This window comes from Kitasatospora sp. NPDC057904, assembly GCF_042887925.1.
Taxonomy (GTDB): domain Bacteria; phylum Actinomycetota; class Actinomycetes; order Streptomycetales; family Streptomycetaceae; genus Kitasatospora.
In genome coordinates this window covers 1-56,433 of sequence record NZ_JBHVOL010000029.1, presented here as the reverse complement: position 1 = coordinate 56,433, position 56,433 = coordinate 1, and the positions used below count along the sequence as shown (strand labels likewise).

The window sequence follows — 56,433 nt, the reverse complement described above, 5'->3', positions numbered from 1 at the left end:
CCGTGGAACCGCGGTCAGCCGCCGAGGAACGGTGCGGCGAGCAGCCCCGCGAGCATGGAGGTGGCGTTGGCGGTGCCGGAGGCGATCCAGGGGAGCGGGTCGCGCGGGCGCAGGCCCGTGAGCGGGCGGAGGAGGAGGGCCTCGACGGCGCAGACCGCCGCCTCGCTGAGGCCGAAGGCCGTCCAGTACGCTGCGGCGGGCCCGCCGGTCCAGTGCCGGAGGGTCCACCAGAGCACGGGGTGCGTCGCCAGGTTGACCAGCACGGCGGCGGCCGCGGCCCGGCCCGGGCGGACGGGCCCGGCGAGGCTCAGGGCGGCGGTGTAGACGGGTGTCTCGGTCAGCAGCGTGAGGGCCAGGGCCACGGGGTAGCGCACGGCAGGGGATCGTGCCATGGGGAGGGGGAGCGTGGCGATCACGGGTGCGGGGGCGGCCCGCGGCGGGGCCTGGCCGGCGGCCGGGCCGGGGCTGCGGCTGGGCGCTGCGCCGCAGGCGGGTTTCGTGGTGGCGGGCGCGCTGGCGCTGGTGCTGGCGCTGCGGGCGCCGACCGGGCTGGCGGTGCTGGGGCTGGCGGCCTTCGGGCTGCTCCACAACGTGCTGGAACTGCGGTACGTGGCGGGCCGCTTCGCGGTGGTGCTGGCGGGTCCGCTGCTGCGGCTGCTGCTCGTCCTCGTCACCGGCATCGTCGTGTGCCGGCTGCTGCCGCCGTCCGTCTACTCCCGGTCGGCGGAGATCCTGCTGGCGTACGGGCTGCTGGTGGCGGCGAGTTGGTACGGGCTGCGCTCGCGTCCGGTGCTGCTGGCGGGGGCCGTGGCGGTGCTGGCGGCGGGCGCCGCCGGGTCGCTGTCGTTCCCGGCGTACCACTTCGTGGTGCTGGCGCACCTGCACAACGTGGTGCCGCTGCTGTTCCTGTGGGAGTGGTCGCGGCGGCTGACGCGGGGGCGTGCGCTGTTCCTGGCGCTGCAGTTCACGTGGGTGCTGCTGGTGCCGGCCCTGCTGCTGAGCGGGCTGCTGGACGGCCTGCTGGCGGGCGCTACGGGCGCTACGGGCGCCACGGGCACGGCGGGCGGCTGGACGGCCCGCCTGGAGAGTTCCTACACGCCGCCCGCGTGGCTCGCCTCGCACCTCGGCCTGCGCTTCCTGGCGGTGTTCGCGTTCCTGCAGACGATGCACTACGTGGTGTGGGTGTGGTTCCTGCCGCGCTACGCGCCGGAGGCGGCCGAGGGTTTCGAGGCCCGGGTGCCGGCGCTGCGCGGTGCGCGCGCGTGGGCGCTGGGGGCGGCGGCGGGCGGGGTGCTGGCGGTGCTGTTCGCGGCCGACTACGCGCAGGGCCGCGCGCTGTACGCGGCGGTGGCGAGCTACCACGCCTACCTGGAGTTCCCGGTGCTGCTGATGCTGGTCCTGGGGGCCGCCCACGAGGGTGCCTCCGTGCGAATCGAGGAGAAGACATGACGAGGATGCTGGCCGATGTCGCCCCGGCGCCGGTGGCCGGAGGCGGGCTGCTGCTGGTCCTGCTGCTGCTCGGCGGGGTGGTGGCGGGGGCGGTGTGGCTGATCCGGCTGGAGCGCAAGCGGCGCGGCCCGGACGGTCGCTGAACTGGGCGGACGCCGACCCGGGCATGCCTGCGGTGGTGAACGCGGCGGCATGCACTATGGTTTATCTCGACATCGAGATAACTGCCCCTTACCATATATCTCGACATCAAGATACTTGCCGAGAGGCGCTCACCGGCGATGGCGGCAAGGTCAGCCTAAGTAAGGCTGACCTTACCACCGTGGTGGCCGGATATCGCGTGAAGCACCCAGAAGGAGTCAGTCGTGTCCGCGAACAGCTTCGACGCCCGCAGCTCGCTGCAGGTGGGCGACGAGTCGTACGAGATCTTCAAGCTCTCCGCCGTCGAGGGTTCCGAGCGGCTGCCCTACAGCCTCAAGGTGCTGCTGGAGAACCTGCTGCGCACCGAGGACGGCGCGAACATCACCGCCGCCCACATCGGCGCGCTCGGCAACTGGGACGCCACCGCCCAGCCGAGCCAGGAGATCCAGTTCACCCCGGCCCGCGTGATCATGCAGGACTTCACCGGCGTGCCGTGCGTGGTCGACCTCGCCACCATGCGCGAGGCCGTCAAGGAGCTGGGCGGCGACCCGGCCAAGATCAACCCGCTGGCCCCGGCCGAGCTGGTCATCGACCACTCGGTCATCGCCGACAAGTTCGGCACCCCGGACGCCTTCGTCCAGAACGTCGAGATCGAGTACGGCCGCAACAAGGAGCGCTACCAGTTCCTGCGCTGGGGCCAGACCGCGTTCGACGAGTTCAAGGTCGTCCCGCCGGGCACCGGCATCGTCCACCAGGTGAACATCGAGCACCTGGCCCGCACGGTCATGGTCCGTAACGGCCAGGCCTACCCGGACACCTGCGTCGGTACCGACTCGCACACCACCATGGTCAACGGCCTGGGCGTGCTGGGCTGGGGCGTCGGCGGCATCGAGGCCGAGGCCGCCATGCTGGGCCAGCCGGTCTCCATGCTGATCCCGCGCGTCGTCGGCTTCAAGCTGACCGGCCAGCTGCCGGCCGGCACCACCGCCACCGACCTGGTCCTCACCATCACCGAGATGCTGCGCAAGCACGGTGTGGTCGGCAAGTTCGTCGAGTTCTACGGCGACGGCATCGGCGCCATCCCGCTGGCCAACCGCGCCACCATCGGCAACATGTCGCCGGAGTTCGGCTCCACCTGCGCGATCTTCCCGATCGACGCGGAGACCATCAACTACCTGAAGCTCACCGGCCGCGACGAGCAGCAGCTCGCCCTGGTCGAGGCGTACGCCAAGGAGCAGGGCCTCTGGCACGACCCGTCGGTCGAGCCGGTCTACTCCGAGTACCTGGAGCTGGACGTCTCCACCGTCGTCCCGTCGATCTCCGGCCCGAAGCGCCCGCAGGACCGCGTGATCCTGGCCGAGGCCGCCGAGCGGTTCGCCGAGGCGCTGCCGGCCTACTCGGCCGAGGCCTCCAAGCCGACCACCGTCACCGCCCCCGACGGCTCGACGTACGAGATCGACAACGGCGCGGTCGTGATCGCCTCGATCACCTCCTGCACCAACACCTCCAACCCCTCCGTCATGCTGGGCGCCGCCCTGCTGGCGAAGAAGGCCGTGGAGAAGGGCCTGACGGTCAAGCCCTGGGTCAAGACCACCCTGGCGCCCGGCTCCAAGGTCGTCATGGACTACTACGAGAAGGCCGGCCTGCTCCCGTACATGGAGAAGCTGGGCTTCAACCTGGTGGGCTACGGCTGCGTCACCTGCATCGGCAACTCGGGCCCGCTGCCCGAGGAGGTCTCGGCCGCCGTCAACGAGTCCGACCTCGCCGTCGTCTCGGTGCTCTCCGGCAACCGCAACTTCGAGGGCCGGATCAACCCGGACGTCAAGATGAACTACCTGGCCTCCCCGCCGCTGGTGGTCGCCTACGCCCTCGCCGGCAACATGAACGTCGACATCACCAAGGACGCCCTGGGCCAGGACGCCGACGGCAACGACGTCTTCCTCGCCGACATCTGGCCGTCCGAGCAGGAGGTCGCCGCCACCGTCGCCGGCTCCATCGACCAGGACATGTTCGACAAGGGCTACCAGGACGTCTTCGCCGGCGACCACCGCTGGCAGTCGCTCCCGGTCCCGACCGGCAACACCTTCGAGTGGGACGCCGAGTCCACCTACGTCCGCAAGCCCCCGTACTTCGAGGGCATGGCCAAGACCCCGAGCCCGGTGACCGACATCGCCGGCGCCCGCGTCCTGGCCAAGCTGGGCGACTCGGTCACCACCGACCACATCTCCCCGGCCGGCAACATCAAGCCGGGCACCCCGGCGGCGCAGTACCTGACCGCCAACGGCGTCGAGAAGCGCGACTTCAACAGCTACGGCTCGCGCCGCGGCAACCACGAGGTCATGATCCGCGGCACCTTCGCCAACATCCGCCTGCGCAACCAGATCGCGCCGGGCACCGAGGGCGGCTACACCCGCGACTTCACCCAGGCCGACGGCCCGGTGTCGTTCATCTACGACGCCTCGCAGAACTACCAGGCCGCCGGCACCCCGCTGGTCGTCCTGGCCGGCAAGGAGTACGGCTCCGGCTCGTCCCGCGACTGGGCCGCCAAGGGCACCGCGCTCCTGGGCGTCAAGGCCGTCATCGCCGAGTCGTACGAGCGCATCCACCGCTCGAACCTGATCGGCATGGGCGTCCTGCCGCTGCAGTTCCCGGAGGGCCAGAACGCCGACTCCCTCGGCCTGACCGGCGAGGAGACCTTCTCCATCACCGGCGTGACCGAGCTCAACGACGGCACCACCCCGGCGACCGTCAAGGTCGTCGCCGGCGCCGTCGAGTTCGACGCGGTCGTCCGCATCGACACCCCCGGTGAGGCGGACTACTACCGCAACGGCGGCATCCTGCAGTACGTGCTGCGCTCGCTGATCGGCTGAGCACACCCGTAGCGCCAGGCCGGCCGGGTCGCATCCCCTCGGGGGTGCGGCCCGGCCGTCGTGGTAGTACCACGGAAGCATGGCGACGACACCGGACACCTGGGGGACGATCCACGCCGAGCGGCGCGCCCTGCTCGCCGACGTGCGGGACCTCACCCCGGAGCAGTGGGCGACCCCCTCGCTCTGCACCGGGCGGAGCGTGCAGGACACCCTCGCGCACATGGCGGCGACGGCCCGGATGACGCCGCCCGGCTTCTTCCTGAAGCTCGCCAGGGCGGGCTTCCGCTTCGAGGACATGGCCGCCCGCGAGATCGCCGAACTCACGAGCGGGACGCCCGCGGACACCCTCGCCGCCTTCCGGGCGCAGCTGGACTCGGTCGGCCACCCGCCGGGCCCGGTCGACAGCTGGCTGGGCGAGACGGTGGTGCACGCCGAGGACATCCGCCGCCCGCTCGGCCTCGCCCGGGCGTACCCGGTGGCGGCGCTGACCCGGCTGGCGGACTTCTACCGGGGCTCCAACCTGCTCATCGGCGGCAAGCGGAGGGTCGAGGGGCTGACCCTGCGGGCCACGGACGCGGACTGGACGGCGGGCAGCGGCCCCGAGGTGCGGGGCCCGGTGCTCGCGCTCCTGCTGGCGGTCACCGGGCGCAAGGTGGCGCACGCCGAGCTGGAGGGCGAGGGCCTGCCGCTGCTGGCCTCGCGCAACTGACGCTCCAGGCAGGGACGTTCACGCAAACACGTTCACGCAACGACGTTCACGTAACGACGTTCACGCAACGACGTTCACGCAACGACGTTCACGCAACGACGGAGGGGCCCGCCGTCCGCACGGCGGGCCCCTCCGTCGTTGCGTGAACGGTCAGGCCCGGTCGCAGGCCTGGGCGCGCAGGGCGCGGGCGAGGTCGTCCCGGCGCTCGATCACCAGGCGGCGCAGCGCGGGCGCCGCGTCGGGGTGGCCCTCCAGCCAGGCGTCGGCCTCGGCGAGGGTCGGCTCGCCGATCTGGGCGCTCGGGAAGAAGCCGCCGACGAAGCGCATCGCGATCTCGATGGTGCGCTCGGCCCAGATCTTCTCCAGGAGCTTGAAGTAGGGCGCCGCGTAGAGGGCGGTGAGGTCGCGGTGGGCGGGCAGCGCGAAGCCGGCGATGTTGGCCTCGACCAGGGCGTTGGGCAGTTCGTCGGAGTCGACGACGGCCGACCAGGCGGCGGCCTTGGCCTCGGGGGTGGGGCGGGCGGCCAGGCACTGGGTGTACTGGCGCTTGCCGCCGGCGGTGTTGTCGGCGGCGAGCTCCCCGGCGAGCTCGTCGTCGGAGGCCTGCCCGGCGGCGGCCAGGGCGAGCCACAGCGCCCAGCGCAGCTCCTGGTCGACGTCGAGGCCGTCGATCCGGGCGCTGCCGGCGAGCAGGCCGCGGACCAGGCCGAGGTGTTCGGCGCCGCCCGCGGTCTGGGCGAGGAAGCGGGCCCAGGCGAGCTGGTGGTCGCTGCCGGGGACGGCCCCGCGCAGTTCGCGCAGGGCGCCGTCGGCGAGCAGCCGGCCGCCCTCGGCGCGCCAGGCGGGGTCGGCGTAGAGGTCGACGGCGGTCTTGGCCTGGGTGTGCAGGGACTGCAGGACGCCGATGTTGCCCTCCTGGCCGGCGAAGCGCAGCACCAGGGCGACGTAGTCGCGGGCGGGCATGAGGCCGTCGCGGGTGAGGTTCCAGACCGCGGACCAGGCGAGGGCGCGGGCGAGGTCGTCGCCGATCTCGCCGAGGCCGGTGCGCAGGGTCTCCAACGAGGCGTCGTCGAAGCGGATCTTGCAGTAGGTGAGGTCGTCGTCGTTGAGCAGGACGAGCGCCGGGCGGGGGCGGCCGGCGGCCTCGGCGACGACGGTGCGGGCGCCGGTGACGTCGAGCTCGATCCGGGCGGTGCGCACCAGCGTGCCGTCGGAGTCGTGGTCGTAGAGGCCGACGGCGATCCGGTGCGGGCGCAGCACGGCCCCGTCCTGGAGGACGGCGAGTTCGGTGATCCGGCCCTCGGCGTCGGCGGTGACCTGCGGGGTGAGCGAGTCGACGCCGGCGGTCTGCAGCCAGGCGGCGGCCCAGGACTTGAGGTCGCGGCCGCTGGTCTCCTCCAGGATGCCCAGCAGGTCGGCGAGTTCGGTGTTGCCGAAGGCGTGGCGCTTGAAGTAGCGGCGGGCGCCCTCGAAGAAGGCGTCCGAACCGGCGTACGCGACCAGCTGCTTGAGGACGGAGGCGCCCTTGGCGTAGGTGATGCCGTCGAAGTTGAGCTTGGCGGCTTCGAGGTCGGGGATGTCGGCGGTGATGGGGTGGGTGGTGGGCAACTGGTCCTGCCGGTAGGCCCAGGCCTTGCGCTGGTTGGCGAAGGTGACCCAGGCCGAGCTGTAGCGGGTGCGGGCGCCGATCAGCCCGTAGGAGCCCATGAAGTCGGCGAAGGACTCCTTGAGCCACAGGTCGTCCCACCAGCGCATGGTGACGAGGTCGCCGAACCACATGTGCGCCATCTCGTGCAGGATGACGTTGGCGCGGCCCTCGTAGGCGGCGTCGGTGACCTTCGAGCGGAAGACGAAGTCCTCCTTGAAGGTGACGCAGCCGGGGTTCTCCATGGCGCCGATGTTGTACTCGGGCACGAAGGCCTGGTCGTACTTGCCGAACGGGTACGGGTAGTCGAACTGCTCGTGGAAGAAGTCGAGTCCGAGCTTGGTGACGCCGAGGATCTCGTCCGCGTCGAAGTGGCGCGCGAGGGACTTGCGGCACATCGCGGAGAGCGGGATCTCCAGGGTGGTGCCGTCGGGCAGCTCGCGGCTGTAGTGGTCGCGGGCGATGTGGTAGGGGCCGGCGACGACGGCGGTGAGGTAGGTGGAGATCGGCTTGGTCGGCGCGAACTCCCAGGTGCGGGCGCCCTCTTCGGTGTCGACGCGCTCGTGGACGGCGTTGGACCACACGTCCCACGCGGCCGGGGCGGTCACGGTGAAGGTGAACGGGGCCTTCAGGTTGGGCTGTTCGAAGGTGGCGAAGACGCGTCGGGCGTCGGCCGGCTCGTAGTGGGTGTAGAGGTAGGTCTCGCCGTCGGCCGGGTCGACGAAGCGGTGCAGGCCCTCGCCGGTGCGGCTGTAGGCGCAGTCGGCGTCGATGGTGAGGACGTTGTCGGCGGCGAGGCCGTCGACGTGGACGCGGGCGCCGTCGAAGGCGGTGGCCGGGTCGATCGCGCGGCCGTTCAGGGTGATCGAGCGGACGGCGGGGGCGAGCAGGTCGAGGAAGGTGGCGGTGCCGGGGCGGGCGCAGCGGAAGGCGACCGTGGTGGTGGAGCGGAAGGTCGCGGCCGCGGGGTCGGGCGCGGAGGTCACGTCCAGCCGGACCCGGTAGCCGTCCACGGTCAGGATGCTGGCCCGCTGCTGGGCTTCGTCGCGGCTCAGGTTCTTGCCCGGCACGGCGGTACTCCTTTGTCCGGCTCGCACGGTGGTGCGTTCTGGTCTGTGCTCTCCTGCGCGGCTTCGGCGCATCAGGGGCATCCTTTCACGCCGTCGCGCGCCAGTACCATTGCACAGGCCGGTGGGCCGCGGCGGAATCAGCGGGGCCGGGCGGGTGTTGGCGCCTGGACGGGGGGAACGCCTTTCCGCCCGTGATTTCCCCGGACACCTCACGAAGGACGACCGCAGTGACGACTGCCGCCGAGCGCAAGACCGCCGACTTCTGGTTCGACCCGCTGTGCCCGTGGGCGTGGATGACGTCCCGCTGGCTGATCGAGGTGCAGCAGCTGCGTCCGGTGGACGTGAACTGGCACGTGATGAGCCTGTCGGTGCTCAACGAGGGCCGCGACCTGCCGCAGCAGTACCGCGACCTGATGGACAAGGGCTGGGGCCCGGTCCGGGTGTGCGTCGCGGCCGCGCAGCAGCACGGCGAGGAGGTGCTCGGCCGGCTCTACACCGAGCTCGGCCTGCGCCTGCACAACCGGGCGATGCCGCTGGAGCGGGCGACGGTCGAGGAGGCGCTGGTCGCGGCGGGCCTGCCGGTCGAGCTGGCCGACGCGGCCGACACCGACGCGTACGACGAGGCCCTGCGCGCCTCGCACAAGGAGGGCATCTCGCTGGTCGGCGAGGACGTCGGCACCCCGGTGATCGCCGTCGAGGGCGCGGACGGCGACCGGGTCGCGTTCTTCGGCCCGGTGGTCACCCCGACCCCGCGCGGCGAGGCGGCGGCCCGGCTGTGGGACGGCACCCTGCTGGTGGCCTCCACCCCGGGCTTCTACGAGATCAAGCGCACCCGGACGGCGGGCCCGTCCTTCGAGTGACGCCCGTGGCGGAACGCGGGAGGCCCGGCACCACCTGGTGCCGGGCCTCTTCGCGTGCCTCTTCCGTGCGTGCGCCGCTACCGCGGGGCCGCGTCCCTGCGCTGCTTGAGCAGCCCGGCGGCGGCCAGCAGGGCGACCAGCACCCCGGCCGCGTACAGCTGCCGGCGGTTGCCCTCGGTGGTGGTCATCAGCGCGAGGATGGCGGCCACGGCGGCCATGGCCACCCAGGTCAGGTACGGGTAGCCCCACATCTTCACGGTGAGCAGCTCGGGCGCCTCGCGCTCCAGCCGGCGGCGCATCCTCAGCTGGACGAGGCAGATGAACAGCCAGACCACGAGGATCGCGACGCCGGTGGTGTTCATCAGCCAGGTGAACACGGTCGCGGGCCAGAACTTGGCGGCCAGCACGGCGCCGAAGCCGAACAGGCAGGAGGCCAGCACCGCCCGGCGCGGCACGCCGCCGCTCACCCGGGCCAGCGCCTTGGGGCCCTGTCCGCGGCCGACCAGCGAGTAGGCCATCCGGGAGGCGCCGTAGATGTTGGCGTTCATCGCGGACAGCAGCGCGATCAGCACCACCGCCTCCATGATCGTCCCGGCGCCGGGCACCCCGAGGTGGCGCAGCACGGTGACGTACGGGCCGTCCTGGACGACGGCCGGGTCCTTCCAGGAGACGAGGGTGACGACCAGGGCCATCGAGCCGATGTAGAAGATCGCGATCCGCCAGACCGCCGTCCGCACCGCGTTGGCGACGTTCTTCTTCGGGTCGTCGGACTCGGCGGCGGCGATGGTGACGGTCTCCAGGCCGCCGTAGGCGAACACCGAGGCGAGCAGACCGACGATCAGTCCGCTGACGCCGGTGGGCAGGAAGCCGCCCTGGCCGGTCAGGTTGGTGGCGCCGGGGGCGCCGGGGCCGAGGACGCCGGCCACGCCGAGGCCGCCGAGGACCAGGAACGCGACGATCGCGGCGACCTTGATCGTGGCGAACCAGAACTCGAACTCGCCGAAGTTCTTCACGGCGGTGAGGTTGCTGGCGCAGAAGAAGACCATGAACAGGCCGACCCAGACCCACGCCGAGACGCCGGGTATCCAGCCGTTGACGATCTTCCCGGCCGCGGTGGCCTCGGCGGCGACTCCGCAGCACAGCATGACCCAGTACATCCAGCCGGCGGTGATCCCGGCCCAGGGGCCGATCTCCTTCTCGGCGTGGACGGAGAACGAGCCGGAGGCCGGGCGGGCGGCGGACATCTCGCCGAGCATCCGCATGATCAGCATGACCAGCAGGCCGGAGAGCGTGAACGCGAGGATGATGGCGGGCCCGGCCGCCGCGATGCCCGCGCCGGAGCCGACGAAGAGGCCGGCGCCGATCACGCCGCCGAGCGCGATCATCGACAGGTGGCGCTGCTTCAGCCCGTGCGAGAGCTGCTGGCCGGCGGCCGGGGGAGCGGTGTCGCTGCTCCCGGGCGCCGGGGGCGCGGAGGTGGGGGCCATGGAGGGGGATCCAGACTGTGCGGAATGCGGCATGAGTTGTCCAATATCCGGGGACACCCCTGTCCATGCCAAGGGCGGGCGAGCCGGGCCCACCATGCGGACCCCGTCGTGACGCCGGGTCGGCGGGTGCTCACGTTCCGTCGATCGGGCGGTTCCGACAAGGTCCTGCGGTGGGGGTTTGTCCGAAACCGTGAAGGTGGCGGAGTCGATCACCGCGTAGGTTCACAGGTGTTCACTCACCTGGACCCCACGAGGAGTTCCCCCATGGCCATTGCCGGCACGTCGATACCGACCCGCGCCGTCCTCGCCGACCTGCTGCCCGCCGCCACCACCCGTCTCGGCGCGCAGGCCCGCGACCTCGCCCTGGTCGCCGGCGGCGCCGCGCTGACCGGCGTCGCCGCCCAGCTCTCGGTCAACGTCCCGGGCTCGCCGGTGCCCGTCACCGGCCAGACCTTCGCCGCCCTGCTGGTCGGCACCGCGCTCGGCGCCCGCCGCGGCGTCGCCTCGCTCGCCCTCTACCTGCTGGCCGGCCTGGCGGGCCTGCCCTGGTTCGCCGAGGGCACCTCGGGCTGGGCGATGCCCTCGCTCGGCTACGTGCTCGGCTTCGTCCTCGCGGCCGGCCTGACCGGCGCCCTGGCCCGCCGCGGCGCCGACCGCAGCCCGGTCAACACCGCCGTGACGATGGTCCTCGGCACCCTCGCGATCTACGCGGTGGGCGTCCCGTACCTGGCCTTCTCGCTGCACGTGCCGCTCGCCCGGGCCGCCGAGCTCGGCCTTTACCCGTACCTGGTCGGCGACGCCCTCAAGGCCGCGTTCGCCGCCGGCGCCCTCCCGCTCGTCTGGCGCCTGGCCGGCAAGCGGTAGCCGGCGGCGGCGGGCCGACGCGGGCGCCCGGCGCCCCCTGCGGAGCCCGGGTGCCCGCGCATGCCACACTCATGGGCATGCGCGTGTACCTGGGCTCCGACCATGCCGGATACGAACTGAAGAACCACCTCGTGGAGTGGCTCAAGGAGGCCGGCCACGAGCCGGTCGACTGCGGGCCGCACATCTACGACGCCGAGGACGACTACCCGCCGTTCTGCCTGCGCGCCGCCGAGCGCACCGCCGCCGACGCCGACGCCCTCGGCATCGTGATCGGCGGCTCGGGCAACGGCGAGGCGATCGCCGCCAACAAGGTCAAGGGCGTGCGGGCCGCACTGGCCTGGAGCGTGCAGACCGCCGAGCTCGGCCGTCAGCACAACAACGCCAACGTGATCTCGGTCGGCGGCCGCATGCACACCGTCGAGGAGGCCACCAAGTTCGTCGAGGTCTTCCTCGGCACCCCTTACAGCGGCGAGGCCCGGCACACCCGCCGGATCGAGATGCTGAGCGAGTACGAGACCACCGGCGAGCTCCCGCCCGTCCCGGCCCACCACCCCCAGGGCTGAGACGCTCCGCCCGCCGAATTCCCCACCGACCCTCCAGCGGCCGGCCGCGCTCCCCAGCGCGGCCGGCCGCCGTCGTCCGCGCCCCCGCGCCGCCTGTGGCATCGGCCACAGCCCGGCAGCGCGCGAAGACCCCCGCACGCGGGGCGCGTACGTCGTCCGCCTGGTTCGTACGCCCAACCGGCGCACGCCTCCTGACGCCGCGGCCACCACCGCACCGATCGGCCGAAACCCGCTGACGCGCCCGCACCTCGGCGCGACCGCCCCCGGCCGAGCCGTCGACGCCGGGCGGTGCCCGTGGATAAGGTCGGGCCCCATGGCTGGCAGACCGCCGGGCGCACCGCCCCAGACGACTGCGACGAGGCCCGGCGCCGTCCCGGCGTCCGACCCCGTGACGGCCCGGTTGCGCAGGAGGCTCCGCCGGGCCCGCCGAAGGCTGCGCACGGCCGGGGTCGACTACTTCCGCGGCGGCGCCGCCGACTGGCCGGTGCTCTGCGCGCTCGCGCTGCTCGTCCCGCTGCTGATCCTGCTCAACATCTGGATGCCCGCCTGGGCCCCGCCCACCGCCCTCGTCCTGCCGATCCTGGCCGGCGCCCTGCTGCTGCGCCCCGGCAGCCTCGTGGTGCTGTACGCGCTCGCCGCCCTCGGCCTGTCCGCCGAGTCCGTGATCCACACCGGCGAGCGGGTCGCCAGCCTGAACCCGGAGGCGTACGTCTACGGCGTCACCCCCGGCGCGGCCCTCGTGGTCGGCGCCGCCGGGGTCGGCGGCCTGCTGCTGGCCCAGTTCCGGGCCCGGGTCGGGGTGCCCTGGTGGGGCGGCTCGACGATGCTGTTCGACCTGCGCGAGCGGCTGCGGGTGCAGAGCCGCGTCCCGCGGCTGCCGGACGGCTGGCACGCCGACATGGCGCTGCGCCCGGCCGGCGGGCAGTCCTTCTCCGGGGACTTCGTGGTCGCCGCCCGCACCGGCCCGGGCCAGCGCGTGCTGGAGGTGGTCCTCGCGGACGTCTCCGGCAAGGGCATGGACGCCGGCTCGCGGGCGCTGCTGCTGTCCGGCGCCTTCGGCGGACTGGTGGGCTCGCTGCCCGCGCACGACTTCCTGCCCGCCGCCAACGGCTACCTGCTGCGCCAGTCCTGGGACGAGGGCTTCGCGACCGCCGTCCACCTGGTGCTCGACCTGGACACCGGCGAGTACGAACTGCTCTCCGCCGGGCACCTGCCGGGCATGCAGCGCCTGGCGGGCGCCGGGCGCTGGGAGGTCAAGGAGGCCACCGAGGGCCCGCTGCTCGGCATCTACGACGGCGCCAAGTTCGAGGGCGTGCGCGGACGCCTGAACCGCGGCGACGTCCTGCTGCTGTGCACCGACGGCATGGTCGAGGCGCCCGGCCGGGACCTCACCGAGGGCATGGACCGGCTGATGGGCGAGGCCGACCGGCTGGTGCCCGGCAGCGGCCCGGGCGCCGGGGCCGGCGCCGCCGCCGCGCTGATCGAGACGGTCGCCCGGGACATCAACGACGACCGCGCGGTGCTGCTGCTCTGGCGCGACTGACGCCCCGGCCGGCCGACGGGCCGTCCGCGGCGCCCGCCGCCGGATCGGGCGGGGCCCCGCGCCGGCACATGCCGCAGGCAGGAGCTGTCAAGCCTGGGTGCCGATCTTCGGCCAAATCGGGCGCCCCGTCAGCGGAGTGGACCTGAGCCTTCCGTTCCCCGCCGCCGCGCGTTTCCCGGCCGCTCAGCGCGGCCCCGCCGACGATTCGTCAGAACGACTCGGCTATCGTCTCGGACGGCGGAAACTCGTCTCGCATCCCAGGATATCGGCGTTGGGCCGACTGTCAGACCTTTACGCAATCGGCACGGTCGACCACACTGAGTCCGGGCGGGACTGGTCAGGATTCGGGGGATGGGGGGCGTCACGTGCGGCACGGAAGAGCTTGTGCGATCGCTGAGTGCTCCCCGCCCGGCCGGGGTGTGCCGGACGGTCCGCGATTCCGCCTCGGGACCGTCGGACAGGCCGGGGTCCGGCTTCGCAGGTGCCGCCGGCCGGTGGCGCCACGCTATGAAACGAGGAAGTGAGTCCGGGTGGCACTCTCCGTCTCCGCGCTGGTCCTGTTCGCGATCCTGTGCATCATCTTCATCCGCAACAAGCAGCTGAAGATCCCGCACGCGATCATCGCCGCCCTGTTCGGCTTCATGCTCCACGAGACCACCGTCGCCGGTTCGATCAACTCCCTGCTGGCGAACCTGGCCCACAGCATCTCCGGCATCACCGGCGGCTGACGGGAGGGCCGGCGGCACCCGCGCGAGGGTCACCGGCCGGCCCGTCTGGCCTCCCGCCAGCGAGCGAACAGTCCCCGGGGGCGCACTGCCGCCGGGGCGGGCGTGCGCACCGGTGCGGGCGCCCCGGCACTTGCCGGCACCACCGCCGGCCCGACCGGGCGCACCGCCGTCAGCAGGACGAACAGCCGTGCCCAGCACAGGCGTTCGCCGCGCGGCCAGTCCAGCGCGCGCAGCGCCGCCGAAGCCGCCTCCGACACCTCGCCGTCGACCCGGACCTCGGCGACGTCGTCGCCCGCCTTCCCGCCCAGGAAGAGCTTCACCCCGACCGGCCCCGCCCCGGTCAGCCCCGGCCGCAGCGCCGGCGCCAGCGCGGGCAGCACCCGGTGCTCCGTGAGCCAGGCCGCCAGCCGCTCGTTGCCGAAGCCGAACACCGCCGCCGGCCCCTGCAGCGCGTGCCAGCCGGGCAGTTCGGCGTGGTCCGCGCGGTCGGCGTACACGCCCCGGCCGTCCGCCAGCTCGACCAGCACCGAGGCGGTGGTGGTCGCCCACATCTTCACCGCGTTGGCGAGCTTCTCCTCCTCGGTCTTGCCGAGGCCCGCCGAACAGTCCCAGACCACGGGCGCGTCCGCCCGCCCCAGGTGCAGCACGAAGCCGAGGTCGACGTGACCGGCCCCGTCGCCGCCCGGGTGCTCGCGCACGGCCACCGCCGTCGTGCCCGGGCCGCGCACCACCTCGCCGTCGACGGTGAACACCTGCCCGAGCCCCGCCATCTCCCGCACGACGCAGCGCTGTATGACGGCAAGCCGCTCCTCGGGACGCACCGGAACTCCTCCACCTCGGGACCGCAGTCGTCTGCGTAGTGATCTGCGTGACGCGCGGTTCCGCGTGACGCTCCGGACACGCGATCGAACCGTGCTCGAACGCGCCGAGGCTATCGGCCCGACAGCCTGCCGGGAAACCGCCCGGACCGCCCGGACCTCCGGTCGCGGAAATGTCCGCCATGCCCCACTTTGGGAGCGGAACCTGAAGGCCGCCAGCCCGGAGAACCGCATGCCCCGCACCGTCCCGACGCCCCCGCCGCCGCTGCTGCCCCTCCCGCCGTCGATCCTGAGGGGCGCCGACGGCTCCGGCCTGGTCGCCGAGGTCGAGGCCTACCTCGCCTCCCTGCCCGCCTCCGCCCGCACACCCGTCCCGTACGTCTGCCCGTACGGCACCGCCCCGCTCGCGTGGCACGCCGGCCACCCCGAGCCCCGGGCGACCCTGGTCGGCCGGGTGCTGCGCCGCCCCGTCCGTCCGGTGCCGGTCAGCGCCGCCGACCACCTGCGGCTCGCCTCGCGCTACATCGGCGCGTTCGGCTGGCTCCAGGGCGCGCTGTGGGACGCGGGCGGCCGGGTCTGCCTCCTCGGCGCGCAGGCCGCCGTCCTCGCGCACGGCTACGGCACCCCGCGCACCGTCCGTACGGCGCGCGTCCAGCTGATGGAGGTCCTGCACGCGACCGGCCGCCCGGCGCACTCCCCGGACGAGTACAACGACCGCCCGACCACCCGGGAGGCCGACGTCCACCTGCTGCTCGACCGCGCCGCGGCCCGCGCCGCCCGCCTGGGGCTCTGACCTGCGGACGGACCCGGGAACGCCGACGGCCCCGGTGCGAGGACGCACCGGGGCCGGGCCGTGGAGCGGGCGACGAGAATCGAACTCGCGTGACTAGTTTGGAAGACTAGGGCTCTACCATTGAGCTACGCCCGCGTGATCCCCCGGCACGGAGCCGGAAGTTCGGGGAACAGCGTACCTGGTCCGGTCGCTCCCGTGCACACCGCATTTCTCCGCGCCCCCCGGACGCGCTCCCGAAACCCCTTCCGGCGGCCCGGAATAAGTCGGCGAACCGCCGGGGCCCGGCGTGTACGCTTCCTCTCGGCACCACGGGGTGTGGCGCAGTTTGGTAGCGCGTCCGCTTTGGGAGCGGAAGGCCGTCGGTTCGAATCCGGTCACCCCGACGTGCGGCAGGGTCTCGCCCACCGGGCGGGGCCCTGTTCTGTTCCCCGGGTACGGTGACGTCTGGCGTCCGCCTTTCGTGGTACCGGTAGGATGGGGCGCTGGCGGTAGTCCCTGCGGCGAACACCCAGGTCAACCGCACGAGGGCGAGGAGTCACGCTCACCGTCCACCCCCCACGGGAGATGCAGCTCCAACCGCCCATCGCCCGTCTCGCCAGACCCACCCGTACCGGCCCCGGCCGGCGCGATCCGGGGCTGGGGAGGCAACCTGACCGCAAGCCCATAGGAGACCAAACCGTGAAGAGCGCCGTCGAGACTCTGAACCCGACCCGGGTTCGACTCACCGTCGAGGTGCCCTTCGAGGAGCTCAAGCCCAGCCTCGACGCGGCGTACAAGAAGATCAACCAGCAGGTCACGGTTCCGGGCTTCCGTAAGGGCAAGATCCCGGCTCGCGTCATCGACCAGCGTTTCGGCCGTGGCGCCGTGCTGGAGGAGGCCGTGAACGACGCCCTGCCGCGCTTCTACACGCAGGCCGTCGACGAGGGCAAGATCGAGGTCCTCGGCCAGCCCGACATCACCAACATCGAGGGTGTCGAGACGATCGCCGATGGCGGTGACCTGAAGTTCACCGCCGAGGTGGACGTCCGCCCGGAGATCACCCTGCCGGAGTTCTCCTCCATCGAGGTGACCGTCGACCCGATCGTCGTCGCCGACGAGGACATCGAGAAGTCCCTGGAGCAGCTGCGCGAGCGCTTCTCCTCGGTCAAGGACGTCGAGCGCGCCGCCGCCGCCGGTGACATCGTGGTCGTCGACCTCGTCGCCACGGTCGACGGCGAGGTGCCGGAGGACGGCACCGCCAACGGCGTGAGCTACGAGATCGGCTCCGGCCGCCTGATCGACGGCATCGACGACGCCGTCACCGGCCTGGAGGCCGGTGGCACCGCGACCTTCGAGACCGAGCTCAAGGGCGGCACCCAGGCGGGCAAGACCTCCGAGGTCACCGTCACCGTCACCGCCGTCCAGGAGAAGGAGCTGCCCGAGCTGGACGACGAGTTCGCCCAGCTGGCCAGCGAGTTCGACTCCCTGGAGGACCTGCGCGCCGACTCCCGCAAGCGCCTGGAGCGCATGAAGGAGTACGACCAGGCCACCCAGGCCCAGGAGAAGGTCCTCGACGCCCTGCTCGCGCTGGTCGACATCGAGTACCCGGAGAAGCTCCTCAAGGACGAGATCGAGACCCGCAAGCACAACCTGGAGCACCACCAGCTGGAGCCGATGGGCCTGACCATCGACGCCTACCTGGAGACCCAGGGCAAGACCCGCGAGGAGTGGGAGGCGGAGATCGAGGAGCAGGCGAAGAAGGGCATCAAGACCCAGTTCGTCCTGGACCAGATCGTCGCCAACGAGGAGCTCGGGGTCAACCAGGAGGAGCTCACCGAGCACCTCATCCGCCGCGCCGCCGGCTCCGGCCTGACCCCGGACCAGTTCGCCCAGCAGGTCGTCCAGGGCGGCCAGGTTCCGCTGCTGGTCGGCGAGGTCGCCCGCGGCAAGGCGCTGGCCACCGTGGTCGAGGCCGCCAAGGTCGTCGACACCGAGGGCAACGAGGTCAACTTCGACGACGAGGACGAGTCGGGCGAGACCGTCGAGGCCACCGAGGCCGCCGCCGAGGAGACCACCGAGGCCTGATGGCCGCGGTAGCCCCCTGAGGCACGCAGCGGGCCCGGACGCCGTCATGGCGTCCGGGCCCGTCGCCGTTCCCGGCGCGGGCACCCCAACCGGAGCAGTCCCGTCCGGCGCGCGTGACCCTGCGCTCACAGCGAACAGTTCTGCGTGGGGGATTCTGCGGCCCGGCCTGCGCGTTAGGGTCCTTGGACAGCAACAATCACGACGTGATACCCGGAAGCTGTGCGACACCGTGACGGCCGCCCGGCGACCGTCCAAATCGACTGAGCAGGTGGCTAAGTGACGTTCCCGCAGATGCAGATGGGCCCGATGGCGCCGCACGCCGCCTCTGGTGACGTGCTCGGCGGCCTGGGCGACCAGGTCTACAACCGGCTGCTCAACGAGCGGATCATCTTCCTCGGCCAGCAGGTCGACGACGACATCGCCAACAAGATCACCGCGCAGCTGCTCCTGCTGGCCGCGGACCCGGAAAAGGACATCTTCCTCTACATCAACTCCCCGGGCGGCTCGATCTCGGCCGGCATGGCGATCTACGACACCATGCAGTACATCAAGAACGACGTCGTCACCATCGCGATGGGCATGGCGGCCTCGATGGGCCAGTTCCTGCTGACGGCCGGCGCCAAGGGCAAGCGCTTCTCGCTGCCGAACGCCAACATCCTGATGCACCAGCCGTCGGCCGGCCTCGGCGGCTCCGCCACCGACATCCGCATCCAGGCCGAGCAGCTGCTGCGCACCAAGAAGCGGATGTCCGAGCTGATCGCCTTCCACAGCGGCCAGTCCTTCGAGCAGATCACCCGGGACTCCGACCGCGACCGCTGGTTCACGCCGGAGGAGGCCCTGGAGTACGGCCTGATCGACGCGATCATGCACAGCGCCGCGGACGTTCCCGGCGGCGGCGGCACGGGCGCCTGAGCCTCGGCCCGGCCCACGAGACCACAGCCCCAACGCCCCGGAGGACAAGAACCCCCATGAACATCCCCAGCCTGTCGGCCGCCCAGGCCCGCGTCGAGGACATGCGCGCCGAGGGCCGCTACATCGTCCCGCGCTTCGTCGAGCGCACCACGCAGGGCATCCGCGAGTACGACCCGTACGCCAAGCTGTTCGAGGAGCGCATCATCTTCCTCGGCTCGCAGGTCGACGACGTCTCGGCGAACGACATCATGGCGCAGCTGCTGTGCCTGGAGTCGATGGACCCGGACCGCGAGATCCAGATGTACATCAACTCGCCCGGCGGCTCGTTCACGGCTCTGACGGCCATCTACGACACCATGCAGTACGTCAAGCCGGACATCACCACGGTCTGCATGGGCCAGGCGGCCTCCGCCGCGGCCGTGCTGCTCGCGGCCGGCACCCCCGGCAAGCGCATGGCGCTGCCGAACGCCCGGATCCTGATCCACCAGCCGTACACCGAGACCGGCCGCGGCCAGGTGTCCGACCTGGAGATCCAGGCCAAGGAGATCTTCCGGATGCGCGAGCAGCTGGAGCAGATGCTCTCCAAGCACTCCAACAAGTCGGTGGAGCAGGTGCGCGAGGACATCGAGCGCGACAAGATCCTCACCGCCGAGGAGGCCGCCGAGTACGGCCTGATCGACCAGATCATCTCCACCCGCAAGACCTCGCTGACCTCCTGAGGTCGGCAGGGCGCCGGGGCGGGCGCGCGCGGGTCGCGCGCGCCCGCCCCGGACCCTTCGGCGGCCGCCGCGACGGCATCTGTTCGGTATCAATTCGCCCAGGGCGTAGGGCAGACCCGGCGAAGAGGACGGAATCAGGGGCCCGGCAGAGTACCGTCGGATAGCGAGACCGATCGCCGTCGGCGTTGACGGTCCACAGCACCAGGCCCCGGAACCCCCGCGGGGCCCCTGGCGAAGGGGAAGCACCTCGTGGCACGCATCGGAGACGGTGGCGACCTGCTCAAGTGCTCGTTCTGCGGCAAGTCGCAGAAGCAGGTGAAGAAGCTGATCGCCGGCCCAGGCGTGTACATCTGCGACGAGTGCATCGACCTGTGCAACGAGATCATCGAGGAGGAACTCGCCGAGACCTCCGAGGTGCGCTTCGAGGAACTCCCGAAGCCGCGCGAGATCTACGAGTTCCTGGACCAGTACGTGGTCGGCCAGGACCTCGCCAAGAAGGCGCTGTCGGTGGCCGTCTACAACCACTACAAGCGCGTCCAGGCGGGCGAGGCGGGCCGCAGCGGCGGCAACGGCCGCGACGACGCGATCGAGCTGGCCAAGTCCAACATCCTGCTGCTGGGCCCCACCGGCTCCGGCAAGACCCTGCTGGCGCAGACCCTGGCCCGGATGCTCAACGTGCCGTTCGCGATCGCGGACGCCACGGCGCTGACCGAGGCCGGGTACGTCGGCGAGGACGTCGAGAACATCCTGCTCAAGCTGATCCAGGCGGCCGACTACGACGTCAAGAAGGCCGAGACCGGGATCATCTACATCGACGAGATCGACAAGGTCGCGCGCAAGAGCGAGAACCCGTCGATCACCCGGGACGTCTCCGGCGAGGGCGTGCAGCAGGCGCTGCTGAAGATCCTGGAGGGCACCACCGCGTCGGTGCCGCCGCAGGGCGGGCGCAAGCACCCGCACCAGGAGTTCATCCAGATCGACACCACCAACGTGCTGTTCATCGTCGGCGGCGCGTTCGCCGGCCTGGAGCGGATCATCGAGGGCCGCGCGGGTGCCAAGGGCATCGGCTTCGGCGCGAACATCCGCTCCAAGCGGGAGTCGGACGCGAGCGACCACTTCCGTCAGGTGATGCCCGAGGACCTGGTGAAGTTCGGCATGATCCCGGAGTTCATCGGCCGTCTGCCGGTGATCACCAGCGTGCACAACCTGGACCGCGAGGCGCTCCTGCAGATCCTCACCGAGCCGAAGAACGCGCTGGTCAAGCAGTACCGCAAGCTCTTCGAACTGGACGGCGTGGAGCTGGAGTTCACGCGTGACGCGCTGGAGGCGATCGCCGACCAGGCGATCCTGCGCGGCACCGGCGCGCGCGGGCTGCGGGCCATCATGGAGGAGGTGCTGATGTCCGTGATGTACGAGGTCCCCTCGCGCCAGGACGTCGCCCGCGTGGTGGTCACCGGGGACGTGGTCTCCAAGCACGCGATCCCGACGCTCGTCCCGCGCGACATGATCAAGCGCGAGCGGCGCGAGAAGAGCGCCTGAGTCCTGAAGCCTTGAACGAGAGGGCCCCGCACCGTCGTGGTGCGGGGCCCTCTCGCGTGTTCCGTTCGCCCGGTGGGTGGCTCGTGGTTACTTCGGCACCTCGGCGACCGCGCGCAGGTCGCGGGTGTCGGCGGCGAGCTTGTCCACGTCCGGCTGGGTGCCGTCGTCGGCGCCCTTGAGCACCATCACGAGGCTGCTGCTGTCGGCCCAGGCGCACACGGCCATCTTGGTGTCGCCGTCCACGGACGTCCCGCACTCCATGGTGCCGCCCTTGGGGCCGGGGTCGACCGCGTGCCGGTCGCCGACCTGCCCGCCCGAGCCGGAGAAGCCCTGGAACATCTGGTCCAGCTCCTGCTTGGGCAGCAGGACCTTGCCGTACACGCCGACCGCGACCAGCTGCGGGTCGGAGTTCGCGTCCTGGTAGACCGCGGCGACGCCGGTGGGCTTCCAGTTGCCGTCACCGTTGCCGATCTTGGACGTGATCTCGTCCTGGATCTTCCGGGTCGTGGTCGGGTCGTCGTTGGCCTTGAGGTCCTTGAAGGCCGTCGGCATCACGATCTTCTGGGTGCCCGCGTTGCTCGTCACGTCGAAGACGAAGTACGCGAGCGCGCCGCCGCCGAGGAGCAGCACGCCGAAGACGCAGCCGAGGACGATCCACAGCGTCTTGTGCGACGTGCGGGGCGGGGGCGGCGGGTACATCCCGTACCCGGGGTAGCCGGCCTGGTCGGGCGCGGGGTAGCCGGGTGGCGGCGCCTGCGGCGGCACGGCGCCGTAGGGCTGGTCGGTGGGCGGCGGGGGAGCCCCGAAGGGCTGGCCGGCGGGCGGCGGCGGTGCCCCGTAGGGCTGGTTGGGGGGCGGCGGCGGTGCGCCGTACGGGCTCTGGTCGGTCACTTGGCCACCTTCATCGCGTCACGGATGGCGCGGGTCTTCTCCGCGGCCTGGGCCGGGGAGAGCGGGGTCGGGGCGGTGCCGGTGATGCTGACGTGGTTGAAGCTGACGTGGCCGTAGGTGGACTTGTCGGCCCACACGCAGACCACGGGTCCGGGCTTGCCGATGATGCTGGTGGCGCCGCAGGCGAGCTTCGCGGCGGAGCTCGTGCTGTCGTTCGCGGGGTAGTCCGTCATCGGCGTCGTCCAGGTGAGGCCGCCGCTGTCCTGCTTCGACTCCTGGATGATCTGGTCGGGGCTGTTCAGCTGCCCGTAGATGCCGATCACCGAGATCGTGTCGAGCGGGTCGGCGCCCTTGGTGTAGCTGGAGATCACGCCGATGAGGTTCGAGCCGTACTTCGTGGACTCGGGCTTGTTGGGGTCGGCCGGCTTCTCGTCGGACGACTTCTTGACGTAGCCGTCCGGCAGCGACTGCGGGGCGGAGAGCTTGTAGTTGCCGCCCGAGGAGTCCTTGCCGCCGAGGACCTTCCACGCGGCGAAGCCGCCGCCGCCGAGCACGAGCGCGCCGATCACGAGGCCGACCACCAGGCCGCCCTTGCCCTTCTTCGGCGGCGGCGGGTACCCCGGCTGGCCGTACGGGGCCTGCGGAGGCGCGCCGTAGGGCTGCTGGGGCGCGCCGTACTGCGGCTGGCCCTGCGGCGGATAGCCGTACTGGGGCTGCGGCGCGCCGTACGGCTGCTGCGGCTGCTGCGGCGCCCCGTACGGCGGCTGCGGCTGCTGCGGCGCGCCGTACGGGGGCTGTCCCCCGTAGGGCTGCGGCTGTCCCTGCGGATACTGCTGACCCTGGCCGTACATCTGTCTGTGCTCCCCCGCCGCACCCGCGGCCTGTCTGGTGTGGAATTGTCCCGTGTACGTCCGGAAATCCAGACGATTGTCCGGGCACGGTACCGCACGCCGCCGACGGGGGAGCCGGTCGGGAGCGCGGTGTCCGCGGACCGAAAGCGGTTCGTAACCCGAGCCCGCCGTTACGTAAACTGTGCGTCGTGACCGACACGACGAACCAGCGCCCCGTGAGCACCACCGGGGACGATGCGGCAACCCTCCCGACGACCTACACCCCCGCGGACGTAGAGGGCGAGCTGTACGAGCGCTGGGTAGAGCGTGGCTACTTCACCGCGGACGCCAAGAGCGACAAGCCCCCGTTCACCATCGTCATCCCGCCGCCGAACGTGACCGGCAGCCTGCACCTGGGCCACGCCTTCGAGCACACGCTGATCGACGCGCTGGTGCGCCGCAAGCGGATGCAGGGCTACGAGGCGCTCTGGCAGCCCGGTATGGACCACGCCGGCATCGCCACCCAGAACGTGGTCGAGCGCGAGCTCGCCAAGGAGGGCAAGTCCCGCCACGACCTGGGCCGCGAGGCCTTCGTCGAGCGCGTCTGGCAGTGGAAGGCGGAATCCGGCGGCCAGATCTCCGGCCAGATGCGCCGCCTCGGCGACGGCGTGGACTGGTCGCGCGAGCGCTTCACCATGGATGAGGGCCTCTCCCAGGCCGTGCAGACCATCTTCAAGAAGCTCTTCGACGACGAGCTGATCTACCGCGCCGAGCGCATCATCAACTGGTGCCCGCGCTGCCTGACCGCCATCTCGGACATCGAGGTGGAGTACCAGGACGACGACGGCGAGCTGGTCTCGATCCGCTACGGCGAGGGCGAGAACTCCATCGTCGTCGCCACCACGCGCGCCGAGACGATGCTGGGCGACACCGCGGTCGCCGTCCACCCCGAGGACGAGCGCTACAAGCACCTGGTCGGCACCGAGATCGAGCTGCCGCTCACCGGCCGCCGCATCCCGATCGTCGCCGACGCCCACGTCGACCCGGAGTTCGGCACCGGCGCCGTCAAGGTGACGCCCGCGCACGACCCGAACGACTTCGAGATCGGCCAGCGCCACGGCCTGCCGAACATCGCCGTGATGGACGAGCACGCCGTCATCACCGTGCACGGCCCCTTCCTCGGCCTGGACCGCCTGGAGGCCCGCTCGGCGATCGTCGCCGCGCTGCGCGCCGAGGGCCGGATCGTCGCCGAGAAGCGCCCGTACGTCCACTCGGTCGGCCACTGCTCGCGCTGCAAGACCACCATCGAGCCGCGGCTGTCGATGCAGTGGTGGGTCAAGGTCGGCCCGCTGGCGAAGGCCGCCGGCGACGCGGTCCGCGACGGCAAGGTCAAGATCCACCCGCAGGAGATGGAGAAGCGCTACTTCGACTGGGTCGACAACCTGCACGACTGGTGCATCTCGCGCCAGCTGTGGTGGGGCCACCGCATCCCGGTCTGGTACGGCCCGAACGGCGAGGTCGTCTGCGTCGGACCGGACGAGCAGCCGCCCGCCGGCGAGGGCTGGCACCAGGACACCGACGTCCTGGACACCTGGTTCTCCTCCGGCCTGTGGCCGTTCTCCACGCTCGGCTGGCCCGAGCAGACCGAGAGCCTCGCGAAGTTCTACCCGAACTCCGTCCTGGTGACCGGCTACGACATCCTCTTCTTCTGGGTCGCCCGGATGATGATGTTCGGCCTCTACGCGATGGACGGCACCCCGCCGTTCCACACCATCGCGCTGCACGGCATGGTCCGTGACCAGAACGGCAAGAAGATGTCGAAGTCCTTCGGCAACGTGGTCAACCCGCTGGACTGGATGGACAAGTACGGCTCCGACGCGCTGCGCTTCACGCTCGCGCGCGGTGCCAATCCCGGCGTCGACGTGCCGATCGGCGAGGACTGGGTCCAGGCGTCCCGCAACTTCGCCAACAAGATCTGGAACGCCACCCGCTTCGCGCTGATGAACGGCGCCACCGTCGAGGGCCCGCTGCCCGCGCCGGAGGAGCTGACCGCGAGCGACCGCTGGATCCTGTCGCGCCTCAACAGCACCGTCGCCGAGGTGGACGGCCTGTACGACGACTACCAGTTCTCCAAGCTCTCCGAGGGCCTGTACCACTTCGCCTGGGACGAGGTCTTCGACTGGTACGTCGAGCTCTCCAAGACCACCCTGGCCAAGGCCGGCCCGCAGGCCGACGCCGCGCGCCGGGTGCTCGGCGAGGTCCTGGACGTCACGCTGCGCCTGCTGCACCCGATCGTGCCCTTCGTCACCGAGACGCTGTGGACCACGCTCACCGGCGCCGAGTCGGTCGTCATTGCCGACTGGCCGAAGGACAGCGGCTTCCGTGACGCCGCGGCCGAGGCGGAGATCGCCACGCTGCAGCAGGTCGTCACCGAGGTCCGCCGGTTCCGCACCGACCAGGGCCTCAAGCCGGGCCAGCGCGTCCCGGCCACCCTGGAGCTGGACGGCACCGCGCTGGCCGCCCACGAGGACGCGATCCGCTCGCTGCTGCGGCTGACCGCCCCCGAGGAGGGCTTCGCGGCCACCGCCTCGCTGCCGGTCGCCGGCGCCACCGTGGCGCTGGACCTCTCCGGCACCATCGACGTCGCGGCGGAGCGCAAGCGCCTCGCCAAGGACCTCGCGGCGGCCGAGAAGGAGAAGGCCCAGACCACCGGCAAGCTCGGCAACGAGGCGTTCCTCGCCAAGGCGCCGGACGACGTGGTCGCCAAGATCCGGACCCGCCTGGAGGCCGCCGAGGCCGACATCGCCCGGATCACCGCCCAGCTCGCGGCGCTGCCGCAGGGCTGAGCCGCCCCACCGGTCCACGAGGGGCCGTATTCCGCGCCGAGCGGAGTACGGCCCCTCGGCCGTTTACGCCGAATAGCCCAGCGCCATTGCTCCCTTCCGGCGAATATTCATCCTGGACCGGGTAAGGTCCTATTCCGCTCGAATTCATTCCGGTCTTGCCAGCGCGGGTTCTCGGAAGTTTGCAGGTCGGATGTGTACGGTGTGCTCTGAGTTTGCGCGGTGCGCACCAGCGGGTTTCTGCCGGGCGTTTCGCTGAGCCAACGGACGGGAGGGCATGGCGTGGTGGTGACCGAAGAGTTGGTCGACGAACTTCCTGCCGAGGCGGTCGAGGAGGCCAAGGCCAGGGCGGCGACGCTGCTGCTCGCGTTCCGGCACGGCAACCAGCTCGCCTTCGACCACGAGCTCGACGTGCTGCTCGCCGAGCACGCCGAGCGCGAGGTGACGACCCTGCTCGCCTGGATCGCCGCGGAGGCGGTCCGCAAGGCCTACGCCCCCGCGGTCGGCGACAAGGTGCTGCGCGCGATGGCCAGGCGCGCCCCGGTCGACGCCGGCGCGGTCTGCGTGGACGAGGAGACCGCGGACGCCGCCCGGCTGATCGAGGCCGTGGCCGTCGGGGACGTGGCGGAGGTCCGCGGCCTGGTCGCCGCGAACGCCGACACCACCTTCCTGCTCGGCGGCCTGCTGCAGGGTGTCGCGATGATGCTGCCGTTCCTGCCCGACGGCGAACTCGGCGAGATCACCGCCGAGTTGCGCCGTCGCCACGGCGGCGGTGCGGCGCACGTGCCGGAGGCCCGGGCCGGGGTCTGAGCCGGGGGCCGCGCCGGAGTCCGAACCCGGCCCGGGTCTCCGGGCCGGGCTCACGGCATGGCGTGCAGGTGCGCGCCGATGGTGCCGGCGACCGGACTGCCCGCCGAGGCGTCCCAGTTGGTCGACCAGGTCATCGCCCCGCCGATCCCCGGCCAGGTGGTGCCGGGCCGGTAGCTGCCGCAGTCGGTGCCGGCGGCGAGGCAGTCCAGCGCGGCGTTCACGACGCCCGCGCTCACGTACCCGCCGCCCGCGGCGCTGGTCGAGGCCGGCACCCCGAACCCGACCTGGTCGGGCCGCAGCCCGCCCTGGAGCTGGATGCAGGCGAGCGCGGTCAGGAAGTTCTCGGTCCCCTGCGCGTACACGTTGCCGTCGCAGCCGTTCATCGTGCCGGAGTTGTAGTACTGCATGTTGACGATGGTGAGGACGTCCTTCACGTTCAGCGCCAGCTTGAAGTACTCCATGCCGGTCGACTGCATGTCGATGGTCTGCGGCGCCATGGTCAGGACGAACCCGCTGCCGGCCTTGGCCGCGACCGCGTGCAGCGCCTGGCCCAGGTACGTCGCGTTGACGCCGTTCTCCAGGTCGATGTCGATCCCGTCGAAGCCGTAGGTCCGCATCAGCGACCAGGCGGAGTCTGCGAAGTTCGCCGCCGACGCCGGGTCGGCCACCGACACGGTGCCGTTCTGTCCGCCGACCGAGAGCACGACCCGCTTGCCGGCCGCGCGCTTGGCCGCGATGTCGGCCTTGAACTGTGCGTCGGTGTAGCCGCCGAGGCGCGAGGACAGGGCCGGGTCGAGGGTGAAGCTCAGCGCGCCCGGCGTGGCGGTGGCATCGGCGAAGGCGACCGCGATGATGTCGTACGCGGCCGGGACGTCGCCGATGCGCTGGACGGCGGCGCCGTTGTCGAAGTTCTGCCAGTAGCCGGTGAGCACGTGCTTGGGCAGGCCCGGCGGCTTCGTCGGGGTGCCGGTCGGGCTGCCCGTCGCGGTCGCCGTGGCGGTCGGGCTGCCCGTCACGGTCGGGCTCGGGGACGAGGGGGACGTCGGGCTCTGCGACGGTTGCGGGCCGCCGGGGCCCACCAGCGAGACGTCGTCGGCCAGGAACGCCGCCTGCCCGTACCAGCCGTGCAGGTAGACGGTGACGCTCGTGGTGGCCGGGCCGGTGGTGAAACCGGTGCTGAGCTGCGCCCAGCCCGCCGACGTCGTCCAGGTGCTGGGGTCGGTGCCACCGGTGCCGCGAGCGCCGAGGTAGACGTACGAGCCCTGCACCCAGGAGCTCAGCGTGTACGCCGACGAGGGCTTCACGGCGACGGTCTGCGTGCACTCGCCGGTGTCGCCCGCGCCCGGGGTGGACCGCAGCGCGTACGAGCCGGAGTGGACGGTCGCGCTCTGGACGGTGCCGCCGGTGCAGGACCAGCCGGTGAGGGCGCCGGCTTCGAAGCCGCCGTTGGTGATCAGGTCGACGTCCGCGGCACGGGCGCCGGTGCCGGTGACGAGGACGAGTCCGCTCAGGCCCAGCGCGATCGCGCCGGCCCCGGCGAGCAGGGTGCGGACGGCGCGCGGGCGCCGCCGGTGTCGGGCAGGTGGCATGACTCCATCTCCTGTGGGGGAGGCCCGGCGGCGTGCTGTGGGGGCGGCGCCGTCCGGGGTGTCGATGGTGCGCGTGCGGGAGCTGCCGACAACTCAAGTCCCGCTCGGGAAACGGGACTTGCCTCACAAGGTGGAGTAGACCAATCCGGCTGTCAAGCCCGACTGGCGATCAGGACTACGCCGCCCGCAGGCCGGTGCCGGCCTCGGACCGGGCGGACTCGGTGATCCGGGCGGTGAGTTCGGCGATGCGCGCCGAGGCGAGGCCGTCGCCGTACGGGCTCGGGGTGGCCGCGAGCCGGGCCAGCCGCTCGGGGGTGTCGGACAGCCAGGCGTGCGCCAGCTCGCCCAGCTCCTCGCCGGGCCGCACCAGCGCGGCGAAGCCGGCGTCCACGGCCTCCGGGCGCTCGGTGGAGCGGCGCACCACCAGCAGCGGGCGGCCGAGCACGGTGCACTCCTCCTGCACGCCGCCGGAGTCGGAGACCAGCAGCGCGGCGTGGCTCGCGAGGCCGAGGAAGTCGGCGTACCCGACCGGTCCGGTGACGGCGATCCGCTCCAGCAGCCCGTCCAGCCCGAAGCGTTCGACGGCGGCCCGGGTGCGCGGGTGCATCGGGAACAGCACCGGCGTGCCGGCCCGCGCGATGCGGTCCAGCTCGGCGAGGACGGCGCCGAGCGCCTCGGCGGTGTCGGTGTTCTCCGGGCGGTGCACGGTCGCGAGGACGTAGCCGTCGGGGCGCAGCCCGTGCGCGGCGAGCAGGGCGGCGCGCGCCTCCTGGTCCGGCAGTTGGCGGCGGACGACCTCGACGACGGTGTTGCCGGTGAGCGCGATCCGCCGCTCGTCGAGCGACTCGGCGCGCAGGTTGGCGACGTTGTCGGGGGTGGCGGCGCACAGCAGGTCGGCGACGTGGTCGACCATGACGCGGTTGTGCTCCTCGGGCATCGCCCGGTCGAAGCTGCGCAGCCCGGCCTCGACGTGGACCAGCGGGATCTCCCGGGCGTTGGCGGCCAGCGCGCCGGCGAGGGTGGCGTTGGTGTCGCCCTGGACGACGACGGCCACCGGGCGGTCCTCGGCGAAGGCGGCGTCGAGCTGGCCGAGGGACTGGGCGATCTGCCCGGCCCGCGGCCGGCCGCCGACGCCGGTGAGCAGCTCCGGCCGGGGCAGGTCCAGATCGCGCAGGAAGCGGCCGGACATGGCCTCGTCCCAGTGCTGGCCGGTGTGCACCAGACGGGTGGCGTCGCCGAGTTCGTGGATCAGCGGGGCGAGCTTGACGAGCTCGGGGCGGGTGCCGAGGACGACGGCGACGCTGGACGGGGGCAGGCAGGTGCTCATGGGAGGAGGCTCCGTGGGTATCTGTCGGGGCTCAGGATTCGAGGGCGGTGGGGGCGCCGGCGGCGACCTTCTCGGCGTTGCGCCGGGTCTTGGCCCAGCCGTTGCGGCCGAGCAGCATCCGCACGGCCGCCCGGGTGGCGACGACGAACAGGTGGTAGGCGTAGATCCACACCAGGACGCCCCAGAGCAGCCCGGTCAGGCGGCGGCGGTCGGGGTGGACGAGGGTGCGGTAGGCGAAGCCCCAGAACACCATCGGCAGCGTGGCGACGACGAAGGCGACGGCCATGTACGGCCCGAACCGCAGCTGGAAGTCGGCGGTCTCGGCGGGGAAGAGCACCAGCCCGGCCGCGGTGATCACGATCGACAGCGGGGTGAGCAGCACGAGCAGCACGCAGACCACCGGCTGCAGGAAGGTGTACAGCACCTCGGCCTTGCCCGGCCACGTGTAGTGCGGGGAGCGCAGCACCCGGCCGGTGTAGCGCAGGCACTGCATGTTGCCCTGGGCCCAGCGGGTGCGCTGGGTGAGGAAGCGGCGCGGCGAGACCAGGGCCTCCTGGGAGACCTGGACCTCGGTGACGTGGGTCAGGCGCCAGCCGGCCAGGCGCAGGTCGAGGCCGGACTCGTAGTCCTCCAGCAGGGCGCGCTCGGGCCAGGGCCGCCCGGCCCGGCCCTCCTCGGCGGTGAGCGAGTCGAGGGCGGTGAGGCGCACGAACTGGCCGTTGCCGCCGAGGCCGACGCTGCCGGTGCGCCGGCGCAGCAGCTGCATGCCGGCGTTGTTGGCCTGGAACTCGACGTCCTGCATCCGCACGAGCGCGCGGGCGAACGCGTTGGCGGTGCGGCCGCGGCCGGGCAGCGGGAGCTCGTCGTCGGCGTTGCGCATGCGCACGCCGATCTGGACGGCGCCGGTGTCGGGGCGGCCGAGCGCCTTGTCGCTGCACACCTGCGCGAGGGTGCCGGCGCCGAGCTGTCCGTCGGCGTCGACGACGCCGATGACGACGCGGGAGCGGTCGGTGTCCTCGGGCAGCCGGGCGGAGATCTCGCGGTAGGCGGCGTTGAGGGCGGCGCCCTTGCCGATCCGCGCGTGCGGGCGGCGGCGCTGGACGAGGTGGACGCGGTCGTCGTGGGCCGCGGCGGCGAGGACGAGTTCGCGGGTGGCGTCCTCGCTGTCGTCGTCGATGACCCACAGGTGGGCCTCGGGCGCGGAGGCGCGCAGGCCGGCCAGGGTCTGGGCGACCACGGCCTCCTCGTCGCGGCAGGGGATGACCAGGTGCCACTGGAAGGCGGCGGGGTCGCCGGGTTCGGCGGCGAGGTTGCGCTTGAAGGCGTGGCGGGAGCCGGCCCAGTAGACCAGGAAGCGGCCGAACACCAGGACCATGTAGGCGACGAGCAGCAGTGAGATCAGCCCGGCGAGCCGGACGATCGTGTCCTGCCGGAGGACGATCCAGTCGTGCAGGACGTCGGGCATGGCGTGGCACTCCCAATGATCAAAGGCTATTGGCTCCTCAGGGATGCGAATCGATGCTTCATTGCGGTTCCAACTCGCTAAATCGATAGTAAAGGGAGTGAACTGGGAATCGGGGGTCAAGACCGGGCAAAGTGGTCGTTCTCACCCCGGACCTCACCCTGTGAGGACGGGCCGCCGACCCTCCGTAGACTGTGGTCGTGAGCGACAAGGCCGACCCGAACCCGTACACCCTCCGCCCCGCCGACGGCGGCACCGGCGACGCCCTGCGCGACGTCGAGGTCGAGCTGTCCAAGCGCTGGCCGGAGAACAAGCTGGAGCCCTCGCTCGACCGGATCGAGGCGTTGATGGACATCCTGGGCCAGCCCCAGCGGTCCTTCCCCTCCATCCACATCACCGGCACCAACGGCAAGACCTCCACCGCCCGGATGATCGAGCAGCTGCTCAACGCCTTCGAGCTGCGCACGGGCCGCTACACCAGCCCGCACGTGGAGAGCGTCACCGAGCGCATCAGCCTGGACGGCGCCCCGATCGCCCCCGAGCGCTTCGTCGAGGTCTACCGCGACATCGCGCCCTACGTGGAGATGGTCGACGCGCAGCAGCCGGTGCCGATGTCCTTCTTCGAGGTGCTGACCGGCATGGCGTACGCCGCCTTCGCCGACGCCCCGGTGGACGTCGCCGTGGTCGAGGTCGGCATGGGCGGCTCCTGGGACGCCACCAACGTCATCGACGCCGCCGTCGCGGTGATCACCCCGATCGGGCTGGACCACACCGACAAGCTCGGCGACACCACCGGCGAGATCGCGGTCGAGAAGTCCGGGATCGTCAAGTCCGGCGCCGTCGCCGTGGTCGCCCAGCAGCCGCTGGACGCCGCCCAGGTCATCCTGCGCCGGGCCGTCGAGGTGGACGCCACGGTCGCCCGCGAGGGCATGGAGTTCGGCGTGATCCGCCGTGAACTCGCCGTCGGCGGCCAGCTGGTGACGCTGCGCGGACTCGGCGGCGAGGAGTACGAGGACGTCTTCATCCCGCTGCACGGCGAGTACCAGGCGCACAACGCGGCGCTGGCGCTGGCCGCGGTCGAGGCCTTCTTCGGCGTCGGCGGCGCCCGCGGCGGGCAGCTCGACGTGGACAAGATCCGCCAGGCCTTCTCCGGCGTCTCCTCGCCGGGCCGCCTGGAGATCGTCCGCCGCAGCCCCACGATCATCCTGGACGCCGCGCACAACCCGCACGGCGCCCGCGCCACCGTCGCCGCGATCACCGAGTCCTTCGGCTTCAACCGCCTGGTCGGCGTGATCGGCACCTCGGGCGACAAGGACGTGGCCGGCGTGCTGGAGGCCTTCGAGCCGATCCTCGCCGAGGTCGTCATCACCCAGAACTCCACCCACCGCGCGATGGACGTCGACGCGCTCGCGGCGCTCGCCGTCGAGGTCTTCGGCGAGGACCGCGTCCAGGTCGAGCCCCGCCTCGACGACGCGATCGCCGCCGCCGTCACCCTCGCCGAGGAGGAGGGCGACCTCGGCGGCGCCGGGGTCCTGGTCACCGGTTCGGTCATCACGGTGGGCGAGGCCCGCCTGCTGCTCGGGAGGAAGTGAAGATGAGGACGCTCTGCTCCTCGACGCTGATCGGCGAGGCGCTGCTGGCGATGTTCGCCGGGCTGGTCGCGATGCGGCTGTCCAGTGTGTCGACCGCTGCGGTGTGGATCGTCACCGGGATCGCCATGGCGCTGTGCATCGCGCTGTGCGGCATGATCAACCGGCCCGGCGCCGTGCAGATCGGCTGGGCGCTGCAGATCGGCCTGATCGCCAGCGGCTTCATCCTGCCGACGATGTTCGGCCTCGGCGTGGTCTTCGCCGCCCTGTGGTGGTGCTCGGTGCACTACGGCCGCAAGGTGGACGAGTTCAAGGCCGCCCGCGCCGCCGCCGTCGCGGCCGCCGCGGAGGCCTAGGCCAGCGGAACCGGCGGGTCGCTCACGCAAGGTAACCTCTGCCGTACCCGCATACCGTATGCCGAACCGATTCCCCAGGAGACGCACCGTGTCCCAGCGCACTCTCGTCCTGCTCAAGCCCGACGCCGTCCGCCGCGGCCTGGCGGGCGAGATCATCAGCCGCATCGAGCGCAAGGCCGGCTGGCAGCTCGCCGCCGTCGAGCTGCGCACCTTCGACCGGGCGACGCTGGAGCAGCACTACGCGGAGCACGTCGGCCGCCCGTTCTACGAGCCGCTGCTGGAGTTCATGACCTCCGGTCCGTCGATCGCCCTGATCGTCGAGGGCGAGGACGTCGTCCCGGGCATCCGCATGCTGGCCGGCGCCACCAACCCGCTGGAGGCCGGTGCCGGCACCATCCGCGGCGACTACGCGACGATCACCCGCGAGAACCTGATCCACGCCTCCGACTCGCCCGAGTCCGCGGAGCGCGAGATCAAGATCTTCTTCCCGGCGCACGCCTGAGCCGGCCCGGGCGACACACCCGGAGGACTTAGGGACTGCCCCGGTCGGGACCATTGGCCCGGCCGGGGCATTCTTATCGGGAAATAGGGAACTGGGGGTGCCGACACGGCGTCCCAATCCTCGGAGAAGCGATCACGCTCCGGACAATGGACGGTATGCCCCACGTCGACGTCCGTACCGCGAGGCGTGACTACGATGGACGCGACTCAAGGGCCCGGTAAGGCAGCTCAGCTGGTCTCCGCCCAAGCGTGGGCGCACGCAGTCGTCCACCCCTCATGAACTCCGAGCCCGGGAAGGCACCTACACCCCATGGCGAGCAACCTGTCGTTCATCGGCCGCGACTTGGCGATCGACCTCGGAACTGCCAACACGCTGGTGTACGTCAGGGGCAAGGGGATCGTGCTCAACGAGCCGTCCGTCGTCGCGGTGAACACCAACACCGGCGGCATCCTCGCGGTCGGCGCCGAGGCCAAGAAGATGATCGGCCGCACCCCGGGCAACATCGTCGCCATCCGCCCGCTCAAGGACGGCGTGATCGCCGACTTCGAGATCACCGAGCGGATGCTGCGCTACTTCATCCTCAAGATCCACCGCCGCCGCTACCTCGCCCGCCCCCGCGTCGTCGTCTGCGTGCCCTCCGGCATCACCGGCGTCGAGCGCCGTGCCGTCATCGAGGCCTCCTCCCAGGCCGGCGCGCGCCAGGTGCACATCATCGAGGAGCCCATGGCCGCCGCCATCGGCGCCGGACTGCCCGTCCACGAGGCCACCGGCAACATGGTCGTCGACATCGGCGGCGGCACCACCGAGGTCGCCGTCATCTCCCTCGGCGGCATCGTCACCGCCCAGTCCATCCGGGTCGCCGGCGACGAACTCGACAACGCGATCGTCCAGCACATCAAGAAGGAGTACTCGCTGCTCCTCGGCGAGCGCAGTGCCGAACAGATCAAGATGAGCATCGGCAGCGCCTACGGCCTGGAGGGCGAGAAGGACGAGCACGCCGAGATCCGCGGCCGCGACCTCGTCAGCGGCCTGCCCAAGACCGTCGTCATCTCCGCCGCCGAGGTCCGCGAGGCCATCGACGAGCCGGTCAACTCGATCATCGACGCGGTCAAGACCACCCTCGACCAGTGCCCGCCCGAGCTCGCCGGCGACGTCATGGACCGCGGCATCGTGCTCACCGGCGGCGGCGCCCTGCTGCGCGGCCTCGACGAGCGGCTGCGCCGCGAGACCGGCATGCCGATCCACATCGCCGAGAACCCGCTCGACTCGGTCGCGCTCGGCTCCGGCAAGTGCGTCGAGGAGTTCGAGGCGCTCCAGCAGGTACTCGACGCCCAGCCGCGCCGTTAGCACCGACGACACACCCGACACTCAACTGAACGGGCCGCCGCCGCCAGGGCCCCACAGCCCCGGCGGCCGGCCAGGTACGAAGGGGCAGTACCAGCACCGTGAGGGACACACGAGAGAGCCGGCTGCTGCTCATCCTGCTGGTGGCCGTCGCCTTCGCGCTCATCACCGTGGACATCAAGGGCGGTGAGAGCTCCCCGCTCGGCGGTGCCAGGCGCGCCGCCGCCGGAGTCCTCGGCCCGGTCGAGCGCGGCGCATCCACCCTCGTCGACCCGGTCGCCAACACCGTCCGGGCCTTCCGCGACGCCGCCACCAACAGCGGCCGCACCGACCAGCTCGCCCGCGAGAACACCGAACTGCGGCAGAAGCTCGCCTCCTCCGACATGGCCGCCGGCCGCACCAAGCAGCTCGACGACCTGCTGCGCACCGCCGGCGCCGGCGGATACACCGTCAAGGCCGCCCAGGTCATCGCGATCGGCCCGGCCCAGGGCTTCTCCTGGACCATCACCATCGACGCCGGCAGCGACGACGGCCTCACCCGCGACATGACCGTCATCAACGGCCAGGGCCTGGTCGGCCGGATCACCACCGTCGCCCCCACCACCGCGACCGTCCTGCTCGCCTCCGACCCCGGCTTCACCGCCGGCGCCCGGCTGGAGGGCAGCGGGGAGATCGGCTTCGCCTCCGGCGGCGGCGACAGCCCGATGAAGGTCTCCCTGCTCAACGGGAAGGCGCAGGTCAAGGCCGGCGACCGGCTGGTCACCTTCGGCTCGCAGAGCGGCCGCCCGTTCGTGCCCGGCGTCCCGGTCGGCAAGGTCGTCGAGGTCCAGGCCAACGCCGGCCAGCTGACCAAGACCGTCCTGGTCGAGCCGTTCGTCCAGTTCACCCGGCTGGACCTGGTCGGCGTCGTCGTCGTGCCGCCGCGCACCGACCCGCGCGACGGCGTGCTGCCGCCCGCGCCGGCAGCCGGCCAGAGCCAGGCCCCGGCCGCCCCCGCCGCACCGGCGGCGCCCGCCACCACGGCTCCCGCCGCACCGCCCGCCAAGCCCACTGGGGGGAACTGAGCCATGCGCCTCGCCCGCATCCCCGTCTCCGCCGTCCTGATCCTGTTCGGCCTGATCCTCCAGGTCAGCGTCTTCGGACGGCTCCAGCTCCCCGGGGCCACCCCGGACATACTGCTGCTCGTCGTCGTCGGCCTCGCCATGGTCTACGGGCCCTCCGGCGGCTGCGTCGTCGGCTTCTGCGCCGGACTGCTCGCCGACCTCGCGCCGCCCTCCGACCACGCGATCGGCCGCTACGCGCTCGTGCTCTGCCTGATGGGCTACGCCGCCGGACTGCTGCGCCCGGAGCACGGCCGCCAGCGGTCCGTCTCCAGCGCGCTGCTGGTCGTCGCGGCCGCGGCCGTCGCCTCCACCCTGCTGTACGCGATGGTCGGCGCGCTGGTCGGCGACACCGCGGCCCGGCACGTCGGGCTCGGCGGCCTGGTGATCAGCGCCCTCCTGTACGACCTGCTGCTGGCACCGTTCGTCGTGCCGCTGGTGATGCTGCTCGGCCGCCGCTTCGGCCGCGACCCGGTGACCGCCGCCAGCGACGACGACGAGGGCGGCCCGGGCCTGGGCACGCTGGCCCGCTACCGCACCACCCGTGAGGTCTCGTCGGGCCCCGGCTACCGGAAGCGGCGCGTGCCCGGCTTCGCCCGGCGCCCGTAGTCCCGCCCCGCGGCCCCCGACCTCCCGACCCTCCCGCACCCTGGAGCGCACGAGACGTGAGCAACATCCCCGAGACCGGCCGAACCCGGCGGGTGACGATCCGTCTGGTGGTGCTGCAGATCCTGGTGCTGTCACTGCTCGCCACCCTCGGCGGGCGGCTGTGGTACCTGCAGATCCGCAACGCCAGCGTCTACACCGCCAAGGCGACCGGCAACCACATCCGCGAAGTGGTCGAGCCCGCCGTGCGCGGCGAGATCCTGGACGCCTCCGGGCGGATCCTGGCCGGCAACGAGACCCGCCTGGTGGTCTCCGTCAGCCGCACCTCGCTGCTCCAGCAGAAGGACGGCGGCAAGGCGGTGCTCGCCCGGCTCGCCGACGTGCTCGGCATGCCGGCCAAGGACGTGCAGGAGAAGGTCCGGCTCTGCGACGCCAAGACGCCGCAGCCCTGCTGGAACGGCTCGCCCTACCAGCCGATCCCGGTCACCAAGGAGGCGACCACCCAGCAGGCGATGCAGATAATGGAACGCCGCGAGGACTTCCCCGGGATCACCGCGCAGCCCACCGCCGTCCGCCGCTACACCGGCGCCGAGGGCGCCAACATGGCCCAGGTGCTCGGCTACCTCTCGCCCGTCACCGACGACGAGGTCAGCAAGACCGCCGCCAAGACCGGCCTGGACCGCTACCTGCCGGCCGACCAGATCGGCCGGGCCGGCCTGGAGTCGGTCTACGACCGCGACCTGCGCGGCACCGCCGGCATCACCAAGCTGGAGGTGGACAACCTCGGCCGGGTGATCGGCACCGCCGGCACCGTGGCCCCGCAGACCGGCGACAACCTGGTCACCAGCATCGACGCCCGGGTGCAGAAGGTCGTCGAGGACAACCTGGCGCAGGCCATGAACGACGCCAGGAACACCTTCGACAAGGTCACCAACCGCAACTACGAGGCCGACTCCGGCGCCGCCGTCGTGATGGACGTGCACACCGGCCGGATCGTCGCCATGGCGAGCGCCCCGACCTACGACCCCAACCTCTGGGTGGGAGGCATCAGCGGCAAGGACTACCAGTCGCTGACCAGCAAGGACTCCAACTTCCCGCTGCTGAACCGGGCCATACAGGGTCAGTCCGCCCCCGGCTCGACCTTCAAGGTCGTCTCCACCACCGCCGCGGTGCAGGCCGGCTACTCGCTCGACGGCCGGTACGACTGCCCGAAGGCCATGACCATCGGCGGCCGCGAGTTCAAGAACTTCGAGAGCGAGAACTTCGGCGCGATCTCCCTGGAGAAGGCGCTGGAGGTCTCCTGCGACACCGTCTTCTACGGCCTGGCGTACGACCAGTGGATGAAGGACGGCGGCATCAAGCCGAAGAAGGACCCGGGCGACTGGTTCTTCAAGACCGCCCACGAGTTCGGCCTCGGCGCCAAGACCGGCATCGACCTGCCGGCCGAGGTCCCCGGCCGGGTGCCGGACCGGCAGTGGAAGCAGTCCTTCTACGACAACAACAAGGACGCCTGGTGCGCGCAGGCGCAGAAGGGCGGCAACAGCTTCTCCGACCAGATCGCCCGGGAGAACTGCGTCGACGGCTACCAGATGCGCGCCGGTGACGCCGTCAACTTCGCGATCGGCCAGGGCGACACCCTCGTCACCCCGGTCCAGATGGCCCGGATCTACTCGGCGCTGGCCAACGGCGGCACCTTCTACCGGCCGACCATCGCCAAGGCGGTGATAAGCCCGGGCGGGGACCTCGTCCGCGAGATCGCCCCGCACGAGGACGCCAAGTTCCCCGGCGACCAGAAGCTCCTCAGCTACATCGACCAGGCCACCGCGGGCGTCATCACCAGTGGCACCGCGGCCTGGAAGTTCGCCGGCGCCGGCTGGCCGCAGGGCAAGATCGAGCTGCACGCCAAGACCGGCACCGCCGAGGTCGAGGGCAAGCAGACCACCTCGTGGCTCACCACGTACAGCAAGGACTACGCGGTCGTCATGACCATCAGCCAGGGCGGCACCGGCTCCGGCGGTTCCGGTGACGCGATCCGCCGGATCTACCAGGCGCTGTACGGCGTGGACGACAAGGGCAACGTCGACAACGGCAAGGCCCTGCTGCCCGCACCGCAGGCCGAGCTGCCGAAGTTCAACCCGGACGGCACCGCGATCATCAAGCCGGCCGCGTACACCGTCGAGGACCACTCCGGCCTCGCCGACCCGGGCGTGACCGGCGGCTCCCCGCGGGTCTTCCTCGACCCGGCGCCGCCGGCCGGCCCGACGGCGCCCCTGCTCGCCGCGGCCGGCGCCGCGCTCGAACCGCAGCGCGGCGCGGGAAGGGGACGCGCATGACCTCGTACGGTTCCTACCGGCAGCTGCGGCTCTCGCCGCAGCGCACCGGGGTGTCCAAGGCCCTCGCCAAGGACTCGCCGCTGTGGCGGCTCGACTGGATACTGCTGCTGGCCGCGCTGACCCTCTCGCTGGGCAGCTCGCTGCTGGTGTGGTCGGCCACCCGCGGGCGGGACTCGCTGACCCACGGGGACCCGCAGTACTTCCTCTACCGGCACCTCACCAACGTCGTCGTCGGGCTCGTGCTGTGCGCCGTCGTGATAGCGATAGGGAGCCGGCGCTTCCGCACCCTCGTGCCCTTCGTCTACGTCGCCGTGATCCTGCTGCTGATGGCCACGCTGAGCCCGATCGGCTCGACCATCAACGGCGCGCACTCGTGGATCCAGCTCGGCGGCGGCTTCTCCGTCCAGCCGGCCGAGTTCGCGAAACTGGGCATCGTGCTGGCGATGGCGGTCGTGCTGTCGGACCAGGTGGACGCGGGGGAGCGGGCGTTCCCCTCGCACCGGGCGGTCTTCCGGGGCCTGGTCTGGGCGTGCCTGCCGATGGGCCTTGTGCTGCTGATGCCGGACGCCGGGTCGGTCATGGTGATGTCCGCGATCGTGCTGGGCATCCTGCTCGGCTCGGGCGCGGCCAACCGCTGGGTCCTCGGGCTGCTGGTCCTGGGCACCGCGGGGTCCGTCGCGGTCTGGAAGTTCGGGCTGCTGAGCAAGTACCAGATCGACCGCTTCGCCGCGTTCGCCAACCCGCAGCTCGACCCCTCCGGCGTCGGCTACAACACCGCGCAGGCCCGGATCGCGATCGGCTCGGGCGGGCTCACCGGCAAGGGGCTGTTCCACGGGACGCAGACCATAGGGCAGTTCGTGCCGGAGCAGCAGACCGACTTCGTGTTCACGGTGGCCGGCGAGGAGCTGGGCTTCGTCGGGGCGCTGGCGATCATCCTGCTGGTCGGCGTGGTGCTGTGGCGGGCCTGCCGGATCGCGCGGCAGGCGACCGACCTGTACGGGACGATCGTCGCGGCGGGCGTCATCGCGTGGCTGTCGTTCCAGGCGTTCGAGAACATCGGGATGTGCCTGGGCATCATGCCGGTGGCCGGCATCCCGCTGCCGTTCGTGTCGTACGGCGGTTCGTCGATGTTCGCGGTGTGGATCGCGATCGGACTGCTCCAGGCGGTGCGCAGCCAGCGGCCGATAGCGGCGTGAGAGCGGCGTGAGAGCACGTCCTCGAGTCGAGGGCCGGTCCGGGAGCGAATCCCGGGCCGGCCCTCGACTTCTGTACGGGGCTCGGCCGTTGAGCGTCAGCCGAGCAGGCACTCGGCGGCGGCGAGGGCGGCCCGGGTCTGGTGGGCCACCTGCTCCTCGACCGGTACCCAGCGGGCGCCGAAGCGGTGGCGCAGCTGGTTCAGGCTCTCGGTGACGATGGCGCGGGCGCGCTCGCGGCCGGCCTCCGCGCCCGGTCCGCGGACGTCGGCCAGCAGCCGCAGCAGCATCGACGCGACGCGCAGCGGCACCCGGGCGGCGACGATCGCGGCGGTCGTCACCCGGGAGACCGTGAGCGGCTCCGCGCACCAGCGCTCCAGCCACTCGTCCGCGACCGACGGGCAGACCGCCAGGTTGAAATCGGCGGCGCGCACCAGGGGGCCGTGCACGGCGCGGGCGTGTACGGGGACGCGGGCGAGCAGTCCGGCCAGTTCCTCGGCGCGGTCGCGCAGGGTGCGGGCGGCGGCGGTGACGGCGGGGCCGACGGCGGGGTGGGGGCGCGGGTCGGCGACGGCGTCGACGGACCACATGGGGACTTCGAGGACGGCGGTGACGCCGCCGTGGCGGGTGGCGTAGGACCAGGTGGAGAGTTCGGGTTCGTCGGGCAGGGCGCGGGTGGCGGCGCCGCTGCCGGGGGTGGGCATGAGGTAGGTGCCGGGGGCGGGGCTGGCCCAGCCGATGGCGTCGAAGGAGTCGATGTCGAGGGGGAGGCCGGCGCGGTCGGCGGAGCGGGCGAAGCGTTCGGGCAGGCCGGGGACGGGGCGGGTGAGCTGGACGAAGGCGCCGCCGAAGTCGACGCCGTGCAGGGAGCACTGGAGGAAGGGGCGCAGTTCGTCGATGAGTGCGGTGAGGGCGAGGCTCTCGGGCATGGGCCGGCGGCCGGCGGCGGGGGCGGGGAGGAGTTCGGGCTGTTCCTCGAAGGAGGGACGGAAGAAGTGCTGGTAGTGGCGGCGCATGGTGAGGGGGCCGTCGAGCCAGCCGGCGTTGAGGGCGGCGCCGTCGGGGTCGAGGCACAGCAGGAAGTGCCAGGAGAGGCCGGGGCGGGCGGGGGAGGCGAGGAGGAGTTCGGCGAGGCGGACGGCGGTGGCGGTGCCCACGGGTTCGTTGGGGTGGGGGCCGCCGACGGCCAGGACGGTGTGCGGGCCGCGGTCGACGGAGAGCAGCAGCAGGGGCCGTCCGGCGCGGGAGCGGCCCACCTCGCGCAGCCGGCAGCGGTCGGGGTGGCTGCGGGCCAGCCGCCGGGCCGCGGCCTCGGCGCCGGCCACCGTCGGGTAGCGGGCCGGCGTCACGTCGAGGGGCCGGGGCGGACGGACCCGGTGGCCGGTGTCGGTCATGCTTCTCCTTGCCCCCGGGCGAGGGCCGCCGGGGCGCGGACGGGTGCGCCGCCGGCCGCGGCCCGCGGGCCGGGGCGGTGTCGGTCGCCGGTGGGGAGTCGGCGAGGGGCCGAGCGTACGGCCCAACTCCCGGCGCGGGAAGGGGTGCAGGGGTCGGTGGCGGAGCCCTGCCAGTAGCGCACGGGCCGTCCGGGGGTGTCAACGGCGGACGGCCCGGGGACGGCGGGCGCGCACCGTGCGTGCGGGGCGGGTGCGAACGGACCGGGCCGCGCCGGTGCGCGCCGCGGGCGGGGGCGGGGGCGGGCGGCGCCGCGGGCGTCCGGCGGGCGGTGGCCGCCGATCGGGCCCGCCGGGTCGTTCCCCGGATTGGGCTACCCTTGAGGGTCACCCCTCCCAGCCGTCGCCTGCCGGTGCGCGCGGCCCCGAATCACGTCGTAAGGGTTCCTAGTACATGACTGTCGAATCGGTCTTCCCACGCCTGGAGGCCCTCCTCCCGCACGTCCAGAAGCCGATCCAGTACGTCGGCGGCGAGCTCAACTCGACCGTCAAGGACTGGGACGCCTGCGACGTCCGCTGGGCGCTGATGTACCCCGACGCCTACGAGGTCGGCCTGCCCAACCAGGGTGTCATGATCCTCTACGAGGTGCTCAACGAGCGCGAGGGCGTGCTGGCCGAGCGCACCTACAGCGTCTGGCCGGACCTTGAGGCGCTCATGCGCGAGCACGACGTGCCGCAGTTCACGGTGGACGCCCACCGGCCGGTGAAGGCCTTCGACGTTTTCGGCCTGTCGTTCTCCACCGAGCTCGGCTACACCAACATGCTGACCGCGCTCGACCTGGCCGGCATCCCGCTGGAGGCCAAGGACCGCACCGACGACGACCCGATCGTCCTGGCCGGCGGTCACGCGGCGTTCAACCCCGAGCCGATCGCGGACTTCCTGGACTGCGCGGTGGTCGGCGACGGTGAGCAGGCCGTGCTCGACATCACCGACATCATCCGGGCCTGGAAGGCCGAGGGCCGTCCGGGCGGGCGCGACGAGCTGCTGCTGCGCCTCGCGCGCACCGGCGGGGTGTACGTCCCCAAGTTCTACGACGTCGAGTACCTGGCCGACGGCCGGATCGGCCGCGTCGTGCCGAACGCCCCGGGCGTGCCGTGGCGGGTGTCCAAGCACACCGTCATGGACCTCGACGAGTGGCCCTACCCGAAGCAGCCGCTCGTCCCGCTCGCCGAGACCGTGCACGAGCGGATGTCCGTCGAGATCTTCCGCGGCTGCACCCGCGGCTGCCGCTTCTGCCAGGCCGGCATGATCACGCGCCCCGTGCGGGAGCGAAGCATCACCGGCATCGGCGAGATGGTCGAGCGCGGGCTCAAGGCGACCGGCTTCGAGGAGGTCGGCCTGCTGTCGCTGTCCAGCGCCGACCACACCGAGATCGGCGACATCGCCAAGGGCCTGGCCGACCGCTACACCGAGGACAAGATCGGCCTGTCGCTGCCGTCCACCCGCGTCGACGCCTTCAACATCGACCTCGCCAACGAGCTGTCCCGCAACGGGCGCCGCTCGGGCCTCACCTTCGCCCCCGAGGGCGGCAGCGAGCGCATGCGCAAGGTGATCAACAAGATGGTGTCGGAGGAGGACCTGATCCGCACCGTCGCCACCGCGTACGGCAACGGCTGGCGCCAGGTGAAGCTGTACTTCATGTGCGGCCTGCCGACCGAGACCGACGAGGACGTGCTCCAGATCGGCGAGATGGCGAAGAACGTCATCCAGAAGGGCCGCGAGGTCACCGGTCAGAACGACATCCGCTGCACCGTCTCCATCGGCGGGTTCGTGCCCAAGCCGCACACCCCGTTCCAGTGGGCCCCGCAGCTGTCCGCCGAGGCCACCGACGCCCGCCTGGCCAAGCTGCGCGACTCGATCCGCGGCGACCGCAAGTACGGCAAGAACATCGGCTACCGCTACCACGACGGCAAGCCGGGCATCGTCGAGGGCCTGCTCTCGCGCGGCGACCGCCGGGTCGGCGGGATCATCCGCGCCGTCTACGAGGACGGCGGCCGCTTCGACGGCTGGCGCGAGCACTTCTCGTACGACCGCTGGATGGCCTGCGCCGACAAGGCCCTGGCCGGCACCGGCGTCGACGTCGACTGGTACACCACCCGCGAGCGCACCTACGAGGAGGTGCTGCCCTGGGACCACCTGGACAGCGGCCTCGACAAGGACTGGCTGTGGGAGGACTGGCAGGACGCCCTGGAGGAGGTCGAGGTCGACGACTGCCGCTGGACGCCGTGCTTCGACTGCGGCGTGTGTCCCCAGATGGGGACATGGGTACAAACAGGCCCGACAGGCAAGAAGATGCTCCCGCTGACGGTCGTCAACGGCTCTGACCAGCAGAAGTAGCCGAAGCATGGGTGACACGGTTAGCGAGCTGTGTGACTTAATTCACAGCCTCTCGGAGGGTGAACGGGAGCTCGTCCTGGGTGCGATCGGCCTGATGCGCACCCCGGGCGGCCCCGTCCGCCCCGGGGAGGCCCGGCAAGGCAGCCAGAGGACCCCTCTGCCCGCCGCTCAGAGTGCCCCGGGCATCGAGTCCTCGATCGAGTGGGTCTGAGGCCTTCAGGCGACGCGTAGAGCCCTCCCCGATTCTGTCGGGGAGGGCTCTTGTGATTGGTGGGGCTTTGCCCGCCTTCACGGGGTAGCCGACTGTTGTCAGCTACCCCCTATGAGTGACAGGTGCGCGGCGGCCGACTTGGACAGGCTTTCCAGGATGGCCTTGCCCTTCTCGGCTGTGCCGAGCGACGGGCGGCCGATGATGCCGTTCTCGGTGTAGCCAGTCATGCCCAAGGTCAGGAGGTGGGGGCGCTCTGGGGCGTCGTGGTCGTCGCCTTCGATGCCTTCGCGGATGAGGTGGGGTGCGCCGTGGAGGAGGAGGGACACCTCCAGTTCGCCGCCGTGCATGTCCTCGGCACCTGAACTCTCCAGAGCGGCGGCCTCGCGGGCCTGGTGCCAGTCCTCCCGAACGGGGAAGAGGGCGACGCGCGGGCCCTCCGTATTGGCCTCTTGGACGACGTTCGAGAGGACGTAGTTGCCGCCGTGGCCGTTCACGATCAGGAGACCAGGGACCCCGGACGCCTGGAGGGACATCCATGTGTCGTTGATCACGGCGTAGAGCGTGGCGGCGCTGATGCTGACCGTGCCCGGCATGCGGGCGTGCTCGTGGGAACAGGACAGCGTGATCGGCGGCAGGAGGAACAGGTCGTAGTCGGCGGCGATCCGCTGGGAGATCAGGCTGGCAACGACGGTGTCCGTGGTGAGCGGCAAGTGATCGCCGTGCTGCTCGAAGCTGCCGACCGGCAGCACGGCGATCTTTGTGCCGCGCCTGCGTTCGTCTGCGGAAGTGGCGGCCGTGATCAGTGCGTCCATGAGCTCAGCCTCTCTCATCAGGCCGTTGATGGTCGAGAGGGTTCCTTGCTGCTCATCAGAGTCAAACGGTTGGTGAACGTGGCCACTTCGGGTACGGCGCTCCATCGGCGGAGGGCCTTGCCAGCGGCGGACAGCTCGGACATGGCCCGCGCGGACTCGGTGTCGATGGCGATCGACAGAGCCCGGTCGGCTGCGGCGGCGGCCTGCTTCGGCTCGTTGGAGACCGCGTAGGCGCGCGCCAGGCGCGAGAGGTACACCCCTTGGTCGTTGCGGTAGAGAGGTGGCAGGACCCGAAGTTCCGCCTCGAACATGTCCACGGCCGTGTGTGGGTCGCCGAGTTCGATCAAACAGTTCGCACGTTGCATCTCGACGTACGTTGGCGTGCAGTAGGCCAGGTCGAGCGCGTCGTCATCATGCGAGTTGTCTGGTGCGGCAGCGAGTTCGTGGGCCTCGTCGAACTTGGTCTGCGCGAAGCGCGGGTTACCCATGAGGGCATGGCCCTGGGCTTCCTGTTGAGCGGCCAGGGCGCGGATGCGCTGCGTGGCGCCGGCCGACCGCTGGGCGGCGCGGGCAAGACTGACGGCCTTCTGAGCGTTGCGCTGGGCGGTGGCCTGGTTGCTCTTCCGGAAGAGAACGTAGGCGGCCATGACGTCGTCCCCGGACTCTTGCGCCCACTCCATGGCGCGGTCCGACCAGTACAGGGCTCTGTCGAAGTTTCCGAGGTCCTGGTTCAGCCAGCCTAGGAACTCCGCCGTGCGAGCACCGATGGTGAGGAGTTGATCGCGGGCGCGACCCCCGGCGTTCTGCTGAAGGCGGTCAAGTAGCTGGAGGTGCCGCGTCACCGAATCGAGTGCATGGCGTGAGCCGAGTAGATTTGCGGCCTTGTAGTGGCCGGGCATGGCGCTGCGTAGGTAGCTGACGAAGAACTCGTGGTCGATCGGCGAGTTGAGACACGGCCCGCTCGTCGATGGCTCCGGTCCGCGGTGTCGGGGCTGCGACGGGGGTGCTTCCTGCTCCCAGGGCCGAGAAGCCAAGCCGAGCATGCGCCCCGGGATGTGAAGGCCGTCGGCGATTCGCTCGATGACGTCGATCTTCTCGATCTTGGGCTTGCCGGCCATGACCTCGCCGACTCGGCTCGGCGTCATGTCACAGGCACGGGCGATGAGCGACGGGTAGATCCCGGCCAGCTTGAGCAGCCGGAAGACGGCGGCGAAGTCTCGTCTTCGGCACGCCTCGATCATCTCCGGATTGGAGAGCAGACCTGGTGGGAGCCTGTCCGGAACGCGCGCCTCGGTCACCACTGCCCCCGGTGCTGATCGGCTATCACTGCACAGAAGTTGATTACCTGTGAGTTTACCCACATTGGGTAATCACCTTGGGTACGAAGTCCGCATCCCGTCCCGGCAGCCTGGTGTCAAGGGCCGGAGCATCCACGTTCGGGCCTCCCTTTGGGCGTCGGGAGGGTGGTGGATGTGCTCAGTCCGGGAGAACTCCAGGACGACGCTTCGGCCCACAAGTCGGTGACCGAAGAATCCGCGTTCGAGGCGACGCTTCCACGCCATCGTCTGTCGGTCCATGCGGCTCGGGTGTTGCTGCGGGACTTCCTGATCGGTGTCCCGGGACGGGCTGAGCTCCTGCCGAGCGGCCTGCTCGTGCTGTCGGAGCTGGTGACCAACGCCGTGGTTCACGCTCGCGTGCCCAAGGGGCGACGCATTGCCGTTCGGTTCGAGCTGGTCTGTGACCACCTTCGGATGGAGGTGCACGACGCGAACAGCGAGAAGCCGGCGATCCGGCGTTCGACCGGCCCGGATGACAGCTCGGGGCGGGGGTTGTGCCTGGTGGAGGCCTTGTCGGCGGAGTGGGGCTGCTGCCCGCGGCCTGGAGGTATCGGGAAGTTCGTTTGGGCTCTGGTGGGCCCGGAAGGTGGTGGGCGATGAGGTTGGGGAGGGTGTCCGGGGTGGCGGGGACGCGGTGCTTCTACTGCGGTGCGGGGCTGCGGAAGGCGCTGGCGCGGTTCATCGTCGTGAACGGTCAGGCGGTCGGTGTGCACCGGTGGCACCCGCGCCGTGCGGGGGAGGTGGCGGCGTGACGGGCCTTCCCACGGAGCCGGGTGCCGGGGCCCGGCCTCGTCCGGCTGACCGGTTTCCGCATCTGGCGTTCAGCCTGGGGCGGTGGCGGGTGGATGAGGCGTACTGGGCCGTGGAGGCGCTCAAGGCGGGGGTGCCGCTGGAGAAGATGGGGCGCGCGGAGCTGCTGTCCACCGCCCGGGGCGCGTTGCTGCACGTGGAGTCCTTGACGAAGTTGCTGGAGGCGGTGGAGTGCGGGTTCCCCATCGACCAGCCGGCGACGCTCGCTGAGGCGATCGAGCCGATCAGTGACTACCTGAGGTGGGCGCTGGATACGGATGCGCCGCTCAGGGGCGGCAAGTCGGCGTTCGTTGGTGAGGTGCGGCGGACGCGCCAGCCCTCGGTGCGGGTCCGGGTGGAGCTCGAACTGATGGAGCGCAAGCTGACCGTTCCGGCGTGCAAGCGCCGTGCGCGCAGGAAGGGGAGGTCATGACCGGAACCGGGCGCACTGCTCAGTTGAATGCGCCGTACCCGTTCCCGGTGGCAGTGGAGGTCCGGGGCGTCACAGAGCCCGCGCGGTTCTCCCGGCTGCCGGACGCGCTGACGGCGCTGCTCGGCTCGCTGCGGGCGCTGCCGCTGGACGCGGAGCAGTGGAAGTACTTCGACGACCTGTTCGGGCCGGACGCGGTGCCCTCGGTCGGCCACCGCCTCGCGATGTACGGGCAGGTGCGCGCGCTCGCGTTCGTCGGGATCACCCCGTACGTGGTCAAGCTCTACCCGGCTGATCCGGAGGTGCGCCCGTGATCCGGCACGATCCCCGGACCTGGTGGGGCCGGGTCGTGTGGTGGTGGTCGCTGCACGGCCAGTTCTCCTGGCCCGTGCGGGCCGTCTCCCCGAGCCGGCGTGCGGTCCACCGCGACGTGTCGGCCTGGTTCGCCGAGTTCGGATACCTCGACAGCTCTCGGGACAGGTCGGCGCACCGGGTCTGGCGGGAGCGCACGGGAGTTGATGACCCGCTCGCCGGACTGGACGAGGCGGAGCTGTTCCGCCGGATCTTCGGCCGCGACCCCGAGAAGGGTGAGGCTGCGCGGTAGGGCCCCTGGCGTGAGCAGGGACAACTGAAGACGTACCGGACCACCCCGTGACCTTGGCGGGAAAGTGGGGTGGTCCGGTGGGTCGGAACCCGGTGCCGATGGTATCGGGCTCCTCGGCATGTGTGCGCACAGTTGGCCGGTTCGGTTGTGGGACAGGGGAGTTGAGAGACTGTTGTACGGGGACGACGACTTCGGTGCGGAGTTGGCGGCCGGCCTCGACCCGGACTCGTGGGTGTGGCTGCCGGGGGTGGATTACGCGGCCGGGTGGCGTGTCGCGCGCGACGCGGCGGACGAGCTGAACGCCCTGCTGGCGGCCGGTGGCGTGGAGCGCTCCGCCCTGCGCGCCATCGCCGACACCGATGCCCAGGGCGGACCGGTGGTGCGCCTGGAGGGCAGGGCGGCGGGCTGGCTGCGCCTGGAGGCGTTGCTGCGTCTGGCTGCGAGCGTGCGCCGTGAGCCGACCTGATCGGCCCGGTGGGTGGGGAGCCGGTGCGCGTGGCCGGTTGGGGGAGGCTTTGGGCGGTGTCCTTGCCGGGTTGGGGTCGGGCATGGTCGGGGGGCCGTAAGCTGCTGCGGACTCGGTCAGGGCTTTTGGGCCTGACCGCAATGTGGCCGAGTGGCCCCCCGTCCTTGCCCGACTCGGGCCCCGACGCGGCAAGGTGCCTAAAGCCTCCCTCGGCTGGCCACCCCAGCCACCCGCACAACGAACGGTGCTGCGCGCCTTCGGTCTTAAGAGGGCTGTGCCTTGGGGCGGGCCAGGCGCCCGGCCGGGACCGGCCGGCAGGCCGCAGCCCGGCCGAGGCGGCTGGGCCCGCCCGGCGGCGCTCGGCGCCGCCGCTTGAGTAAGTAAAGGTAAGTTGCGACAGCTCAGGTGCCCTGGCCGATTTTTTGGTCCGCTCCGTTAGGCCACCAGCGGTCGAGCAGCGTGGCCACTCATCGACTATGGAGGATCTACGGCCCCTGATCGACAGGGTGAGCGGTGCGGGCTGCTTTCGGAGGCGACGCCGTGATGCTCCACGTGGGCACCACGGCGTCCCGCAGCGAGATCACCGTCTGCGTGACGGGAATGGCTTGACTACGCTGAAAAGCGAGGCCAGGGAAATTCGGCCTGCATTGTTAGGCTGCCCGTCATGCTATCTAGGGCGCCTCATCGCTAGTCGCGCGGTATTTATTTGGCCGTCATCCGGTTTTAAGGGTCCAGTTCATGTGCATCAGAATTTGACTGATTGGGACAAAGTAGGTGCCACCGTAGCACGCCTTGCTGCTGTCCCAGAGGCGAACGAAGGACGGGCAAGAGCTCATCATGCTGTAATTAGCAGTGATTGTGCCGCGAGCATAGGCTTTTGTGTAGCTGCCATCCATTGATATGACCGGTCCGCCGCTGTCTCCGTCGGCTGCGGCAATATCCTGGGAGTACCAGTCGCTCAGTTGAACGGCCAAATCAACATCCGGCCGGTAGATACCGTTGGGGCCGGTGATGCCGATGTCAGTGTATTTAATTTGCACATTGCAGTGCGCCCCGGAGTTTCCCCCGTCGGTGCAGACGAGATCCCCGTTATTGTTGGCGCTCCAGCCGGCAACTGGCAAGGTAGGGCCGGTACTGTCGTTTACCCAGCCCACGTAGACGCGTGTGCCGGTTTGCCCGGAGTCAGGCGCGATTCCCACCACGTCATAGTTCGGGTGAACTTCGTTAGAAGATGTGCCGATGTGCCTTCTGTTGATCGGTGATGGTGGGGATGAAAGTGTGTACCAATCCCCTCCGGCCCCGCCATCGCAGTGATAGGCCGACGTCAGCAAATCTCGGCCGAAGTTGCTGTGCACGGCGAACCCACTGGAGCATATTCCGCCCGAAGGATTGGTCAGGGAGGCTCCGCCGAACCAAGGGGATTCATCGGCATAGCGAGTCGAGAGGTCCCGACTCAGAGGCTGGTAATTAACATGGGTCTCTACACCAGCAAGCTGATCGGTTTTGGACTTGACTTCGAGAGTCTTCTCGGAACGAGCCGGCCTCGTGAGTGGATCGCTTTCGTCCCGCTGGCCAATCCCTCGGTCCTCGTCGTAGCCGATTACCAGGCCGCTTCCGTCGGCGGCGGGCGCCATGCTTGTGATCCGACTCGCAACCGCGGAACTGCTGCTCGCCATCAGGCTTGTGCGCGCCGTTTGGCTATTAGCTGCCGTCGGGCTGGGAGGGATGGTGACCGGCATGTCATTCTTGATGAGCTTGTCTCGTGCCGCATGCAATTCGGCCATGGAGTACTTGGCCGCGATGACTTCGACAGTTACTCCGGACGGAAGGGACTGCAGAACCTTGGCGACGGAACCGGAAACCTCCCCCTTCCAGTAGAGCCGGAGCTTGTTTCCTGCGGCATCGACTTCAACGTTGGAGAAACCGGGTATCTGGGCTCGATCCCCTTCGGACTTCCCCTCGGTTATCTGGTCAACGATTCCGTCAAGAACCTTTTGTTTGCGCTGAATTTCGGCTTGGCTCGGGTCAAAGAAAGCCCATGCCTTAAGCGAGGCTGCGGCACTCGGCTGGTTTTCCGCAGCATGCGAGGCGCTGGCTGGTGAAGCTATGGTAAACGCCGCGCCGGCGAGCAGTGCCACCAGCGCGGCGGAAGAGATCTTCCAGCCTCTTGATTTGAAGCTCATCCCCCACCTTCCGATCGTGTGAATACGTGGGAGATGGTATACCAGGTTCGATTTGTCCAAGCACCTGGAAAGTTTAGGATAGATCGACCTAAATGAGCCAAATGTCCGACTTGATCTTTGTTTGTCGGTAACCCTTAGGGCTTGGTCGAGCATGGCGAGGGCTAGTCTTGGATGGCGTTGCGGAATGCCCCTCGCTGTTATTGGCTCTACCCCTGCATCGCGACTCTTGAATGCGGCAGTGACGGTCTGGTTATCCTGTCTCAGGGCTGTCGCGCGCCGCTGGCTACCCGCAGGAGCTCGTCCAACGACAGTGCCGAGTGCTGCGGAGCGTAGCTCTCCAAGGTGAAAGTCATGTCCCCATCAGACCATGTGATGGCGCGCTCTGAATCGCTATCGCTGAGCACAGTGACGTTGTGCCCGTTGACTGGCGGCGCATCAGGGTGAGGGGTTGCTGCTGCGGAGCAGCCATTTTCTGTTCCCGGCGGGCACGTGGTTTGGGGAGCTGTGAGGACTTGAGTGAAGCTCAAGGCCGGGGCGCCAGCATTCGCGAAAAATCGGGTCCAGGAAGGGCTGGCATCATTGCGGTTGAATGGATTGGGCTTCCATGATCCGCCATTAGCTCCGAATTCTCGGGGGACGTCTTGAGTCTCTGAGAAGCCAGTCGGAAGGTAGTCAATGTTAGCGAGCCGGGCAGCAGGAAATGGCGTTATGGCTTTCCCCGTGTTGAATTCCGAAAGCTTTCGGTTTCCGAGGGGCGCCTGGAGGGTGAAACTGCTCTCCATGCTGGAGCCGGCACATTGGTGAGTCAGATCCGCAGTGTTTCCCACCTTCAGGTCCGCAGCGACTGTTTGCGATGTCTCACGTGCGAAAACTCGCGGCTTCGCCATCTGGCATGGCACCCAGTCGACCGGTGCCGTGATGGTGCGGCCGTCGGCGCTGAGGAGGACCTGAGTGGAAAGGAGTCCGTCGGTGTCGGCATGGTCGTTCGCGCTGGATCGCAGTGCCGTGACTCCGACTGAGAGGGCCGCGAACACGACTATCGCGCACACCGCGAAGAGGACCTTGCGGTATTGCGGTGATGGCATTCGATCACTCCATGCTCGTTGACTGGGCCTGGCCGGTTCGATGTGCGTGCTGCCAGCTTGAGCCTGTCGCCAGCAGGCGGAGGTACTGGCAGCCGAGTTGGAGGATAGTACACGTCGCCATGGCGCCTCACGGTTTACGGAGCCTGACTCTCGGATTTCTGCTGAAGAACGGTTGGCCGGCGGCGCGAGCGACTGGGGTGACCGGTGTTGCTGTAGCTCGGCGCCTGGATCCTTTGTCAGGAATGCCAGAATTCAACCTATTGGAAGCACTTTCGCTGATCCTGAGATGACGACGTCTTCAGGTGTCCAAGTTGCTGCTCTTTGATGGGTTTCGGGAAGCGCTGGCCGGTGGCTGATGGCGCGTTCGGCTCGGCATGGCCAAGATCGCGATGTTGGACGGCAGCGTCAGTGGGTGGCCTTGGCCTTCTGGGTTCGGTTGGGTTTGGCGGCCTCGATGTCGAAGGTCAGTCCGGTGGACTCGGCGCCGAGCCTGGTCTCTTCGAGGAGCAGTGGAAGGCCCGACGGCCGGTCGTAGGTGACTCGGTGGACGACCAGAAGAACGGCGGCCTCGGACAGCTGGAGGGCTTCGCGCTCGTCGGGCTGGGGGACGCGGGCGCTGACCCGGTCACGCCAGACCGGTTCATGCCCGGCGGCGGCGAGTGCCGCGTAGGCCTCGGCCGGCGTCACGCCCGGCTGCTGAGCGAGAGACGTCCCTTCGCTGCGCTCCATGGGGAGCAGTAGGCGGTGCAGGGCGCGGCCGTCTCCGGCGGGGTCGGCGATGAGGCGGTCGACGCCGAGCATCAGCTCGTCCTCGGCCATGTCCAGCAGCGGCGCCGTGATCGCGTCGGTGCGGGTGCGGTAGACGGCCGGCTCCTCGCCGTGCCCGAACCACGTGTCGGTAGGCGTCTCGTAGGCGCCCGCCCGGAGGGTGACGGTGCGCTCCATGGTGGCGGAGGGGCCGTTGACGGTGGTGCGGACGAAGGTGCCCCGGCCCTGCTTCACGTCCAACTGGCCCTCACTGCGGAGGGCGGCGACGGCGAGACGGACGGTCGGGCGGGAGACGCCGTAGGTCTGGGCGAGATCGGTCTCCGTGGGCAGCTGCGTGCCGGGAGGCCACTCGCCGGTGGCGATCGCCTGTCGCATCGCTGCCGCCACCTGCTTGTGCAGGGCCTCGTTCCGGATGATCGCCATGGTGTTGACCCCTTGGTGCGGGCGCCGGGGAGGCCCGCGTTGCGTGTGTGCCGTGTGGTTTTGAGAGTTCGTGAATCGTCGTTTGCCCTGGTCGGGCGGCATCTGTAGGTCTGTCGTCAGTCGCTAGGCGTTAAACGTAAGCATGAATCGCTTGCGTCGGGGCGTCAAGGAGGAGCACCATCGAAGCGCAAAGGTAAGTACGTTTGACGACCGATGTTAAGCGGCCTTTGCTTCATTGGAGCGTGCGCTCATGCAGTCCATTCCTGTGGACGGAACCCGGCTCGGCACGATGACCTGCATCGTCGCCCCGGAGGTGCGGATCGCGAACCGCGACACCGGAGAGGTGCGCAAGGACCGTGAGGGGCAGACCGTGTACACGGTCGGTGTCGCGGTGCGGCAGGACGGCCGGCGGGCCTCGATCATCGAGATCAGCGTGTCCGGCGAGCCGGTCGGCGTCGTCGAGGGCGTGCGCGTGCACGTCACCGGCCTGACCGCCTTCTCCTGGGCGATGGGGGACCGGCACGGCCTGTCCTTCCGCGCCGACGCCATCACCCCCGTCCCCACCGCCGCGCCCGCGTCGTCCTCGCGCAAGGGCGGTGACGCCTGATGAGCACCGTCACCCGCGCCCGGCTGCGCCGTCTGCTTGGTGAGCTCGGGGACCTGGCCGACGAGGTCAACCCGTTCGCCGCCGACAGCAGCGGCGCCCAGCTCTTCGACCACATCGCGACCCTCGCCGCCAAGGCCGCCGGCCAGGCCCGCGACCTGGAGACCGAAGCTCACAACACCGCCCTGGAGAACGGGGGCCGGCCGTGATCCTCGCCCAGCTCCTCTGGGTGGCACTGCTCGCCACCGTGCTCATCCTCCTCGCCACCGGTCCCGGGCTGCGGCGCTCCTACCCCTACATCTGGTGGTGCGTGCTCGGCTACCCGGTCACCGTGATCCGGGTCCGCCTCACCTGGCGGCGGCTGACCACGAACCTCGGCCTCGCCGTCGCCAAGCGTCCCAGCCGGGCCCTGCTCGGGGACTTGGTGGTGAGGGGCGATCCCCTCAAGCCGGTCCCGCCCCGCCTGGGTGCGCCGAAGCTCCGCCGTGGTGGCCTGGATGTGGCGGTGCGAATGCACCCGGGGCAGGTGCCTGACCACTTCCTGTCCGCCGTGGAAGCGCTGACGCACGCCTGGCGGGTCCACGCCGTCCGGCTGTCCTCCGACGAGCGCGGGTTCGTCACCCTCTCGGCGCTGGCGTGGGACCCGCTGCGGGCACCGGTCGTGCCGTACCAGCTGAAGCAGCGCGTGCTGCGGGCGGTGGTCGGGCTGCTGGAGGACGGCCGGGCCTGGGTGATCGACTTCCGGCGCACGCCGCACTGGCTGATCGTCGGCGCCACCCGCTCCGGCAAGTCCACCCTGATCGCCTCCCTGGTCAAGGAGCTCGCCCCGCAGCGCGTCGCCCTGTTCGGCATCGACCTCAAGGGCGGCATGGAACTCTCGCTCTTCGAGGACCGCCTATCGGCGCTGGCGTCCACCCGGGCGGAAGCGGCCCGGCTCCTCGCGGAGCTGGTCGCCGAGACGGAAGCGCGCATGCAGTTCTGCCGCTCGGTCGGGGCCCGCTCGATCTGGGACCTTCCCGCCAAGCTCAGGGTGCTGCCCGTCGTCCTCATCGTCGACGAGGTCGCCGAGCTGTACCTGATGGCCACCCGGGAGGACAAGGCGGAGGTCGGGGAGATCTCCACCAACCTCCTGCGGCTCGCGCAGCTCGGCGCCGCCCTCGGCATCCACCTGGTGATCGCCGGTCAGCGGGTCGGCTCCGACCTCGGCCCCGGTGTCACGGCCCTGCGGGCGCAGCTGGCCGGCCGGATCTGCCACCGGGTGAGCGACGCGGGCACGGCCGAGATGGCGCTCGGCGACCTCAACAAGGACGCCCTTGCCGCAGCACAGCGCATCACCCTCGCGGAACAGGGCGTCGCCATCACCGCCGACACCGACGGGCAGTGGCTCCGCGCCCGCTCGATCCACGTCACCCCCGACCAGGCCCGCCGCACGGCGCGCAAGCACGCCCGCCTCGCCCCCACCTGGCCCGGCCTGCACGTCGACGAGCCGACCGAAGGGGTCTACCTCTGATGGGCAACGGCGCTGCTCTCGTCCTGATCGCCTTCCTGGCCCTGGCCACCTTCCTCCTGGTGCGCTCCGGCGAAATCAAGGCCTGGCACGTCGCCCTCGTCGGCGTCCTCGCCATCTACCTCGACCGCATCGGCTGGACCGACCCGATCGTCTACGCCGTGACCTGGATCGTCCAAGGCCTCACCCACACCACCACGACCTGAAGCGAGTGATCACCGTGCCAGCAAGCCCAGCCCCCACCGGCGGACCGACCCGCGTTCGCCGGACCCCCTCCACCCGCCCCCACACCACCCCCGGCCGCGCCAGCACACACAGTTTGGCCCGGCCGGGGCCCGGCAACCCCTGGCCCTGGAGACACCCCCCATGACCGCCGCCCCGAACCCCTACACCGACCCCACCGCACGCCGCGCCTACCTCTCCCGGGAGGCGCGGCTGCGCCAACTGCCTGCGATAGAGCGCGACTTGGTCCGTCTCGGTGAGATGTCGGACCTGAACCGCTGGCTGGAGCAGATCCGCGCCACCGGCGGCTGCGCCGAACCGGTCTACCTCACCGGGCACACCACCACCCTGGACGCCGGAACCGGGGAGGTCCTGCGGCACTACTCGACGGCCACCGAGCCCGGTGGCCGGCTCGCCGTCCGCTGCCGCAACCGCCGGGCCACCCGGTGCCCGTCCTGCTCGCGCGAGTACAGCGGCGACACCTTCCACCTGGTCCGCTCCGGCCTCATCGGCGGCAAAGGCGTCCCGGAGGCGGTACGCACGCACCCCCGCTTGTTCGTCACCCTCACGGCGCCGTCCTTCGGCCCGGTCCACCGCGCGGGCGAATGCCACCGGGCCCGCCGTCGCTGTGAACACGGGGGACGGCACGGCTGCGGCCGAACCCACCCCGACACAGACCCCCTGATCGGACAGCCGCTCTGCGCCGACTGCTACGACTACCCCGGCCACGTCCTGTGGAACGCCATGGCCCCGGCGCTGTGGAAGGCCTTCCGAGACAACCTCTACCACCACGTCGCCGCCCGCACCGGCACCGGCCGCACGGCCGTCCGCAAGCTGATCCGGGTCTCGACCGCCAAGGTCGCCGAGTACCAGAAGCGCGGCGCCGTCCACTTCCACGCCGTCGTCCGCTTCGACGGCCCCGCCGGGCCCGCCTCCTCGCCCCCGCCCTGGGCAACGGCGGATCTGCTTCTGGAGAGCGTCCGAACGGCCGCTGCTGCTGTCGCCCTGCCGCGCCCCGAATCGGCCGCGTACGGTGACGGACGGCTCAGCTTCGGCACTCAGCTCGATGCCCACCCCCTCACCGGAGGCGACGGCGCACGCCTCACCGACGACGCAGTAGCCGCCTACGTCGCCAAGTACACGAGCAAGAGCGTGGAAGCCGCCGGCGCTGTCGACCGCCGCATCGAATCCATTGCAGAGATACAGGCCCTGCACGTCACCCCGCATGTCCGGGCACTCATCTCCACCGCCTGGCGTCTCGGAGGCCTGCCCGAACTACAGCACCTACGCCTGCGCACTTGGGCCCACATGCTCGGCTACCGGGGCCACTGCCTCACCAAAACCCATGCCTACTCCACCACCTACGGTCAGCTTCGAACCGACCGCGCCGAACACGTCCGCACCCTCGCCGGCACCCCCGCCCTCTTCGTCGACTGGGACAGCGACACCACCACCGAATCCGCCTGGCGCTTCGCCGGAACCGGCCACACCCCCGCCGAAGCCCTAATCGCCGCTGGCATCGCCGAAGATCTCGCTACCAACCGGGAGATGGCCCGCGAGGGTGTGTCCAGCCAACGGTGTAACTCAGGTTGATTTGTATTACCGGCGGCCGATGGAGAGCCGGCCGTCGAAGGTGATCTCGAAGGCGTTCAGT

At 70.9% G+C, this 56,433-nt stretch carries 49 protein-coding genes and 2 tRNA genes; 36 read left to right on the top strand and 15 right to left on the bottom strand.

The window, feature by feature from the left end:
- Positions 1–14: 14 nt before the first annotated feature.
- Positions 15–392: a hypothetical protein gene (locus tag ACFVSN_RS39810; protein WP_387602683.1), complete on the bottom strand. Its 378-nt coding sequence runs from the start codon at positions 390–392 to the stop codon at positions 15–17.
- 13 nt (positions 393–405) lie between these two features.
- Here ACFVSN_RS39810 and ACFVSN_RS39805 point away from each other — a divergent pair, with 13 nt between their 5' ends.
- The 4 genes from ACFVSN_RS39805 to ACFVSN_RS39790 all read left to right on the top strand — a co-directional run bounded on the left by ACFVSN_RS39805 (position 406) and on the right by ACFVSN_RS39790 (position 5,169).
- A complete protein-coding gene (locus ACFVSN_RS39805) occupies positions 406–1,449 on the top strand; it encodes a hypothetical protein (protein ID WP_387958319.1) in 1,044 nt (347 codons plus the stop codon).
- Complete coding sequence (locus tag ACFVSN_RS39800) at positions 1,446–1,592, top strand: hypothetical protein (protein WP_380444512.1); 147 nt, start codon at positions 1,446–1,448, stop codon at positions 1,590–1,592. The genes ACFVSN_RS39805 and ACFVSN_RS39800 overlap by 4 nt, the downstream gene beginning before the upstream one ends.
- A gap of 222 nt (positions 1,593–1,814) precedes the next feature.
- On the top strand, positions 1,815–4,460 hold the full coding sequence (gene acnA / locus ACFVSN_RS39795) for an aconitate hydratase AcnA (protein ID WP_380444513.1): 2,646 nt from the start codon (positions 1,815–1,817) through the stop codon (positions 4,458–4,460).
- A 79-nt stretch (positions 4,461–4,539) separates the two neighbouring features.
- Entirely contained in the window at positions 4,540–5,169 is a 630-nt protein-coding gene (locus ACFVSN_RS39790; RefSeq protein ID WP_380498626.1) for a maleylpyruvate isomerase family mycothiol-dependent enzyme, read from the top strand.
- 150 nt (positions 5,170–5,319) lie between these two features.
- Here ACFVSN_RS39790 and pepN read toward each other — a convergent pair whose 3' ends face one another.
- Positions 5,320–7,884: an aminopeptidase N gene (gene pepN / locus ACFVSN_RS39785; RefSeq protein WP_387958316.1), complete on the bottom strand. Its 2,565-nt coding sequence runs from the start codon at positions 7,882–7,884 to the stop codon at positions 5,320–5,322.
- A 227-nt stretch (positions 7,885–8,111) separates the two neighbouring features.
- Here pepN and ACFVSN_RS39780 point away from each other — a divergent pair, with 227 nt between their 5' ends.
- Positions 8,112–8,744, top strand: a complete 633-nt coding sequence (locus tag ACFVSN_RS39780) for a disulfide bond formation protein DsbA (RefSeq protein WP_380444516.1) — start codon at positions 8,112–8,114, stop codon at positions 8,742–8,744.
- A 77-nt stretch (positions 8,745–8,821) separates the two neighbouring features.
- On the opposite strand, the gene ACFVSN_RS39775 is transcribed toward ACFVSN_RS39780, so the two are convergent.
- Positions 8,822–10,231: an amino acid permease gene (locus tag ACFVSN_RS39775; protein WP_387958313.1), complete on the bottom strand. Its 1,410-nt coding sequence runs from the start codon at positions 10,229–10,231 to the stop codon at positions 8,822–8,824.
- A 264-nt stretch (positions 10,232–10,495) separates the two neighbouring features.
- Between ACFVSN_RS39775 and ACFVSN_RS39770 the strand changes: the two genes are divergently transcribed.
- The 4 genes from ACFVSN_RS39770 to ACFVSN_RS39755 all read left to right on the top strand — a co-directional run bounded on the left by ACFVSN_RS39770 (position 10,496) and on the right by ACFVSN_RS39755 (position 13,929).
- Positions 10,496–11,095, top strand: a complete 600-nt coding sequence (locus ACFVSN_RS39770) for a biotin transporter BioY (RefSeq protein WP_380444518.1) — start codon at positions 10,496–10,498, stop codon at positions 11,093–11,095.
- 77 nt (positions 11,096–11,172) lie between these two features.
- Positions 11,173–11,658 (top strand): ribose-5-phosphate isomerase, encoded by a 486-nt coding sequence (locus ACFVSN_RS39765; RefSeq protein WP_380500163.1) that lies wholly within the window; start codon positions 11,173–11,175, stop codon positions 11,656–11,658.
- A gap of 400 nt (positions 11,659–12,058) precedes the next feature.
- Positions 12,059–13,201 carry a PP2C family protein-serine/threonine phosphatase gene (locus ACFVSN_RS39760; protein WP_380446134.1) on the top strand — a complete coding sequence of 381 codons (1,143 nt, stop codon included), beginning with the start codon at positions 12,059–12,061 and terminating at the stop codon, positions 13,199–13,201.
- Between the two features lie 530 nt (positions 13,202–13,731).
- On the top strand, positions 13,732–13,929 hold the full coding sequence (locus tag ACFVSN_RS39755; RefSeq protein WP_363648347.1) for a hypothetical protein: 198 nt from the start codon (positions 13,732–13,734) through the stop codon (positions 13,927–13,929).
- Positions 13,930–13,958: 29 nt separating this feature from the next.
- On the opposite strand, the gene ACFVSN_RS39750 is transcribed toward ACFVSN_RS39755, so the two are convergent.
- Complete coding sequence (locus ACFVSN_RS39750) at positions 13,959–14,750, bottom strand: DUF6348 family protein (protein ID WP_380446133.1); 792 nt, start codon at positions 14,748–14,750, stop codon at positions 13,959–13,961.
- Between the two features lie 229 nt (positions 14,751–14,979).
- On the opposite strand from ACFVSN_RS39750, the gene ACFVSN_RS39745 reads away from it, so the two are divergent.
- Positions 14,980–15,540, top strand: coding sequence for a hypothetical protein (locus ACFVSN_RS39745; RefSeq protein WP_387599877.1), 561 nt, complete (start codon positions 14,980–14,982; stop codon positions 15,538–15,540).
- A gap of 61 nt (positions 15,541–15,601) precedes the next feature.
- Here the strand turns inward: ACFVSN_RS39745 and ACFVSN_RS39740 are convergent.
- Positions 15,602–15,675, bottom strand: a tRNA-Gly gene (locus ACFVSN_RS39740).
- A gap of 174 nt (positions 15,676–15,849) precedes the next feature.
- Here ACFVSN_RS39740 and ACFVSN_RS39735 point away from each other — a divergent pair.
- From ACFVSN_RS39735 to clpX, 5 genes are all read left to right on the top strand, one after another.
- Positions 15,850–15,923 (top strand) — tRNA-Pro (locus ACFVSN_RS39735).
- A 295-nt stretch (positions 15,924–16,218) separates the two neighbouring features.
- Positions 16,219–17,604, top strand: coding sequence for a trigger factor (gene tig / locus ACFVSN_RS39730; RefSeq protein ID WP_380497743.1), 1,386 nt, complete (start codon positions 16,219–16,221; stop codon positions 17,602–17,604).
- A gap of 297 nt (positions 17,605–17,901) precedes the next feature.
- Positions 17,902–18,516, top strand: a complete 615-nt coding sequence (locus tag ACFVSN_RS39725) for an ATP-dependent Clp protease proteolytic subunit (protein WP_329931219.1) — start codon at positions 17,902–17,904, stop codon at positions 18,514–18,516.
- A gap of 56 nt (positions 18,517–18,572) precedes the next feature.
- The gene (locus ACFVSN_RS39720; RefSeq protein WP_380446130.1) at positions 18,573–19,235 is read left to right on the top strand and encodes an ATP-dependent Clp protease proteolytic subunit; all 663 of its coding nucleotides are present in this window, start codon (positions 18,573–18,575) and stop codon (positions 19,233–19,235) included.
- Positions 19,236–19,484: 249 nt separating this feature from the next.
- Positions 19,485–20,774 (top strand): ATP-dependent Clp protease ATP-binding subunit ClpX, encoded by a 1,290-nt coding sequence (clpX, locus tag ACFVSN_RS39715; RefSeq protein ID WP_329931163.1) that lies wholly within the window; start codon positions 19,485–19,487, stop codon positions 20,772–20,774.
- An 87-nt stretch (positions 20,775–20,861) separates the two neighbouring features.
- Here clpX and ACFVSN_RS39710 read toward each other — a convergent pair whose 3' ends face one another.
- Both ACFVSN_RS39710 and ACFVSN_RS39705 read right to left on the bottom strand, forming a co-directional pair.
- Entirely contained in the window at positions 20,862–21,665 is an 804-nt protein-coding gene (locus tag ACFVSN_RS39710; protein WP_380446129.1) for a hypothetical protein, read from the bottom strand.
- A complete protein-coding gene (locus ACFVSN_RS39705) occupies positions 21,662–22,516 on the bottom strand; it encodes a hypothetical protein (RefSeq protein WP_387958310.1) in 855 nt (284 codons plus the stop codon). The genes ACFVSN_RS39710 and ACFVSN_RS39705 overlap by 4 nt, the downstream gene beginning before the upstream one ends.
- Positions 22,517–22,704: 188 nt before the next feature.
- Between ACFVSN_RS39705 and ACFVSN_RS39700 the strand changes: the two genes are divergently transcribed.
- Positions 22,705–25,341: a valine--tRNA ligase gene (locus tag ACFVSN_RS39700; RefSeq protein ID WP_387958307.1), complete on the top strand. Its 2,637-nt coding sequence runs from the start codon at positions 22,705–22,707 to the stop codon at positions 25,339–25,341.
- A 279-nt stretch (positions 25,342–25,620) separates the two neighbouring features.
- Entirely contained in the window at positions 25,621–26,148 is a 528-nt protein-coding gene (locus ACFVSN_RS39695) for a hypothetical protein (RefSeq protein WP_380446126.1), read from the top strand.
- Positions 26,149–26,198: 50 nt separating this feature from the next.
- Here the strand turns inward: ACFVSN_RS39695 and ACFVSN_RS39690 are convergent, their stop codons facing one another.
- The 3 genes from ACFVSN_RS39690 to ACFVSN_RS39680 form a co-directional block, all read right to left on the bottom strand.
- Positions 26,199–27,737 carry a chitinase gene (locus tag ACFVSN_RS39690; protein ID WP_387958304.1) on the bottom strand — a complete coding sequence of 513 codons (1,539 nt, stop codon included), beginning with the start codon at positions 27,735–27,737 and terminating at the stop codon, positions 26,199–26,201.
- A 175-nt stretch (positions 27,738–27,912) separates the two neighbouring features.
- The gene (gene wecB / locus ACFVSN_RS39685; protein WP_387958301.1) at positions 27,913–29,064 is read right to left on the bottom strand and encodes a non-hydrolyzing UDP-N-acetylglucosamine 2-epimerase; all 1,152 of its coding nucleotides are present in this window, start codon (positions 29,062–29,064) and stop codon (positions 27,913–27,915) included.
- 31 nt (positions 29,065–29,095) lie between these two features.
- The gene (locus ACFVSN_RS39680) at positions 29,096–30,529 is read right to left on the bottom strand and encodes a glycosyltransferase (protein ID WP_387958298.1); all 1,434 of its coding nucleotides are present in this window, start codon (positions 30,527–30,529) and stop codon (positions 29,096–29,098) included.
- 197 nt (positions 30,530–30,726) lie between these two features.
- On the opposite strand from ACFVSN_RS39680, the gene ACFVSN_RS39675 reads away from it, so the two are divergent.
- From ACFVSN_RS39675 to rodA, 8 genes are all read left to right on the top strand, one after another.
- Positions 30,727–32,118 carry a bifunctional folylpolyglutamate synthase/dihydrofolate synthase gene (locus tag ACFVSN_RS39675; RefSeq protein ID WP_380446122.1) on the top strand — a complete coding sequence of 464 codons (1,392 nt, stop codon included), beginning with the start codon at positions 30,727–30,729 and terminating at the stop codon, positions 32,116–32,118.
- Between the two features lie 2 nt (positions 32,119–32,120).
- The gene (locus ACFVSN_RS39670; protein ID WP_387958295.1) at positions 32,121–32,471 is read left to right on the top strand and encodes a DUF4233 domain-containing protein; all 351 of its coding nucleotides are present in this window, start codon (positions 32,121–32,123) and stop codon (positions 32,469–32,471) included.
- An 88-nt stretch (positions 32,472–32,559) separates the two neighbouring features.
- Entirely contained in the window at positions 32,560–32,973 is a 414-nt protein-coding gene (ndk, locus tag ACFVSN_RS39665; protein ID WP_329931154.1) for a nucleoside-diphosphate kinase, read from the top strand.
- A 321-nt stretch (positions 32,974–33,294) separates the two neighbouring features.
- Entirely contained in the window at positions 33,295–34,320 is a 1,026-nt protein-coding gene (locus tag ACFVSN_RS39660) for a rod shape-determining protein (RefSeq protein ID WP_329931217.1), read from the top strand.
- Positions 34,321–34,418: 98 nt separating this feature from the next.
- Complete coding sequence (gene mreC, locus ACFVSN_RS39655; RefSeq protein ID WP_380446120.1) at positions 34,419–35,381, top strand: rod shape-determining protein MreC; 963 nt, start codon at positions 34,419–34,421, stop codon at positions 35,379–35,381.
- A gap of 3 nt (positions 35,382–35,384) precedes the next feature.
- Positions 35,385–36,026, top strand: a complete 642-nt coding sequence (gene mreD, locus ACFVSN_RS39650; protein WP_380446119.1) for a rod shape-determining protein MreD — start codon at positions 35,385–35,387, stop codon at positions 36,024–36,026.
- Between the two features lie 56 nt (positions 36,027–36,082).
- On the top strand, positions 36,083–38,356 hold the full coding sequence (mrdA, locus tag ACFVSN_RS39645) for a penicillin-binding protein 2 (protein ID WP_387958292.1): 2,274 nt from the start codon (positions 36,083–36,085) through the stop codon (positions 38,354–38,356).
- Entirely contained in the window at positions 38,353–39,552 is a 1,200-nt protein-coding gene (gene rodA, locus ACFVSN_RS39640) for a rod shape-determining protein RodA (protein ID WP_380497732.1), read from the top strand. The genes mrdA and rodA overlap by 4 nt, the downstream gene beginning before the upstream one ends.
- Before the next feature lie 95 nt (positions 39,553–39,647).
- Here the strand turns inward: rodA and ACFVSN_RS39635 are convergent, their stop codons facing one another.
- A complete protein-coding gene (locus tag ACFVSN_RS39635) occupies positions 39,648–40,943 on the bottom strand; it encodes a M14 family zinc carboxypeptidase (RefSeq protein ID WP_380446116.1) in 1,296 nt (431 codons plus the stop codon).
- Positions 40,944–41,394: 451 nt separating this feature from the next.
- On the opposite strand from ACFVSN_RS39635, the gene ACFVSN_RS39630 reads away from it, so the two are divergent.
- Positions 41,395–43,338: a TIGR03960 family B12-binding radical SAM protein gene (locus ACFVSN_RS39630; RefSeq protein WP_387599858.1), complete on the top strand. Its 1,944-nt coding sequence runs from the start codon at positions 41,395–41,397 to the stop codon at positions 43,336–43,338.
- Positions 43,339–43,647: 309 nt separating this feature from the next.
- Here ACFVSN_RS39630 and ACFVSN_RS39625 read toward each other — a convergent pair whose 3' ends face one another.
- Positions 43,648–44,361, bottom strand: a complete 714-nt coding sequence (locus ACFVSN_RS39625) for a creatininase family protein (protein ID WP_387958289.1) — start codon at positions 44,359–44,361, stop codon at positions 43,648–43,650.
- Between the two features lie 17 nt (positions 44,362–44,378).
- Positions 44,379–45,602 (bottom strand): tetratricopeptide repeat protein, encoded by a 1,224-nt coding sequence (locus ACFVSN_RS39620; protein WP_387958287.1) that lies wholly within the window; start codon positions 45,600–45,602, stop codon positions 44,379–44,381.
- 225 nt (positions 45,603–45,827) lie between these two features.
- On the opposite strand from ACFVSN_RS39620, the gene ACFVSN_RS39615 reads away from it, so the two are divergent.
- The 5 genes from ACFVSN_RS39615 to ACFVSN_RS39595 all read left to right on the top strand — a co-directional run bounded on the left by ACFVSN_RS39615 (position 45,828) and on the right by ACFVSN_RS39595 (position 47,987).
- A complete protein-coding gene (locus ACFVSN_RS39615; RefSeq protein WP_387958284.1) occupies positions 45,828–46,298 on the top strand; it encodes an ATP-binding protein in 471 nt (156 codons plus the stop codon).
- A 148-nt stretch (positions 46,299–46,446) separates the two neighbouring features.
- Positions 46,447–46,920 carry a hypothetical protein gene (locus ACFVSN_RS39610; RefSeq protein WP_387958282.1) on the top strand — a complete coding sequence of 158 codons (474 nt, stop codon included), beginning with the start codon at positions 46,447–46,449 and terminating at the stop codon, positions 46,918–46,920.
- Complete coding sequence (locus ACFVSN_RS39605; protein ID WP_387958280.1) at positions 46,917–47,231, top strand: hypothetical protein; 315 nt, start codon at positions 46,917–46,919, stop codon at positions 47,229–47,231. Before ACFVSN_RS39610 ends, ACFVSN_RS39605 begins: the two co-directional genes overlap by 4 nt.
- The gene (locus ACFVSN_RS39600) at positions 47,228–47,521 is read left to right on the top strand and encodes a hypothetical protein (protein WP_387958278.1); all 294 of its coding nucleotides are present in this window, start codon (positions 47,228–47,230) and stop codon (positions 47,519–47,521) included. Before ACFVSN_RS39605 ends, ACFVSN_RS39600 begins: the two co-directional genes overlap by 4 nt.
- 172 nt (positions 47,522–47,693) lie before the next feature.
- Complete coding sequence (locus ACFVSN_RS39595; protein ID WP_387599840.1) at positions 47,694–47,987, top strand: hypothetical protein; 294 nt, start codon at positions 47,694–47,696, stop codon at positions 47,985–47,987.
- Between the two features lie 713 nt (positions 47,988–48,700).
- Here the strand turns inward: ACFVSN_RS39595 and ACFVSN_RS39590 are convergent.
- Positions 48,701–50,170, bottom strand: a complete 1,470-nt coding sequence (locus ACFVSN_RS39590) for a hypothetical protein (protein ID WP_387958276.1) — start codon at positions 50,168–50,170, stop codon at positions 48,701–48,703.
- Positions 50,171–51,660: 1,490 nt separating this feature from the next.
- Positions 51,661–52,446: a GntR family transcriptional regulator gene (locus ACFVSN_RS39585; RefSeq protein WP_387958274.1), complete on the bottom strand. Its 786-nt coding sequence runs from the start codon at positions 52,444–52,446 to the stop codon at positions 51,661–51,663.
- Between the two features lie 250 nt (positions 52,447–52,696).
- Between ACFVSN_RS39585 and ACFVSN_RS39580 the strand changes: the two genes are divergently transcribed.
- The 5 genes from ACFVSN_RS39580 (at position 52,697) to ACFVSN_RS39560 (ending at position 56,372) form a co-directional block, all read left to right on the top strand.
- Entirely contained in the window at positions 52,697–53,053 is a 357-nt protein-coding gene (locus ACFVSN_RS39580; RefSeq protein WP_387958272.1) for a hypothetical protein, read from the top strand.
- Positions 53,053–53,259 (top strand): hypothetical protein, encoded by a 207-nt coding sequence (locus ACFVSN_RS39575; protein WP_387599829.1) that lies wholly within the window; start codon positions 53,053–53,055, stop codon positions 53,257–53,259. Before ACFVSN_RS39580 ends, ACFVSN_RS39575 begins: the two co-directional genes overlap by 1 nt.
- Positions 53,259–54,560 carry an FtsK/SpoIIIE domain-containing protein gene (locus tag ACFVSN_RS39570; protein WP_387958343.1) on the top strand — a complete coding sequence of 434 codons (1,302 nt, stop codon included), beginning with the start codon at positions 53,259–53,261 and terminating at the stop codon, positions 54,558–54,560. Before ACFVSN_RS39575 ends, ACFVSN_RS39570 begins: the two co-directional genes overlap by 1 nt.
- Positions 54,560–54,763 (top strand): hypothetical protein, encoded by a 204-nt coding sequence (locus ACFVSN_RS39565; RefSeq protein ID WP_387958270.1) that lies wholly within the window; start codon positions 54,560–54,562, stop codon positions 54,761–54,763. Before ACFVSN_RS39570 ends, ACFVSN_RS39565 begins: the two co-directional genes overlap by 1 nt.
- Positions 54,764–54,923: 160 nt before the next feature.
- Positions 54,924–56,372, top strand: coding sequence for a replication initiator (locus tag ACFVSN_RS39560; RefSeq protein ID WP_387958268.1), 1,449 nt, complete (start codon positions 54,924–54,926; stop codon positions 56,370–56,372).
- Positions 56,373–56,433 lie beyond the last annotated feature (61 nt).

Excerpts from the sequence above, each read along its gene's own strand:
- ACFVSN_RS39775 (WP_387958313.1), bottom strand. The coding sequence starts at position 10,231 with ATGGCCCCCACCTCCGCGCCCCCGGCGCCCGGGAGCAGCGACACCGCT.
- ACFVSN_RS39620 (WP_387958287.1), bottom strand. The coding sequence starts at position 45,602 with ATGATCGAGGCGTGCCGAAGACGAGACTTCGCCGCCGTCTTCCGGCTG.
- ACFVSN_RS39770 (WP_380444518.1), top strand. The coding sequence starts at position 10,496 with ATGGCCATTGCCGGCACGTCGATACCGACCCGCGCCGTCCTCGCCGAC.
- ACFVSN_RS39800 (WP_380444512.1), top strand. The coding sequence starts at position 1,446 with ATGACGAGGATGCTGGCCGATGTCGCCCCGGCGCCGGTGGCCGGAGGC.
- ACFVSN_RS39625 (WP_387958289.1), bottom strand. The coding sequence starts at position 44,361 with ATGGACGCACTGATCACGGCCGCCACTTCCGCAGACGAACGCAGGCGC.
- ACFVSN_RS39580 (WP_387958272.1), top strand. The coding sequence starts at position 52,697 with ATGCAGTCCATTCCTGTGGACGGAACCCGGCTCGGCACGATGACCTGC.
- ACFVSN_RS39810 (WP_387602683.1), bottom strand. The coding sequence starts at position 392 with ATGGCACGATCCCCTGCCGTGCGCTACCCCGTGGCCCTGGCCCTCACG.
- ACFVSN_RS39705 (WP_387958310.1), bottom strand. The coding sequence starts at position 22,516 with ATGTACGGCCAGGGTCAGCAGTATCCGCAGGGACAGCCGCAGCCCTAC.
- ACFVSN_RS39560 (WP_387958268.1), top strand. The coding sequence starts at position 54,924 with ATGACCGCCGCCCCGAACCCCTACACCGACCCCACCGCACGCCGCGCC.
- ACFVSN_RS39720 (WP_380446130.1), top strand. The coding sequence starts at position 18,573 with ATGAACATCCCCAGCCTGTCGGCCGCCCAGGCCCGCGTCGAGGACATG.
- ACFVSN_RS39590 (WP_387958276.1), bottom strand. The coding sequence starts at position 50,170 with ATGAGCTTCAAATCAAGAGGCTGGAAGATCTCTTCCGCCGCGCTGGTG.
- wecB (WP_387958301.1), bottom strand. The coding sequence starts at position 29,064 with ATGAGCACCTGCCTGCCCCCGTCCAGCGTCGCCGTCGTCCTCGGCACC.
- ACFVSN_RS39690 (WP_387958304.1), bottom strand. The coding sequence starts at position 27,737 with ATGCCACCTGCCCGACACCGGCGGCGCCCGCGCGCCGTCCGCACCCTG.
- ACFVSN_RS39605 (WP_387958280.1), top strand. The coding sequence starts at position 46,917 with ATGACCGGAACCGGGCGCACTGCTCAGTTGAATGCGCCGTACCCGTTC.
- ACFVSN_RS39565 (WP_387958270.1), top strand. The coding sequence starts at position 54,560 with ATGGGCAACGGCGCTGCTCTCGTCCTGATCGCCTTCCTGGCCCTGGCC.
- ACFVSN_RS39630 (WP_387599858.1), top strand. The coding sequence starts at position 41,395 with ATGACTGTCGAATCGGTCTTCCCACGCCTGGAGGCCCTCCTCCCGCAC.
- ACFVSN_RS39790 (WP_380498626.1), top strand. The coding sequence starts at position 4,540 with ATGGCGACGACACCGGACACCTGGGGGACGATCCACGCCGAGCGGCGC.
- ACFVSN_RS39765 (WP_380500163.1), top strand. The coding sequence starts at position 11,173 with ATGCGCGTGTACCTGGGCTCCGACCATGCCGGATACGAACTGAAGAAC.
- ACFVSN_RS39745 (WP_387599877.1), top strand. The coding sequence starts at position 14,980 with ATGCCCCGCACCGTCCCGACGCCCCCGCCGCCGCTGCTGCCCCTCCCG.
- ACFVSN_RS39575 (WP_387599829.1), top strand. The coding sequence starts at position 53,053 with ATGAGCACCGTCACCCGCGCCCGGCTGCGCCGTCTGCTTGGTGAGCTC.
- ACFVSN_RS39725 (WP_329931219.1), top strand. The coding sequence starts at position 17,902 with ATGGGCCCGATGGCGCCGCACGCCGCCTCTGGTGACGTGCTCGGCGGC.
- ACFVSN_RS39670 (WP_387958295.1), top strand. The coding sequence starts at position 32,121 with ATGAGGACGCTCTGCTCCTCGACGCTGATCGGCGAGGCGCTGCTGGCG.
- ACFVSN_RS39680 (WP_387958298.1), bottom strand. The coding sequence starts at position 30,529 with ATGCCCGACGTCCTGCACGACTGGATCGTCCTCCGGCAGGACACGATC.
- ACFVSN_RS39635 (WP_380446116.1), bottom strand. The coding sequence starts at position 40,943 with ATGACCGACACCGGCCACCGGGTCCGTCCGCCCCGGCCCCTCGACGTG.
- rodA (WP_380497732.1), top strand. The coding sequence starts at position 38,353 with ATGACCTCGTACGGTTCCTACCGGCAGCTGCGGCTCTCGCCGCAGCGC.
- ACFVSN_RS39585 (WP_387958274.1), bottom strand. The coding sequence starts at position 52,446 with ATGGCGATCATCCGGAACGAGGCCCTGCACAAGCAGGTGGCGGCAGCG.
- mreD (WP_380446119.1), top strand. The coding sequence starts at position 35,385 with ATGCGCCTCGCCCGCATCCCCGTCTCCGCCGTCCTGATCCTGTTCGGC.